A 55,438-nucleotide genomic window follows, 5' to 3' on the forward strand; every position below is an offset into this window, starting at 1 on the left:
CCGCGCCGCGCGCCGCTCCGCCGCCGCCACCGGCTTCCGCGCCCCGTCCGGCTCCAGCTCCGGCGCAAACGGCCGCCTTGCCGCCGCCGACGGCACCTTCCGCGTCGTCCGGTGGCGGGTTTCGCCTGCAGATCGCCTCGGTCAAATCGGAGGAGGGGGCCCGCGCCGAGTTCCAGCGTCTCCAGCGCCGCTATCCGGAGATCCTGAGTGGCTTGAGCGTCAACTATGTCCGCGCCGACCTCGGCGACAAGGGTATCTACTATCGTGTGCAGGCTGGGCCGGTCGACGAGGCGCGCGCCTCGTCGATCTGCTCCTCCCTGAAGGCTCAGAGCGTCGGGTGCATCATTGTCCGCCAGTAAGTCTCCATGCTCCGTCAAGCGTCCCGCCGCGATCGTCTATGGCTGCGCCGGCCTGAGCCTGACGGAGGATGAGCGGGAGTTCTTCCGTTCCGCCGATCCCTTGGGCTTCATCCTGTTCCGCCGCAACTGCGACAACCGCGACCAGATGCGCGCGCTAGTGGCCGATCTGCGCGCGACGGTCGGCAGGGCCGACGCGCCGGTGCTGATCGACCAGGAGGGCGGCCGAGTGGCGCGGATGCGTCCACCATCATGGCCCGGCCACCCGGCGGCACGCCGGATCGGCGACCTCGCCGTCGGCGATCCCGAGGCGGGAGCCGAGGCCGCTTGGCTGAACGCCCGACTGCTCGCCGACATGCTCCACGATGTCGGCATCACGGTCGACTGCGCGCCGGTCTGCGACGTGCCAGTCGACGGGTCGCACGACGTGATCGGCGACCGGGCCTTCTCGGACGATCCGGAACTGGTGGCGAGCCTTGCCCGGATCTCCTGCACCGGCTTGCTCGATGGCGGCGTGCTGCCGGTGATCAAGCATCTGCCGGGCCATGGCCGCGCCCTGTGCGATAGCCACCTGGAGCAGCCGCTGGTGGAGGCGAGCCGCGCGGAACTGGCGCGCAGCGATTTCCTGCCATTCGAGGTGGTGTCGGATATGCCGCTGGGCATGGTCGCCCATGTCGTCTATAGCGAACTGGACCCGGTCCACCCCGCCAGCACGTCGCGCATCGTGATCAACTCGGTCATCCGGGACCAGATCGGCTTCGACGGACTGCTGTTCTGTGACGACTTGTCCATGGAGGCGCTGGCCGGCGGTGTCGCCGAGCGTGCCCTGGCGGTGCTGGAAGCGGGCTGCGATGTCGTGCTCCACTGCAATGGCAAGCTGGAGGAGATGCGGCACCTGCTGGGTGTCGTGCCGCCGATGACGGATGCCGCCATGGCGCGCTGGGAGCGGGCCCTGACCTTCCTGCAGCCGCCGGGACGCGGCGATGTCGACGCGATGCGCGAGCGGCTGATGGGCTTGTTGGAAGGCGAGTCGCTCGATGGCGAATTGCTCGATGGCAATCGGGCCGATGGCGCGGATCTGGTGGCTTGATGGGCGACATCGGGCAGTTCCTGTTCGACGCCTCGGTCTGGGTGATTCCCGTGATCATGGCGATCACCTTCCACGAGGCGGCCCACGGCTATGTCGCGTGGAAGCTGGGTGACGACACGGCGAAGAGCCTGGGGCGGGTGACATTCAATCCGATCCGCCACATCGACCCACTGGGCACGGTGGTGCTGCCGGCGGTGATGTGGTTCACCACCTCGTTCCTGTTCGGCTGGGCCAAACCGGTGCCGGTCAACTTCCGCCGGTTGCGCAACCCGCGCTATGGCATGGTGCTGGTGGCGCTGGCGGGACCGGCGATCAACATCGTCCTCGCCTTCTTCGCCGCCTGGGCTTTGCGGTGGGTCGATTTCCTGCCGGCGGAAGCGCTGCTGTGGGTCCAGCAGAGTCTGGTGATCGCGGTCCAGATCAACGTCATCCTGGCCGTCTTCAACATGATCCCGCTGCCGCCGCTGGATGGCGGGCGTGTCGCGGTCGGGCTGCTGCCGCGGTCGCTGGCAATGCCCCTGGCCGGGCTGGAGAGGTACGGCATGTTCATCCTGATCGGCGTGCTGTTCATCCTGCCTCTGGTCGGCAACCAATTCGGCGTCAATCTCAGCGTGCTGCCGTGGCTGCTGGGGCCGCCGGTCGAATACGTCATCGAGGTCCTCGGCTTCGTGAGCGGTCACGGCTGAGCGGCCATGGACGACGCGATCGCCGAGGCGCCGACGGAAGGCACGCTGGTACTCGATCTCGATGGCTTCGAGGGGCCGATCGATGTTCTGCTGACGCTGGCGCGCGACCAGAAGGTCGACCTGACACGCATCTCCATCCTGCAACTGACGGATCAATACCTCGCCTTCGTCGCCGAGGCGCGGCGCATCCGCTTGGAACTGGCGGCGGATTATCTGGTGATGGCGGCATGGCTGGCCTATCTCAAGTCGCGCCTGCTGCTGCCGGAGAAGGACGAGGAGGAGCCCAGCGGCGAGGACATGGCGCAGGCTCTCGCCTTCCAGCTTCTCCGGCTGGAGGCGATGCAGGCGGCTGGCGCCAAGCTGCTCGACCGGCCGCGCCTGGGGCGGGACGTCTTCGCGCGCGGCGCGCCCGAGGGCATCCAGATCGTCACCAAATCGATCTTCGACCTGTCGCTGTACGACTTGCTCAAGAGCTATACCGAGCACAAGCGGCGCGAGGAGTTCGACACTTGGCGCATCCAGCCGACCGAGTTGTACTCGATGGAGGACGCCCTGGAGCACCTGTCCGAGATGCTGGGTCGCCTGCCGGACTGGACCTCGCTCGCCAGCTTCGTCCCGGGAGCGGGCGGCGATAGCTTGATGAGCCGCTCGGCGCTGGCCGCCCACTTCGTCGCCAGCCTGGAACTGACCAAGGCGGGAAGGCTGGAGTTGAAGCAGGACGGCGTCTTCTCGCCGATCTACCTGCGCCGGGTCCGGTCATCATGACACCAAGGCTACGCCTGCTGGAAGCCATGCTGTTCGCGTCGCCGGAGCCGTTGGACGCGCGCACCTTGGAAAATCGGCTGGGCTCGGACACCGAGGTCGGCGGCCTGCTGGCCGACCTCGCGGCGCATTACGCCGACCGCGGCATCAATCTGGTCCACGTCGGGGGCCGCTGGTCGTTCCGGACGGCGCCCGATCTGGCGGACAAGCTGCGCGTCGACGCCGAGGTCCAGAAGAAGCTATCCCGCGCCACAACGGAGACGCTGGCGATCATCGCGTATCACCAACCGGTGACCCGAGGCGAGATCGAGAGCATCCGCGGCGTGGCGACCAGCAAGGGCACCCTGGACATCCTGATGGAAGCCGGCTGGGTACGCCCCGGAAAGCGCCGGGAGACGCCGGGCCGTCCGCTGACCTGGATCACCACGGATGGCTTCCTGGACCATTTTGGGCTCGAAAGCCTCCGTGACCTGCCCAACCTCGACGACCTCAAGGCTTCCGGCCTGCTGGATCCCCGTCCGGTCCTAACCTCGATCGCCGGCGGCGGTGACGCGACGCCCGCGCGCGAGGATGAGGCGGAGGGGTGACGCCCGGCCTCAAGCCCGCCCGTCCTCCCCGCGTTTCTCCGCATGCGACGAACCTGCGTCGAACAGCGCCAGTGCCGCCAGCAGCGTGACCGGGAAGATGACCGAGGTGAAGCCGGTCGCGCGGACCGCGACACCGCCGGCGAGGGCGCCGAGCAGGTAGGCGGTCCAGGTGGCGGCCAGGACGATGCGGTGCTGGGCCGCGCTGGCGTCGCGGCTCCGGCCGGCCAAACCAGTGGCCGCCTCCTCGGCGAGGCTGGTCAGGGTGCCGGTCACGAAGGTCGTCCGGACCACCTTGCCCGCGACGCGGGGCAGGACGACGGTGTGCATGCCCATGCTGACCGTCAGCAGGGCCAGCATCACGTGATAGCGCCAGCCACCGGTGGGATCCTCGGCGTACCACCAGCCGATCAGCCAGAACCCGCCGATCATGATGGTCTCCAAGCCGAAGATGATCCCGCGACCGAAACGTGTCCTCAGCAGTCCATCCAACAGGGTTGCGCCGATGAAGGCACCCAGGATGAACAGGGGGATGGTGGCGGCGTGCCGCGTCGCCTCGGTCCAATTCCCTTCGGCGAGGTCGATGCCGAGCAGGACGGTGTTGCCCGTCATGTTGGCGGTGAAGATGTGGTCGAGCAGGACATAGCCGACCGCATCGACGAACCCGGAGATCCAGGCCAGGATGACGGCCAGCCGGCCGAACTCCGGGTTGTCCGCGATGGGCGTCGGCGACACGGGCTGGCCGTTCCGGCTAGGCCGTCTCCGCTCCCGCTCCCAGGGTCGCCGCCGTTCCAGGTTTCTTCAGCAGGATGACCAGTACCGCGGTCACCACCGTGCCGATGACGATCGCCAGGGCGTAGAGCCCGACATGGGTGACGGCGTTGGGAATGCCCAGCACGAAAATGCCGCCGTGGGGTGCCCGCAATTCACAGCCGAACAGCATCGACAGCGCGCCGGTCAGGGCGGAGCCAACGATGCCGGGTGGGATCACTCGGAGGGGGTCCTTTGCGGCGAACGGGATGGCGCCTTCGGTGATGAAGGAGATGCCGAGCACGGAGGCGGCCTTGCCGGCGTCTCGTTCGTCCTGGGTGAAGCGGTTCTTCGCCAGCATGGTGGCGAGCGCCAAGCCAAGCGGCGGGGTCATGCCGGCGGCCATCACCGCCGCCATCGGCAGGTAGGTTTCCGACGCCAACAGCCCGACCGCGAAGGTGTAGGCGGACTTGTTGATCGGACCCCCCATGTCCACCGCCATCATGCCGCCCAGCAGCAACCCCAGGAACACGGCGTTGGCGGAGGTCATGCCGCTGAGCCAAGCCGTCAGGCCGGACAGGATCGCCGCGATCGGCGTTCCCACCACATAGATCATCAGCAACCCGACAGCGACGCTGGCGAGCAGCGGGATGATCAGTACCGGCTTCAACCCCTCCAGGTTCTGCGGCAGCTTGATCCAGGCCCTGAGGTAATAGGCGATGTAGCCGGCCATGAAACCGGAGGCGAGACCACCGAGGAACCCGGCACCGATTTGGTTGGCGAGCATGCCGCCGATCAAGCCCGGAGCCAAGCCTGGTCGGTCGGCGATGGAGAACGCGATGAAGCCGGACAGGACGGGAACCATCAAGGCGAAGGCCGCCTGTCCGCCGATCTGCATCAGGGCCGCGGCCAGCGAGCCCGGCTCCTTCGCGGCGTCGATGCCGAACATAAAGGACAGCGCTATGGCCAGACCACCCGCGACGACGACGGGGATCGTGTAGGACACGCCGGTCATCAGATGCTTGTACGGACCCGTCCGCTGGGAGGACCGCTCGGCCTTCAGCCGCTCGACCTCGCCGGCCAGGTTCTTGCCGACGCCTGGGGTGGCGGCTTCCCCGCCTCCTCCCGGCTGGGCCGCTTCCGCGAAGGCGGTCGTGATAACCTGCTTGCCGCCCTTCAGCGCCTTGCCGGTCGAGGTCGAGTAGACCCGCTTATGGGTGAAACGGTCCAGGGCCACATTGGTGTCGGCGGCGATGATCACGACGTCGGCGGCCTCGATCTCCTCCGGCGTCAGGGTGTTGCCGGACCCGACCGAACCTTGGGTCTCGACCCGGATCTGGTGACCCATGGCCTTGGCCGCCTTGTTCAACGCCTCCGCCGCCATGAAGGTATGGGCGATGCCGGTCGGGCATGACGTGATCGCCACGATGCGCTTTGGGATCTCCGCCACGGGTGCGGCGGCGGGCGGTGGAGCCGTGGTGGGGCTGGCGGCGGGTTTGATGGCCTGACGCTTGGGCGCGGCGACCGGCATGGGTGCCGCCACTGCCGGCGCCAACTCCGCCACGGGTTCCAACTCGCGGTCGCCCAGCGCGTCGCGCAACACGCGGGCGGTGTGCCGGATCGCCTCGCTGGGAGTGGTGCGATGGATCGACTTGCCGTGGAAGCGGCCTTGGTCGTCGGGCTGGTCGGTCGCCAGGATCACGACCTCGGCGGCGCGGATATCACCCTCCGACAGCCGATCCATCGGACCCTCGGGGCCCAGCCGCTCGACCCGGATGTCATAACCCAGCATGTCCGCGGTGATCTCCAGCGCCTCGGCCGCCATGGCGGTGTGGGCGGCGGAGGAGCGGGACCCCGTTACGGCAACCACTTTTCTCATGGCGCTTTTCTCATGCTTCTTGTCTCCAGCCGGCGGGTTTTCTCTCACGGGGCGAGGATTTGCACATCGATCTCTTCCGCCGTCTTCTCGATGGTCTCGGGTGATGGCAGCCGCGGCCCGACCGTCGTCAGGGTGCCCGCCGAAAACGCCGTCGCCAGCCGGGCGCAGCCTTCCAGGTCGAGCCCGCGCAGCTTGGCGAGGACCAACCCCGCCACCATGGCGTCACCGGCGCCGACCGTGCTTTGGACGATCACGGCGGGCGGCCGTGCGCGGATGCGGGTGGTGCCCTCGGCGAAGATGGCGCCTTCCGCTCCCATCGACACCACGACACAGTCGATCCCCCGGTCGATCAGGTCCTGGATCGCTGCAAGGATCGACGCCTCGTCCGACAGCTTCCTGCCGGTCAGCTCCTCCAGTTCCTCCAGGTTCGGCTTGATCGCGTAGGGCAGGGAGGCCACGCCGCTGGCGAAGGCGGGTCCGCTGGCGTCGAGGATCACCTTCTTGCCGTTGCCGCGCAGGTCCAGGACCATGTCGGCGTAGACGGAGTCCGGCGTGCCGGCGGGGACGCTTCCCGAGAGCACGAACCAATCGTGATCCAGCCCCATGGCCCCGATGGCCTCGCGCAGCCGGTCGAGGTTCTCGGGCGCGAATCCCAGGCCCGGCAGGTTGATGTCGGTGATCCGCTTGTTGGGCGTGTCCAGGATCTTGACGTTGGCCCGCGTCCGGCCGGGGACCATCACGAAGCGATCCGTGATTCCCTTGGCGTGGAAGAAGCTCCGGAAGATGTCGGCGTTGTCCAAGCCCATGAAGCCCGTGACGCTGACTGTCGTGGAAAAGTCTGCTAGGAACGCCGCGACGTTGATGCCCTTGCCGCCGGGATCGGCCTGTTCCCATTCCACCCGGTTCACTTGACCGGCGGCGAAGTCGGGGATGGACAAGGTCTGGTCGATCGCCGGGTTCAGGGTGATCGTCGCGACACGAACTGTCGTGTCCGCTTCCGCCGAACGCTCCTGCTTGGTGTCGATATCGGTCATGGTGTCCATGGTCAGGCGGCCTCGCTGGTCAAGGCCCGGACTTCGGCGGCACCGTCGCAGGCCAAGGCGCGGCGCGCCAGATCCTTGGCGTCCTCATAGGCCATGCTCCGGATCTGCGCCTTGAGCGCCGGGATGTTGGGAACGCCGACGCTCAACTCGTCCACGTCGAGCCCGATCAGGATCGGGGCGGCGACCGGATCGGCGGCGAGGTTGCCACAGACGCCCACCCACTTGCCCTCGCCATGGGCGGCGCGGACGGTCTGGTCGACCATGCGGAGGACGGCGGGATGGAGTCCATCGGCCTCGCGAGCGAGAGCCGGATGTCCCCGGTCCATCGCCAGCGTGTACTGCGTCAGGTCGTTGGTGCCGATCGAGAAGAAGTCGACCTCGCGCGCCAGCAAGTCCGCCATCACGGCGGAGGACGGCACTTCAACCATGATGCCGACATCGATTTCCGGGCCATCCACCTCGCGCCGGATCTCCTCGACCAGGGCGCGACCCCGACGGAACTCCGCCACCGACGTGATCATCGGGAACATGATCTTGATCTCGCCATGGGACGCGGCCCGCAGGATCGCGCGAAGCTGGGAGCGGAACAGGTCCGGCATCGTGAATGACAGGCGGATGCCGCGCTGGCCCAGGAACGGGTTATCCTCGTGCGCCATCGCGATGTAGGGCAGCGGCTTGTCACCCCCGGCGTCGAGCGTGCGGACGATCAGCGGCAGGCCACCCAAGGCTTCCGCCATGGCGCGATAGGCCTCGTACTGCTCCTCCTCGCTCGGCGGATCGGTGCGGTCCTGGAACAGGAACTCTGTTCGCAGCAATCCGACCGCCTCGCCTCCGGCCTGGACCGCGCGTCCCGCCTCCGGCACCGCGCCGATATTGGCGGCGACTTCGACGCGGTGGCCGTCGATGGTGATCGCCGGGCGGTATGCCGCCTGGAGAACCTCCGCCCGGCGTTGTCCCGCCCCGTGCTGGGCGCTCCGGGCGGTCTCCAAGCGGGCGGCGTCTGGATCGGGCAGTACGGTCCCGCGCGACCCGTCCAAGACGGCGGTGACGCCGGTCGCCAGATCCAAGACCTCGTGTCCGGCGCCGACGACCGCCGGGATGTCCAGCGACCGGGCGAGGATGGCGGTGTGCGAGTTGGGACCGCCGAGTGCGGTGAGGATGCCCTTGACCAGATCGGGATCGAGCGAGGCGGTGTCCGACGGCGTCAGATCCTCCGCGACCAGGATGATCTCGTGGTCGGGAAGGTTGGACTCCTGTTCGTTGCGGCGGATCAGCAGTCGCAGCACGCGGGCGCCGACATCCCGGAGATCGTTGGCGCGGCCGGCGAGCAGCGGATCGCTGAGTCCCGCCAAGTCTTCCGCCCGTTCCTCGATCGTCTCGCGCCACGCGTAGGCCGCGGTTTCACCCAAGCCGATGCGGTGGCGGACGGCGTCGATCAGATCGGGGTCGTCCAGGAACTCGCGGTGGGCCGCGAAGATCCGGGCTTCCATCTCGCCGGCGCGGCGCTCGACCGTACGATGAAGCTCGTCCAACTCCGCGCCCGCGCGGTCGATCGCATGGTCGAAATCGGCGCGTTCGGCGTCGGAGTTGATGGCGTGCCGTTCGATGTCCTCCTCCACCTGCTTTCGCAATTGGTGGAGCGGGGCTATGGCGATACCGGGAGCGGCGGCGACGCCTCGGATCAGACCGGGCTCATCATCCGGCGTGGCGTGAGGGATTGCTTGTCCGGCGGGTTGAACGTCCGGTGCCGCCTTGGGCGCCGCGTGGGCCGCCTCGTCCTCTTCCCCCAAACCGGACTCCACCGCGTCGATCAAGGTATGGAGCGCTTTCTCGGCATCTGGTCCGTCGGCGGAAATGCTGATGACCCCGCCGCTCTCGACACCCAGCCGAAGCATCGACACCATGCTCTTGCCGTTGGCGGTCTTGCCCTGATGGCTGACCCTGATATCGGAATTGAACTGTTTCGCCAGGGTCACGAAAATGGAGGCGGGACGGGCGTGCAGCCCGGTGCCCCCCGTGACCTCGACTTCGGCCCGCATGCCGCCACCCAGGAAAGGCACCACCGTCGCCGGCGGCGTGGGAGCCGAAGCCTCGCGGGAGCGGGCGGGGTCGAGGGCGGCGACGATCTCATCGATATCGCCGGTGCGGGCCAGCCGCATCACCGTCGCCTCGTCATCCAGCACGTCGGTCAGTTTCTGGAGAACGCCGATATGCTCATCCGACCGGGCGGCGATGCCGACGACGAGGTGGACGATCTCTCCGGGATTCCACTCGACGCCGTAGGGCAACTGAAGGACCGACAGGCCGGTGTGGAGGATCAGTTCACGATCCTGGGGCAGGCCATGCGGGATGGCGATGCCATTGCCGAGGTATGTGGCGGTGACCGTCTCCCGCCTCATCATACTCTCGACGTAACCGGGCTGGATGTAGCCGCCTTCGACCAAGATGCCGCCCGCTTGGCGGATGGCATCGGCCTTGTCCCTGGCGTTCGCCGCGATCCGCACATTTTCCGGTCCCAAGCTGACCATTCGGCTATCCTTTTCGGGCATCTGACTCAATCTATCTAACCCAGTGCCGGAGAAAGCGTTGCATTCGGCGGGTGTGGCCCGCAATGGGCCGGAACTGGCTTTGGAGGGATCCCGCATGGTGGCGCGAAAGTGGTTCGCCGTGGTGCCGCTGACCGCTTCCATGCTGGTGGCACCGATCCCGGCCGCTCTGGCGCAAGTGCCGGTCGATCTGGAGTTGGTGCTGGCGGTCGACGTCTCCGGCTCCATCAACGACGAGGACGCCGCACTTCAGCGCGGCGGTTACGCCCGCGCCGTCACCGACAAGCGGGTGATCGAGGCGATCCAAGCCGGGACGCTTGGCCGCATCGCGGTGACGTATGTGGAGTGGGCCGACGACCAGCTTCAGCGAACCGTGGTCGATTGGCGCGTGGTCGATGGACCGGCGACGGCGAAGGCCTTCAGCAAGGCCTTGGCTGGCGGGCCAACGGTGACGGAGGCGCGGACCTCAATCAGCGCCCTGATCGATCATTGTCTGGGCTTGTTCGCGGACAATGGGTTTGACGGCACCCGGCAGGTGATCGATATCTCGGGCGATGGTGAGAACAACGTCGGCCGGCCGGTGACCCTGGCGCGTGACGACGCCATCCGGGCTGGTGTCACCATCAACGGCTTGCCGATCCTCCGTGCCGGCCTGCTGCCTTGGGCGGAGGATCGCGACCGCCGGCGCCACCTGGATGTCTATTACCAGGACAACGTGATCGGCGGGCCCGGCGCTTTCGTGGTCGTTGTCAAGGACGCCCACGGCTTCGCCGACGCGATCATCGCCAAGCTCCTCAAGGAGATCGCGGCGCTGCCGGAACTTATGCCGTAGTCCCGGATTCCATAGCCCAGGAATGGATCGGGGCTTGGAATTGGGTGGATGGCTGGAGTTTTGACGGGGCGGCCCATTTGGGCGGCGGTGGTGTTCGCGCTATTTCTTGTTCCGGTCTGGGGATTCACCGCGACATCGTCGGTGACTTGGATGCGGATGCTGGATCTGGAAACCATCCGGACGACGGCGGACGTCTGGAATTATCTGATCAACCTGCGGACCGGAATTCCGCCCGTGTTGTCGACATTGGAACTGCTGTGGTGGGTGGCGTTCCGCGATTTGACCCTGTTCTCCGATGTCTTGTATCCGATTTCCATCGCGGCCGCCTTCACCCTGGCCGTTCTGATCCAGCGAGGCATGGCAAGCCGCGTCGCCGTGCTGGTCGCCGGATTGTTCCTGGCGCGGGTGGGGGTGGAGGTTCATGCCGGCAACCCAGCCAACTATGATCCGATCTTCGCGCTGCTGACGCTTGGATACCTCCTGCTGGTTCGGAGATGGTTGGACCGGCGTCGCGCGTTGGCGCTGGCGGGTGCTGGACTGTGCCTAGCCCTGCTCGAACTGACCCGCCCGTTCATGATCTTCCTGCTGCCCGTTTTCGTCGCGGTGGAGGTCCATCGGATCGCCGTGACCAGCCTCTCCCGCCGGGGCGCCGCCCTGGCCGCGTTCCTGCTCCCGGTGGTGGTGCTGTCGGGCGGCTGGCACCTGCATGTCTGGCTGGCCCACGACCACCAGATCACCTGGACCAATGTTTCCGGTTTCAACCTTCAGCGGGCCTGGGAGGATTTCGATCCCGAGATCGCCGCCGTCCGCCACCTCGACCAGTTGCCACGCGTCCGGGAGGGTGAGAACGAGCAGTGGGCCGATTTGAACACCGCCGAGATCCACCGCGAGAGCGAGGACCTGAAGGCTCTGATCCTCGCCAAGATCCTGGACGATCCGGCTCGTGCCGCCCGTCACGTGTTGAACCGCCTCGCGACGTTCGCGAGCGCTCCAACCCGCATGTATGGCAGCGATCCGCAAGGGGCCAGAATCACATTTTACCGAGGGGCGGTGACCGGATTGGTGATCACCCTCGTGGGATATGTCGTCGTGGCGGGAGCCTTGCTGGTCAGGCGCCGACATTGGCCATGGATGGACTGGCGATGGTGGCTGGCATGCTCGACGCTGCTGGTGACCTTGCTGGTGTCGCTTGGCGAGCAGGGGGAGGAGGGCAGGTTCCTGTTCTCGATCCTGCCCATGATGCTGGCGGTTGGTGGGTTCGTGGTGGGCGCATCGTCTTCCACGGGTTCATGGAGGATACTGATGGGCCGGCTGGGGATTTGCCATTCCTGATCCTCCCATCCTGTGCTTACGATGTTGGACCGCTGGGTGATTTGACGGGGGGTATCGTGGTCAGGAAAGTTGTTTTCACTGGAATGCTCGTATCCGCGCTGGCGGCGGCGAGTGCCGCGGTGGCGGCGGATCTCGGTCTTTGGGAAATGCGCGCCCAAATGGACAAGAAGGAGTGGGTCGACCTCACCCACGCATTCGATGGCGACATCCCGCACTGGAAGGGGTTCGAGGCCGCGACCACCAAGGTCGTGTACGATTACAAGCCGCATGGGTTCCACGTCGAACAGTTCACCCATGTCGGCCAGTGGGGCACCCATGTCGACCCGCCGTCGCATTTCCATGAGGGCAAGCGCGCGTTGGACGAAATTCCGCTGAAGGAGCAGCTGCTGCCTCTGGTGGTGCTCGATGTCCATGAGAAGGCGGCGTCCAATCCCGACTACACGCTGACGCTGGATGACGTGAAGGCTTGGGAGCGAAAGCACGGCGCCGTGCCGGAAGGCGCCTTCGTCGCGATGCGGACGGATTGGTCGAAGAAGTGGCCGGACCAAGCCGCCATGCAGAATCTGGACGCCAATGGTGTCGCGCACTATCCCGGCTGGAGCCAGGAGACTCTCAAGTATCTCTATGAGACTCGGAAGATCACCGCGTCGGGTCACGAGACGACCGACACCGACCCTGGTGTGGCGACCAGCAAGGACGACTACTCCCTGGAAAGCTATATCCTGGGCATCAATCATTACCAGATCGAGTTGCTGGACAATCTGGACAAGGTGCCGGAAGCCGGAGCCCTCGTGGTGGTGACATGGCCCAAACCGAAGGCGGGATCGGGTTTCCCGGCACGGGTTTTCGCCATCAATCCGTGATTTCGGGTGCCGCCTTACCCCTCGGCCGTAGCCCAGCGCCCTTCCGTGCGACAAAGGGCCCTGGAGCACGCCTGGTATTAAGAACCAATTGCAATCCTTGTCCGTCGTGCCTTAATAGCCATTCGCGTCTGATCACAAGAGCGGCGACTGGGACCGATGGACCATTCCTACTTCGATGACCGCACCGTCACCGCACGACCCTCGAGCCTGAGCGCCGCGCTGCGTGAACGCGCCGCGACTTGGCTGGGTAAACCGGCGGTCAAGCCAGTTCCCGTTCGGGGTTCGGGCAGTGGTTCCGTGACGACCCTCGACGCCGCCGGTCCCAAACTCCGCCGGGCCGCCGCGTCGAACGAGGCTCTCGGCCTGGATCATGTCCGGCACCGCTATGGCCGCATGACGGCGGTGGACGATGTCAGCATAGGCATCGCGCCCGGCGAGATCATGTGCCTGGTAGGCCCCAGCGGCTGTGGCAAGTCCACGCTGTTGCGGGTCGCCGCGGGTTTGGAGACGCTCCAGCGCGGTACCGTCCGGATCAACGGCAAGGTGGTTGCCGACGACACGGGCTGCGTTCCGCCCGAGAAGCGTGGCGTCGGGCTGGTGTTCCAGGATTACGCGTTGTTCCCGCATCTGTCGGTGATCGACAACGTCCGCTTCGGTCTGTCGGGACTGGCGGCGGAGAGCCAGCGCCGACGCGCGCTGGAGACGCTGGAACAGGTCGGCATGGCGGGTCACGCCGACCACTTCCCGCACGCGTTGTCAGGCGGTCAACAACAGCGGGTGGCACTGGCCCGGGCGCTGGCGCCGAACCCGGCGGTGTTGTTGCTGGACGAGCCGTTCTCCGGCTTGGACGCGCGGCTCCGCGAGCAGGTCCGCGATGAGACGCTTCATGTGCTGAAGAAGACCGGCGCCGCGACGATGCTGGTGACCCACGATCCCGAGGAGGCGATGTTCCTGGCCGACCGGATAGCCTTGATGCGCGATGGCAAGGTCATCCAGTTGGGAACCCCGGTGGATCTCTACACCCGGCCGAACAGCGACTACGCGGCCCGGTTCTTTGGCGAGGTCAATCGGATCGATGGACGCGTGCGCGGTGGTGCCGTGGATACTCCAGTCGGGCGGGTGCCTTGCGATCTACCCGAGGGTGCCGAGGCGCGGGTGCTTATTCGGCCCGAGGCGCTTCGGCTGTCCAGCCCCGATTCCAGCGCCGATGCCCGCGTGCCGAACCTGGGGCGCGTGATGGCGGCGCGCCTGCTGGGCCGCACCAGCTTGATCCACTTGGATGTTCCGGATGGCCGCGGCGGCTGCCACCTGCATTCCCGGATGCCCGGCCAGTTCCTTCCGGCCGAGGACACGCATGTCGCGATCTCGCTGGACGTTGGACAGGCCTTCGTCTTTCCCGCCAAAGATCCGACATAAACCGTTTGGAAACTCTTCATGTGCCGGGCCCCGTTTTGAGGTCCCGGAGCGTTGCGGTCGGTTTGGCTTTCTGCCAATATCCCGCCGCGACGCGCGCCCCTGAGCGGACTTTGGAGATTCTTCAATGAGTATCGGTATTTGGCAGGTCGTCCTGATCCTGTTGATCGTCCTGATCATATTCGGCGCGGGCAAGCTGCCGAAGGTGATGGGAGACGTCGCCAAGGGAATCAAGAACTTCAAGACGGGCTTGAAGGACGACGATGACGATGCCGCGGCCGATCATGGCAAGGTGGTCCATACGCCCGTCGCTTCGGCTCCGACGACTCCCGCCACGATGACACCGACCACCACGGTGGTTCCGGAAACCGGGCATCCCACCGTTCACGCCGCTCCCCAAGCCGTGACCCAGCCGGTGGTTCAGCCAGTGACGCATGCCCCCTCGACCGGCGTTCCGACCGTGGACCATACCGTCACGGTCAAGAAGGACGAGACGGCGAACACCTGATCGGCACCGGCGCCTTCGTGATGCCGCGTACCGTCCCGAACACTACAGGCGGCGCTCAATGCCGCCCTTGGACGATCCATAATGCTTGATATTGGTTGGTCCGAACTGCTCGTCATCGCCGTGGTGGCGTTGGTCGTCATAGGGCCGAAGGACCTGCCGAAGGTCCTGAAGACCGTCGGTATCTGGGTCCGGAAGGCGCGCATGCTGACCCGTGATTTCCAGAACAGCGTGGACGAGATGATCCGCGAGGCCGATCTGGAGGACGTGCGCAAGCAGGCGTCGGAGTTGCGGAACCTGAACCTGTCCCGCGAGGTCGAGAAGACGATCGACCCATCGGGATCGTTGCGTGACGCCTTCGACCCGAACATCACGTCCAGTCCCTCGGTCACGGCCCGGCCGCGCGCCGAGCCGGCTGAGGATCCGGAGGCCGCGGACGACAGACGAGCCCACGCCGACCAGATCACTGACAAGCCCGATACTCCTGAACCGGTCGCCAACCTTCCGGTGGTGGCACCGGAGCCTCAGCTTCCCGCCACGCAGGCCGACCTGAAGATTCCCGAGCCGGCCCCCGTGCCGGCCGCTACACCTGAAAAGCGGGCATGACCACCGTGAGCGACGACGGCCTCGACGACAGCAAGATGCCGCTGCTCGATCACCTGATCGAGCTGCGCAACCGACTGATGTACTCGATCGCGGCGGTCTTCGCCGCGTTCCTGGTCTGCTATTATTTCAGCCCCGACATCTACGCCTTCCTGGTCCGCCCCTTGGCCGACCTGCTGGGGCATGAAGGCCGGCGGATGATCTACACCGGCCTGACCGAGGCGTTCTTCACCTATGTCAAGGTGGCGTTCTGGGCGGCCATGTTCCTGGCTTTCCCGATCATCGCCAGCCAGCTCTGGATGTTCGTGGCGCCCGGCCTCTACAAGCACGAGCGCAACGCTTTCCTGCCGTTCCTGGTCGCCACCCCGATCATGTTCTTCATGGGCGGCGCGCTGGTCTACTACGCCATCTTCCCGCTGGCTTGGAGGTTCTTCCTCAGCTTCGAGCAATTGGCGCCCGGACCGGAGGGGCTACCGATCCAGTTCGAGGCGCGCGTCGGGGAATACCTGTCGCTCGTCATGACGCTGATCTTCGCGTTCGGCATCGCCTTCCAGCTGCCGGTTCTGCTGACCTTGCTGGCGCGTGCCGGCATCGTCTCGTCCGAGCAGCTGGCGTCCAAACGCAAATACGCGATCGTCGTCATCCTGATCGTCGCGGCCGTCCTGACCCCACCCGACGTGATCAGCCAACTGGGGCTCGCGTTTCCATTGTACGGGTTGTACGAAATCTCGGTGCAGATCGCGCGCCTGATGGAGAAGCAGAAGGCCAAGCGTGAGGCGGAGGCCGACGCGGCCTTGTGAGCCGCGCCGCATGGGCCGGATAGGTTGGCTGGGCTGGGTCGGGCGCGCAACAGAGTGCGGCCGAATCAGCACAGCCGGCGCCGCTCGAGTCCGCATGGCTGGACCGAAGACATGAGGGGCTTTATAAACAATCTCCCGTAACGTCTTCGATCCAGTGGTGTCATGCACGACTTACGCCTGATTCGCGATAACCCCGAAGCTTTCGACCTTGGTCTGGCGAGACGCGGGCTGTCGTCCATGTCGGGCGAGATTCTCGGCCTGGACGCCCGCCGCCGCGCGGCGCTGACCGCCCTGCAGGAGATGCAGGCGCGGCGCAATGAAGCTTCCAAGGAGATCGGCAAGGCAAAGCGCGAAGGCCGCGACGCCCAAGATCTCATAGCGGAGGTCGCGGCCCTCAAGGAGAACATCCAGCGGACCGAGGAGGAGGAGGCCGGGATCGGCGCCACGCTCGATAGCCTGCTCGCCAGCCTTCCCAACCTGCCCGCCGCCGACGTCCCCGATGGTCCCGACGAGAGCGGCAATGTCGAGCTGCGCCGGGTCGGCGAGCCCACGCGCTCCAACGCGGCGCTAGAGCATTTCGAGCTTGGCGAGAAGCTGGGCATGATGGACTTCGCCGCCGGGGCCAAGCTGTCCGGCGCCCGGTTCACCGTACTACGCGGCAAGCTCGCCCGGCTGGAGCGGGCGATCGGCCAATTCATGCTCGACCTCCACGTCGACGAGCATGGTTACACCGAGGTGATGCCGCCGCTGATGGTGCGTGATGAAGCCGCCTTCGGCACCGGCCAGTTGCCGAAGTTCGCGGAGGATCTGTTCCGCACCACCACCGGCCATTGGCTGATCCCGACCGCCGAGGTGCCGCTGACCAATCTGGTCGCCGATCGCATCCTGGATCTCGAGGACCTGCCGTTGCGCATGGCCGCGCTGACGCCGTGCTTCCGGTCGGAGGCGGGCGCGGCCGGCAAGGACACCCGCGGCATGATCCGGCAGCACCAGTTCTGGAAGGTCGAGATGGTCAGCGTGACCGGACCGGACCAGTCGAACGCCGAGCACGAGCGCATGACCCAATGCGCTGAGACGGTGCTGAAGCGGCTGGAGCTGCCGTTCCGCACGATCGCGCTGTGCACCGGCGACATGGGCTTTTCGGCGACCAAGACCTATGACATCGAGGTCTGGCTGCCGGGCCAGAACGCCTATCGCGAGATTTCCAGCTGCTCGACCTGTGGCGATTTCCAGGCCCGGCGCATGAAGGCCCGGTGCCGGCCGCGTGGCGATAAGAACACACAGTTCGTCCATACGCTGAATGGATCGGGAGTCGCGGTCGGACGGTGCCTAATCGCTGTCATGGAAAACTTTCAGCAACCAGATGGGTCCATAGTCGTGCCGGAAGCCTTGCGGCCCTACATGGGTGGACTCGATAGGATTGCGGCGGATGCTTAAGGCTCCCCTGGACGCTTCGAAGGCGCGTATCCTGCTGTCGAATGATGACGGTATCCATGCCCCCGGGCTGGAGGTGCTGGAGAAGATCGCCCGTACCCTGTCGGATGATGTCTGGGTGGTGGCGCCGGAGACGGAGCAGTCCGGAGCCAGCCATTCGCTGACCTTGCACCGGCCGTTGCGGATGCGCCAGATCACCGATCGGCGCTTCGCGGTGGACGGCACGCCGACCGACTGCGTGCTGCTGGCGATCAACCACATCCTGAAGGACCGCAAGCCCGATCTGGTACTGTCCGGCGTCAATCACGGCAGCAACCTGGGTGAGGACGTCACGTATTCCGGTACGATCGCCGCCGCGATGGAGGCGACGCTGCTGGGGGTTCCGGCCATCGCCATGAGCCAGCACCTCGATCCCGCCGTTCCCGCCTTGTGGCAGACGGCGCTTCATTGGGGTCCGGAGGTGGTCCGCAAGGCGGTCTCGGTCGCCTGGCCACGCAACGTGCTGATGAATGTCAACTTTCCCAGCGTCGAGCCCGGTCTGGCGAACGGCATCCACGTCGTCCGCCACGGTCAGCGCAAGGTCGGCGACGACTTGACGGAGCGGGTCGATCCCAGGGGCAGGGCCTATTTCTGGATCGGAACACTGCGCGGAGAGGCCGACACGCTGCCCGACACCGACATCGGGGTGGTGCTGGACAAGGGGATCGCGATCACGCCCTTGTTCCTGGACCTGACCCACACGCCAACCCTGGACACGCTGAGGACGGTGTTCGCTTGAGCATCGACGCGCGCAAGATCCGCCTGATCATGCAGCTCCGCAGATCGGGCGTCACCGACACGGCCGTGCTCGCCGTGATCGAACGCTTGCCGCGCGAGGCCTTCGTGCCGCCGTCCTTTCTAGACCAAGCCTATGAGGACATGGCCTTGCCGATCGGTTCGGGCCAGACGATCAGCCAGCCGCTGGTGGTCGCGATGATGACCCAGGCGCTCGAGCTGCATAACCGGTTGAAGGTGCTGGAGATTGGAACCGGCTCTGGCTATCAGGCGGCGGTGCTGTCCAGGCTGACCCGCAGGGTCTACACGATCGAACGCCACCGTCCGCTGCTCCACGACGCGGAGGCCCGCTTCCACCAGCTGGGGCTGCACAACATCACGACCCGGGCGGGAGACGGAACCAAGGGCTGGCCCGAGCAGGCGCCGTTCGACCGCATCCTGGTCACGGCCGCCGCCGATGGCGACATCCCGAAGGAACTGACCGATCAATTGGCGGTCGGGGGAGTGATGGTCGCCCCGATGGGGAACACGCGCCGTGATCAGCGCGTCTACCGCATCCGCCGAACCGAGGCCGGTTTGCACCGGGAGGAGCTATGGCCCGTCCGATTCGTGCCCCTGCTGCCGGAGCCGGTTCCGGTTCCGGTCGCGCGCGCCCGTTCGTTGTGACCGACATGGGGAAAACCAATCTCGCCATCGTGATGGTCGCGTCGGCGCTGGCGGTGACGTCCTGCGCCCGGCGCGACGCGCCGGCGCCCGTGTCGATCTATCAGGAACAGCCGGTTCCGTCGGCACCCGGCATGGTCACGGTCGCCCGCGGTGACAGCGTGTCCGAGATCGCCACCCGTTATGGCGTCCCTGTCCGCGACGTGATCGATCTCAACAACCTGAAGCCGCCTTACGCCCTGGCTGTCGGTCAGCGGCTGCGCCTGCCCACCGCGCGGTTCCATACCGTGCGGAAGGGCGACACGATGCTGGGCATCTCGCGCATGTACCAGGTCGGTATGTCGGACCTCGCCCGGAACAACGGTCTCCAGGAACCCTACGCGATCAAGATCGGCCAGCAACTTCGCTTGCCCGGTGGCGGTGACGCCCCGACCCTGGTCGCGGAGAACGCCACCGGGCAGCAGCGCAACGCCATGTCCGCGCGCTCTGTACCGGAAGCGGCGCCACGGCCCGCCGTATCGACCCAGGAGTTGGCGCCGCCCGTCGTCACCCAGGCCCCCAGCGATAGCTTCGTTCCGCCACCCGGCTACGGCATCGCGCGGTCCGGCTCGATGTCGGCACCAGTGGCGACGCAAGCCCCGAGTGCGCCACAAGTGGTCGTGGAGCAGCCAGCGGCGGTCCAGGAGCCAAGTCGGCAGGTAGCCGCGTTGGCTCCTCCCCCCGCTTCGGTGCAGGTGCCGCGGCCAGTTCCTCGGGTTCCATCGAAGCCTGCGTTGGCGCCGCCCCCGCCGGACACCGTGGAGCGGACGGTCGCGGCGACCATTCCCGAAGCCGCGCCGCCTGTCGTCGCGGCGCCGGCTCCGGTGGTCGCCACCAAGCCGCCAGCCGTGGATTTGGTGGAGCCCCGGAGTTCCGGACAATTCCAGTGGCCGGTGCGCGGCACGATCCTGTCGGAGTTCGGGCCGAAGCCGGGCGGGCTGCATAACGACGGCTTGAACATCAGCGCCGCCAAAGGATCCTCGGTCGTGGCGGCCGAGAACGGCGTGGTCGCCTATGCCGGCAACGAGCTGAGGGGCTTCGGCAACCTGCTGCTGATCCGCCACGCCGATGGCTGGGTCAGCGCCTACGCCCATCTGGACGATATGATGGTGGACCGCGGCGCCAAGGTGAAGCGGGGGCAGAAGATCGGCACGGTCGGCAGCACCGGCAACGTGTCGGCCCCGCAGCTCCATTTCGAGCTGCGCAAGGCCAACCGCGCGATCGATCCCCGCGATTATCTGTCCGGCGAGAAACGCGTCAGTCGAGACGTTTCCCGAGACGGCCAGCCAGATCCTGGATGAACTGCCACGCGACGCGGCCGGATCGGCTGCCGCGCGTCATCGACCATTCGATCGCCTCGGCCCGCAGCCGCTCGACCGGCACGTCGAGCCCGAAGCGGTCGGCATAGCCCTCGATCATCGCGAAGAAGGTCGGCTGGTCGCAGTTGTGGAAGCCCAGCCACAGGCCGAAACGATCGGACAGTGAGACCTTCTCCTCGACCGATTCATGGGGGTTGATCGCGGTCGAACGCTCGTTCTCGATCATGTCGCGCGACATCAGGTGGCGCCGGTTGGACGTGGCGTAGAATACGACGTTGTCCGGCCGTCCCTCGATGCCGCCGTCCAGAACCGCCTTCAGCGACTTGTACGCCGCGTCGTCATGGTCGAACGACAGATCGTCGCAGTACAGCACGAAGCGGCGGTCGCTGGAGCGCAGCAGGTTGAGCAACTCGGGCAGCGACGGGATGTCCTCGCGGTGGATCTCCACCAGCGCCAGCACACCGGGACGCTCCTCCGCGATGGTGGCGTGGACGGCCTTGACCAGGGAGCTCTTGCCCATGCCGCGGGCGCCCCACAGCAGCGCGTTGTTGGCCGGCAAGCCGTCGGCGAAGCGGCGGGTGTTCTCCAGCAGGGTGTCGCGCTGGCGCATGACACCCTGGAGGAGCGGCAGCTCAACCCGGTTGACGCGGGGAACCGGCACCAGCCGGCGGCCCTCGGCGTGCCAGGTAAAGGCGTCGGCGCCGGACAGGTCGGGCGACGGGGCGGACGGCGGGGCCAGCCGGTCGAGCGCGTCCGCGATTCGGGCGAGCAGGACGGGTAGGGATGTCTCGTCTTTGTCTGAAGCTGTTTGCACTGACCGGGAACCTGACTACATATGCGGTAGGAATGTGGAGCCCGGTCGTCTCGATCGGGCCGGATGGGCGGTGAACCCTAGCATAGCTCGGGCGCCGCACAAGTCGGGTGAACCAGTCTCCTAAGGAGTTCCGGCTGGCGATCCAGTCACGGCCGGTTTCGATTGCAACGCGGGCGCGGGCCGGTATAGTCCCGCGATCCGCCAAGAATAGAGTGAGAGGAGCACCGGATGTTCGTATCAACGGCCTATGCACAGGCCGCGGATGGGGCGGGAGCGGCTGGTCTGATGTCGTTTCTGCCGCTTATCCTGATCTTTGTCGTCTTCTATTTCCTGCTGATCCGTCCGCAGCAAAAGAAGCTGAAAGAGCATAAGGCGATGCTCGAGTCCATGCGCCGCGGCGACCGTGTCGTCACCGGTGGTGGCATCATCGGCACGATCATGAAGGTCGGCAACGACGACGAACTGGTGGTCGAGATCGCCGAGGGCGTCCGCGTCCGCGTGCTCCGGTCCACGGTCAACATGGTGCTGGCGAAGACCGAACCCGCCAAGGGCGGCCGGACCACCACCACGGTGGACGACAAGGACGGTGCCGTCACCGACGCCGTGGTCGAGCCGGTCCAGGACAACGTCACGGCTCCGTCGCGCGGCATTGGCAAGATGTTCGGCCGCAAGTAAGCCGCCGATCGTCCGTCATGGCTGGGTTGTCGGGGCGGGTACCCGACGACCCGACCGGGCGATTTAGAGCTTCCGGGAACCCTGGAGAAACCATCTTGGATGTGACGCCGCTGATCCCGGCCGACCGCCAGGTCATCGATTCCTACGGTCCTGGCATTTTCCGCGTTAGTGGAACCCTCTACGAAGGCCCGCTGCTGGTCTTCCCCGACCGCGCGCAAGCGTGGTCCGCGACGGATTTCGCCAGTCTGACGGTTGCGAGCTTTGACGTCATCCGCGGCTCCGAGCCGGCGGTCGAGATCCTGCTTCTGGGCTCCGGTCCCAAGATGGGGCTCCTGCCGTCCAAGCTGAGGCGCGAGTTGCGCGAGGCCGGCATCGTGGTCGACGTGATGGAGACCGGCGCCGCGTGCCGGACCTACAACGTCCTCCTGTCGGAGGAACGCAGGGTGGCGGCGGCCTTGCTGCCGGTTTGATCCCAAACCCTTCGCCGACACGAAAAAAGGGGCCCAACCGGGCCCCTTTCTTCATGCGCGGCATCGCGTCGGGGCTGGTCAGCCCTTGTGCATCAGCTCGGCGACGAATTCCCAGTTGACCATGTTGTCCAGGTACGCCTTGAGATAGTCGGCGCGCCGGTTCTGGTAATCCAGGTAGTAGGAGTGTTCCCACACGTCGCAGCCGAGCAGGACGGTCTGGCCGTGGACGAGGGGGTTCTCACCGTTCGGCGTCTTGGTGACCTTCAGCTTGCCACCGTCGACGACCAGCCACGCCCAGCCGCTGCCGAACTGCGTCAGGCCGGCCTGGGTGAAGGCCTCCTTGAACTTGTCGACGCCGCCCAGATCCTCGTTGATCTTGGTCTCGAGCTCGCCGGGGATGGAACCGCCGCCGCCCTTCTTCATCATCTGCCAGAACAGCGTGTGGTTCCAGTGCTGGCCGGCGTTGTTGAAGATCGCCTGCTTGGACGGATCGCCGTAGGAGGCCTTGACGATCTCCTCAAGCGGCTTGTCCGCCAGCGGGGTGTCCTTGATCAGGTTGTTGAGGGCCGTGACGTAGGCCTGATGGTGCTTGTCGTGGTGGAACTGCAGCGTCTGCGCCGACATGTAGGGATCGAGCGCATCGTACGCGTACGGCAGCGGGGGAAGTTCAAAGGCCATCGGTTCCTCATTATGTTATCGGGACAAGTGCCGCGGCGTTGATTGCCGAGGCAAATTCGCTTGAGGCTACGCCCGTTGAGATATGTCCATCGGGCTCCGATGTGAAGCCCGGATGTCGGGTTGGCCCGGCCTTTCGACCGATGAATACCTTAACAGCAGGGAAGCGGCGTTGTTTCCCGACCGAATGGCGCCTTCGATCGTGGCTGGTAAACCGGTCGCCGTCCAGTCCCCCGCGAGCGAGAGGTTCGGAAACCCGGTCCGGGCACCGGGGCGTTGTTCCGAGTCGGCTGGCGTCTGGCGGAAGGTCGCCCGCTTTTCCTTGATGATCCGGGCTGGCGGCATCGCCTCGGACAGGCCGCAGGCGCCGGCGACATCGCGCCACAGCAGCGCCGCCAAATCCCCGGCCGATTGGTCCATCAGCCGGTCGGCCGCGCTGACGGTGACGGAGATCACGTCGTCCCGCGCGAACAGCCATTCGGCCGTCCCGCCGATCAGGCCCAGGAAGATCTGGCCGCCTGGAAGGGTTGCCGGCCGGTCCAGTCTATAATGGGCGTTCAGGATCGCGGTGTGCGCCTCCGGCACCGTCAAGCCAGGCAGCAGTTCGGCGGTGCCGGCGGGAGGTAGGGCCAGAACCACGGCATCCCCTTGAGCCAGTTCGACGGTGTCACCGGCGAACTCCAGCGCCGCGACCCGCCCGTCGCGGACCTCCAACCGCCGCAGCCGGGCGCGTGTCCGCAGTTCGAAGCCGCGTTTCCCCAGCCAAGCCAGCGCGGGATCGATGAAGGTGTCGGACAGGCCGCGCCGCGCGATGAAGGGTTGGCAGGCCGCTCCACCGCGCATGAAGGTCTCGGCGACCACGGCGCCCATCAGGCGCGCCGAGCCAAGCTTCGGGTCGATGTTGAGCGCCGCGACGGCCAAGGGCTCCCACAGGCGCTTGTAGAGCGTCGATGTGGTGTCTAAGCGATCCCCCACGGTCGCCCCCGGCGCCGCCCGAAGGAGCTTCAGCAGGGCCAGGTAGTCACGAAACCGGGTGCCGGGCACCCGGCGGCTCGGGACCAGCATCCACCAGGGCAGGGGGCCCGCATTGGGCCGCAAGGTCCAGCGTTCGCCGGTGGCCAGGTCCAGGAACGGGAACTCGGCGGGTTCCGCCGCAGCGATCAGCCGATCCCGGGCACCGATTCGGTCGAGCAGGCCGAAGGCGGCGTGGTTGCCACCCAGCAGCAGGTGGTTGCCGTTGTCGATGGTCCTGTCCAGCACGGGGTCATGGAGCGAGCGGCAACGCCCGCCCGCCTGTCCCGCCGCCTCGTGCAGCACCACCTTCCGCCCGCTGTCGGAGAGGGAAACGGCGGCGGCGATGCCAGCCACGCCAGCGCCGACGATATGTATCGTCGTCATCGGGATATCACCGGGCCGGCGGCTGTCCAAGCAGGCAGCGGAACGTGATCCAGGCCTTCTCCGACTTCGTCAGCCGCGGACGTTGCCCAATGTCGCGCCAGCCGCGGGCCCGCAGGCGCGTCAGCGTCCTCCGGTACAGCATCATCATCGCCCGGGCCGCCCACAAGCGGCGCCTCGGCCAATCGGCCAGCAGCCTATCGGCTTCGGCGAAGCGGGCCTCCGCCATGTCCGCCAGCGTGTCGCACACCTTGGCGAGACCGGGATGGCGCAGCACCTCCGCCGGGTCGGTGGCGGTGATGCCGGCACGAATCAGCAGTTCGCGGGGCAGATAGAGGCGGCCGATCCGGGCGTCCTCCTCCAGGTCGCGGAGGATGTTGGTCATCTGGAGCGCGTCGCCGACAGCCAGGGCAAAGGCCTCGGTGTCGGGTTCCGCGCGGTCGAACACGCGGATCACCAGGAGGCCGACGGCGCCGGCGACCCGGCGGCAGTAGACCTTGAAGGTGTCGAGCGAGGGTGCCCGCAAGGGGGTGCCCAGATCCATCGCCATGCCGTCGATCACGGCTTCCAGCTCGCCCCGCGGCAGGTGATAGCGGGCGATGGCGTCGGCCAAGGCTACGGCAACCGGGCCGGTCGGAGCGCCACCGAGGTAGAGCGAGCGGATCTGTTCGCGCCACGCCGCCAGGGCGGCTCGCTTCTCATCGATCGAACCCGGTTCGTCCACGATGTCGTCGACCTGCCGGCAGAAGGCGTAGATCGCGAACATCGCGTTCCGCTTTGGCTTGGGCAGCAGCAGCATTGGCCAGTAGAAGGTGGTTCCGGACTTCCCGGCGATTTCCCCTGGATGGGCACCAGGATCGCGGGAGTCCGCCGTCTCGACGGTCATCTGATACTGAGTCCCGAGGCGATGCCGCGCAGGGTTGCCACCACCCGGCCGGAGGTCGTCAGCTTGACCCGGCGGGCGAGGGGATCCTGGCGCCGCAGCCGGCGCGACAAGGCCCGCGCCAGGGTCAGGATCACCGCCGACTCCAGTCGCAAGCCCCGATGGTTCACGAGGCTGGGCAAGGGCGCGGCGCGCTCCAGCAGGGCATCCACCTGATCCAGCGTGCGGTCCAGGATCGCCCGCAGGGCCTCGTTGGATCCCCGCTCGACCAAGCGCTCCGGGCTGACCTTGGACTGTTCGAACCAGATCCGCGGGATATAGCAGCGTCCCAGGTCGACCCAATCGTCGCGGCAGTCCTGCAGGTGGTTGAGGATTTGGAGCGCCGCGCACAGCGCGTCGGACGGACCCACGGCCTTTGGTCCCTCGCCATGGAGATCGAGCAGGTAGCGGCCCACCGGCGCCGCCGAATAGCGGCAGTAGAGCATCAGGTCGCTCCACGTCCGGCACGGCGTGTTCTTGGCGTCGCGGCGGAACGCCTGGAGGACTTGGCGGGCATGGGTGTCCGGAACGCCGGTCAGCTTCAGGCTGGCGGCCAGATCGAGCGCCGGCTGAAGGTAGGCGCTGTGCGCCTCGCCCTTGACCAAGGCGCGCTCCAACGCGTCCAGGTGGCTGAGCTTCAGCTCGGGCTCCAGATCGGGATCGTCGGCGATGTCGTCGGCCAGCCGGACGAAATGGTAGAAGGCCATCACATGAGGGCGGAGACGCTTGGGCAGAAGCCTCGACGCGACCGGGAAATTCTCTCCGGCGGCGTCCTTCTTGGCTGTCGGCTCGGCGCTGCCAGTGGTTGGCGGTGCTATGTTGAACTCGGCCATGGGTGTCCGCGTTAGCGAGGTCGGGCTACAGGGTCTGGCCGATCAGCCGCGCGAGGCCAATATGTCATGGCGCCAGAGGTCCACTATAGAGCATGTTGTCCCTGGTTTCCTTCGTCACGATGCGGCTTCCCCCGAAATTTCATGGCTAACTCCGACGCGGCCCTGTCCTACTGCGGACAGGAAGTCCGAAAATATGACAATGACCGGTTCCTCACCTGCCTGTTCGCTCCCGCTGACCGGCGGGAGGCCCTGTTCGCGCTCCACGCCTTCAACCTGGAGATCGCCAAGACCAGGGAAGTGGTGTCCGAACCGGTACTTGGCCAGATCCGGCTGCAATGGTGGCACGACAGCATCGGCGAACTCTATGACGGCGCGTCGCGCCGCCACGAGGTGCTGCTGCCCCTTGGCGAGGCGATCCGCCGGTTCGATCTGACGCGTGGGCATTTCGAGACCTTGATCGATGGACGTGAGACGGATTTGATGGACGAGGCGCCCGCCGACAAGACCTGCCTGACGAGCTATGCCGAGGTCACGTCAGCTCCGTTGGCACGACTGGCGCTGGAGATCCTGGGCGTGCGCGACCCGGCGGCCCATACAGCCGCCCGCCATGTCGGCATCGCCTGGGCCTTGACTGGCCTGCTGCGCGCCGTTCCGTTCCACGCCCGTGGCCACCGCCTGTATCTGCCGAAGGATGTTCTTGGAAAGCATGGAGTCAGCGAGCAATCGCTGTTCGATCTGAAGCCACCGGAACAGCTGAAGGCGGTGGTCGCGGAGGTGGCGGCCATGGCGCGGACGCATCTGGAGGAGGCGAGGGCCCTGCGGCCGCGGGTGCCGCGCGCCGCCCATCCAGCCCTGCTGACCGCCAGCCTCACCGACACCTATCTGAAGGTCATCGCCAAGGCTGGCAACGACGTGTTCGCCCCCCGGGTCCAGATGCCCAACCCGTTCCGACAGGCGGTGCTGGCATGGCGGGCGATGACCGGAAGATACTAGGGCCGCGGCATCGTGAACGTGAAGGTCGTGCCGTCGCGATCCGAGGACGTCACCTCCATGCGGCCGCCGTGTGACCGGGCGATCTCGGACGCGATGTAGAGGCCAAGCCCCAAGCCCGCCTGCGGCTTCGCGGACACCGAGCGGTGGAATGGCTGGAACAGCTGCGGTAGCGTTTCCCTCGGGATGGCGGGGCCGTGGTTGGAGACCGAAAGCACGAAGGCGTCCGGGCTTCCTCCGGAACCGGAACTGGCGGAAACGGTGACTGGCTGATCCGATGCGCCATGGGTCAGCGCGTTCATCAGCAGGTTCGACAAAAGCTGGGCGATCCGGTCCCGGTCGCAGAAAACAACTTCCGGGATTCGCAGGCTGGTGTGGATGACGCGGTTGGAGCCAGCGCCCTTCAGTTCGGCGATCACGTGCAGAAGCGCCTCCTCAAGGTCTCGGCACGGCTGCATGTCGACGGGAATGCCGCCGCCCAGCCGCCCACGCGCGAAGTCCAGGACGTCGTCGACCAGGCGGGACGCGCGCTCGCTGCTCGTCCGCATGTGATTGAGGATCGACAGCATCGTCGCGTCGGTGGCCCGGCGTGTCAGGAGGTCCGCTCCCGAACTGATCGCGAACAGCGGGTTCCGCAGGTCGTGACCGAGCACCGCGATGAACTGCTCCCGCAACTCGGCGGTTTGCCGTTGATCCAGCAGGTCCTCCTGCGCCTTCCTATGCCGGTCCTCGGATTCCAATTGAACCGAGATCAGCTTGGAAAAGGATTCCATCATGGAGGTGACCTTGAGGTCCGAGAGCTTGGCCGGCAGGGGATCTATGGCGCACAAGGTGCCGAAATACTCACCATTCACCTTGAAGATCGGGAACGAGATATAGCTCTCGAACTGGTACATCCTCGGTATCGGGTGGTCGCGGTATGTCGGGTTCTCACTGACGTTATCGATGACCACGGGACGCTTCAGGTCGCGAACCTCCGCGCAAAGCGTCGTCGTGATGTCGAGTTCAGCGCCGGGCCTCAAGCCAAAGTCGATCTTGTCCAGCACGGCGCATGCCGTCCACGACCCCTCGGTGACACGCGCCACGGTGACGAAGCGCATGCCCGTCGTCTCGGCGACCACTTCCAGGATGGAGGGTATCGCGCTGATCCGGCCCACGGCTTCCACATCGGCCATGACCGACCGGCGCCTTGAGCTCAAGTCTTTCGAGGGTCTTAAGGACTCGGGGTTCTCAGGATTCACAAGGGTTCCCACAGGCACCTAGGTTGGCCTTCCATCTTCACCGCTCCGATGCCTGGATTTGCTTGCCGTGAGCGTAGATCGACCGGTCCCCCGCATCAAGCGCGGGCTTTGGGGCGATGGGATGGCGTTGGACTATTCCGCCGCCTGCCGGGTCCCCAGCCACCCACCCAGATCGGATAGGGCGCGTCGCGTGTAGGCCAGCTTGCGGTCTCGACCTTTGATTTTACCGTCAAGATCGGGAAAAAGTCCGAAATTCACGTTCATCGGCTGGAAGGTCTCCGCCTCGGCACCACCAGTGATGTGGCTGAGCAACGCTCCCAGCGCCGTCGTCGGGGGAGGGTTGGGACACACCTGACCGGTCCGATCGGCGGCGGCGAAACGGCCGGTGAGCAGGCCCATGGCGGCGGATTCCACATAACCCTCCACACCGGTCACCTGTCCGGCGAAACGAAGCCGCAACATCGCCTTCAGCCGCATCTGCCCATCCAGCAGCTTGGGGCTGTTCAGGAAGGTGTTGCGGTGCAAGCCGCCCAAGCGCGCGAACTCGGCGTTCTCCAAGCCGGGGATCATACGGAATACCCGCGTCTGGTCGGCGTATTTCATCTTCGTCTGGAAACCGACCAGATTGTAGAGCGTGCCCAGGGCATTGTCCTGGCGCAGTTGGACAATCGCGTGGGATCGCGTTCCCGTGTGGGGGTTGGTCAAGCCCACGGGCTTCATCGGGCCATAGCGCAAGGTGTCGATGCCGCGCGACGCCATCACCTCGATCGGCAGGCAGCCCTCGAAGTAGGGGGTGTTCTTCTCCCACTCCTTGAAGTCGGTCTTGGGCGCGTCGATCAGGGCCTGGATGAAGGCTTGGTACTGATCGCGGTCCATCGCGCAGTTGATGTAATCCTTGCCCGTGCCGCCGGGCCCGGGCTTGTCATAGCGCGACTGGAACCACGCCTTCGACAGGTCGATGCTCTCGGTGTGGACGATCGGCGCGATGGCGTCGAAGAAGGCGAGGCTTTCCTCCCCGGTCAACTCACGCACCGCTTCGGCCAGGGCTGGCGAGGTCAGGGGGCCGGTCGCCACGATGACGTTGTCCCAATCGTCGGGTGGCAAGCCGGCGACCTCCTCCCGCACCAGGGTCACCAACGGGTGGTTCTCCAGAGCTTCGGACACGGCCTTGGAGAAGGCGTCGCGGTCGACCGCGAGCGCGCCACCGGCGGGCACCTTGTGCAGATCAGCGCATCGGATGATCAGTGATCCGCACCGGCGCATCTCCTCGTGCAGCAATCCGACCGCGTTGTACTCGGCGTCGTCGGATCGGAACGAGTTGGAGCACACCATCTCGGCCAGTCCATCGGTCTGATGGGCGTCGGTCTTCCGCACGGGGCGCATCTCATGCAGCACGACCGGCACGCCGGACGCGGCGATCTGCCAAGCCGCCTCGCTGCCGGCGAGCCCGCCGCCGATGACATGGATTTCCCGATCTTGGATCCGAGATGATGGGGTCATGGATATGCTTGCCTTCCTGATTTCAACTGCGCAGATGGCGCATCGGCCGCCGATTGGCAAGAGCTTGGTGACGCTCGCCTGAATGACCGCTTGCATGCTCGCGGACCGCGCGGGCAAATCATCGGCTTCGGATGTGAACCCCGTCGGGAGGTGCCTTGTGAAATCAATAGCCAGAGTGGCGCTCGTCGTGGTCTTGGTGGCGGTCGCCGGCTGGTATGGTTGGCAGCTTGGCCCCTGGGCCGACGCCACGCCTTACGCGGAACCGATCGACTTCGCCAATCTGGAACTGGCGTCGTCGCCAAATCAGTATCTGGTGGCACCCGTCGGCGCGACGCCGAAGGCGAAGCCGGATGCCGTCAGCCCCGTCTTCGCGGTGCCGGTAGACACCCTGCGCGACGCGGTGCTGGCGGTCACGGCCGAGGCGCCCCGCTTCAAGGTCCTCGATCGATCCGCGGATGGCACGCGGATGGTGCTGGTCCAGCGGAGCGCCATCCTGCGCTTTCCCGACTACATCAACGTGGAGATCCTGCCGGCGGGTCAGGATGGTTCCACGCTCGCCGTGTACAGTCGGTCGCGGTTCGGCTACTCGGACGTGGGCGTCAACCGCGCGCGGGTCGAGGCTCTGCTGGCCGACGTCCGTCGGCGGATCGGTGGGTGATCCTACCGCTCCCGCGTCACTGCTGTCGCGGGGGAGTACCCGCCGAGGGCGGTGGGTTGGCGCGGTCGTTCTGGGCCTCGCCGGGTGCCGTCATGTCGGCGGGGGCGTCGCTGGCCCGAGGTGTCGCGCCAGGCATTCCGGCCTCCCCTTGGCCGGTGAGTTCGCGGCTGGGAGCTTCCCCGGAAATACCGGGAGTGGGCGCCAGTTGATCGGTCGTTGTCTGGTCGCGCGGCTGGGGAGCCGTCATCAGGGGCTTGTCGCCGGGATCGTTCGCGGGATTGGCCGGAGCCTGGGCGAAGGCGGCGGGGGACGCCACGATCAACGATGCCGCGGCGGCGAGCAGGATCTTGCGCATGACGGTGTTCCTTTCGCGGTGTAGCATCATACAACAGCTCAACCGAGCGGAAATTCCCGCGGGTCCGGCCTTGGGCTTGGCCGAAGGGGGGACACGCGATGCGCGACACGGTTTTGGCGGTCATGGTGGCCAGCGTCTTCTTGGGTGGTTGCGCGGGCCCGATGACCGTCGGCTGCGGTCCCGGCGGCAGTCCAGGCGTGGTGGCCGAGGTCGTCTTCGGCCGTAATATCGGCGACGCCCTCGGCGTGAGTGACGCGGATTGGAACCGCTTCCTGGACGAGGAGGTGACACCGCGTTTTCCAGATGGCCTGACCGTCTTGGATGCGGGTGGGCAGTGGCGCGACACCGAGCGCGGCACGGTGGTGCGCGAGCCGAGCAAGGTTGTCGTGATCGTGCTGTTGGACGAGGTGCTGGACCGGCCCCGGATCGGGCAGATCGCCGAAGCCTATAAGACCAAGTTCAAGCAGCAGGCCGTGTTGACCATGCTGCGGCCGGCTTGCGTCAGCTTCTAGGCTCCGTCAGTCGCCCATGCCGTTGCGCCGGAGCATGAAGACGCCCTGTTCGCCGAAGAAGTTGGCGACGCCATCGGCCGAGGCGAGACGGGTGGGGCGATTGTCGCGTCCCAGGATCACGCTGCGGTCGATCGAGATGTCCAGCGTGTCGCACAGGCTGGTGAAATCCTTGATCGTGCAGAAATGGATGTTGGGTGTCTCGAACCACTCGTAGCCCAGGCGCTCGGTCACCGGCATGCGGCCCATCCATAGCAGGGCCATGCGGATGCGCCAGTAGCCGAAGTTCGGAAACGACACGATCGCCCGGCGCCCGATCCGGACCAACTCGTTCAGCACCGTCCGCGGTGCCCGCATGGCCTGGAGCGTCTGGCTGAGGATGACGTAGTCGAAGGCGCCGCTCGGATAGTCCTTCAGGTCGGTCTCGGCGTCGCCCTGGATGACCGACAGGCCGTGGCTGACGCAAGTATGCACGCCGTCCATGCTGAGCTCGATGCCGCGGCCGTCGACGTTCTTCTCGTGGACGAGATAGTCCAGCAAGGCTCCATCGCCGCAGCCGATGTCGAGCACGCGGCTTGATGGATCGACCATGTCGGCGATCAGCTTGAGGTCGAGCCGGATGCCGCCGGAACGGCGGCTTCGGATCGAGGTGCCGTCCAGTGGGCTCATACCAGGGCCGCCCTTCTGTTGGTCAGGCCGCGGTGCTCGGCGCAGCCGTCCATGAAACCCCGCACCACTTGATGGAAATGCGGCTCCTCGAGCAGGAAGGCGTCGTGGCCCTTGTCGGTCGCGACCTCGACGAAACTGACATTGGCGGCGACCGCGTTCAACGCGTGGACGACGGCGCGCGACTCGGTGGTCGGGAACAGCCAGTCGCTGGAGAACGAGGTCAGGCAGAACCGTACCGGGGTGGGACCGCCCTCGTGCCGGAAGGCGTTGGCGAGCACGCCGCCATGTTCGGCGGCGAGGTCGAAGTAGTCCATCGCCCGCGTGATATAGAGATAGGAATTGGCATCGAACCGGTCGACGAAGGTGATGCCTTGGTGCCTGAGATAACTCTCGACCTGGAAATCCGCGTCGAACCCATAGGTCACGGTTTGGCGGTTCTGGAGGTTCCGGCCGAATTTGCGGTGGAGCGCCGCCTCCGACAGATAGGTGATGTGCGCGGCCATGCGCGCCACCGCCAGCCCGCGGTGGGGGCGCTTCTCCTGGTTGAGATAGTCGCCGTTGCACCAGTCGGGGTCGGCCATGATGGCTTGGCGCCCGACCTCGTGGAAGGCGATGTTCTGCGCGGAGTGGCGGGCCGCCGTCGCGATCGGCAGGGCGGCGAACACGGACTCCGGATAGCTGACCGCCCATTGCAGCACCTGCATGCCGCCCATCGACCCACCGACCACGCAGAAAAGTTTCTCGATGCCCAGGTGGTCGATCAGCAGCTTCTGGGCGCGGACCATGTCGGCGATGGTGATGACGGGGAAATCGAGACCATAGGGCCGGCCGGTGGCCGGGTTGCTTTCCGCCGGTCCGATGCTGCCCATGCAGCCGCCGATCACGTTGGAGCAGATCACGAAATAGCGGTCGGTGTCGATCGGCCGACCCGGGCCGACCAGCATGCTCCACCATCCGGGTTTTCCCGAGACGGGATGATAATCGGAGACGAAGTGATCACCGGTCAGCGCGTGGCAGACCATGACGGCGTTGGACTTGTCGGCGTTCAGCGTCCCATAGGTGCCGTAGGCGACGGTGAACCCGGAAAGTTCGACGCCGCAATCCAGGCGCATCGGCTGATCCACGCCCAGCGTCACCCGTTGGTTCGATCTTCCCGAGACGAAACCCTCAACCTCGGCCGTGGCCGGCGGCTGATTTAACGGAATGGACGCGGTCATCGGTCGAGCGAACCTGCTTCGATGGGGTAAGGGCGGAACCGCATAGCTAGGGAGCAAGCCATGGGGGTGTCAACGTTTTCTTTGATTTTACCCAGGTCCGATACTACTACTATCCGGCTTCGTCCACCGCCCCGACCCAACTCTGACCGGCAAGACCTGAAGTCCATGTCCTCACCTCCGCCATCGCTTGACGACCTGCGCCGCGAGATCGACGAAATCGATGACAAGATCCATGATCTGATCATGCGGCGCGCGCAGGTGGTCGAGCTCATCGGCATCGCGAAGCGGCCGGACAACCAGATCGTCCGTCCAGGGCGCGAGGCGACGATCCTGCGGCGGCTGGCCGCCCGGCATACCGGTACCTTTCCCCTGCCGGTGGTGGTCAGGCTGTGGCGCGAGATGATCGCCACATATTCGCGTATCCAGGGACCGATGGCGGTGGCCGTCTACGCGCCGGAGGAACGGCGCGGTTTCTGGGACGTCTCGCGCGATCATTACGGCGGTTCGATCCCGATGACGGCGGTCAACACGCCGGCGGCGGCGATCCGCGCCGTGGCCGACGGCACCGCGACCGTTGGCGTGGTGCCGATGCCGGAGGAGGACGACCACGATCCGTGGTGGCGCTACCTGATGAACCAGGACCCCAAGACGCCGAGGGTGGTCGCCAGCCTGCCGTTCTGCGGCCGCGGCAACGCGCGGGGTGACGATCGGGAGGCGCTGGCCATCGCCTTGATCCAGCACGAGCGCACCGGAGACGACCGCACGCTGCTCGGCATCGAACTGACCGAGGACAAGAGCCGCGGGCGTCTGAAGGACGCCTTGGAGGCGGCCGGCCTGACGACCGTCAGCTTCCGCAGCTGGACCGGGCGGGAGACGGGCGGCGGCCCCCTTCATCTGGTCGAGGTCGCCGACTTCGTCGACGCCAAGGACAATCGGCTCGCCGCCTTCGCCGCCAACATGGGAGACATCCTGTTGCGGACCATCCCGATCGGTGGTTTCGCGGTGCCCCTGAGCCATGCGGCGGATGCCAGGAAGATCTGACGCATTCGACGATTCCCCAACGATCCCTTCCACGACTCCACAGATCGACTTCATCAGGAAAGTAGCGTTGCCATGTCTGCTCCGGCTCCCCGTTCCGGAATTCTCGACATTTCGCCCTATGTCGGCGGCGAGGCCCATGCTCCTGGCGCCGACCGGCTGATCCGTCTCGCCTCCAACGAGGGAGCGCTGGGTCCCAGCCCGCGCGCCATGGAAGCGTACCAAGCGGCCGCGGCGGAACTGCATCGATACCCGGACGGTGGATCGACGGCGCTGCGTGACGGATTGGCGCGGCTGTATGGGCTCGACGCCGCCAGGATCATCTGCGGCACCGGATCGGACGAGCTGCTGGGGCTCCTGACCCGGGCCTACGCCGGCCCCGGCGACGAGGTGCTGTACAGCGCCCATGGTTTCCTGATGTACCCGATCTCGGCGATGGCGGTCGGGGCCAAGCCGGTGGCGGCGCCGGAGACGGGCCTGAAGGCCGATGTCGACGCCCTCTTGGCGCATGTCACCGAACGCACCAAGATCCTGTTCATCGCCAATCCGAACAACCCGACCGGCAGCTTCCTGACATCCGACGAGATGCGGCGCTTGCACGCCGGTCTGCCCGAGCATGTCGTGCTGGTGATCGACGCCGCCTACGCCGAATATGTCGACCGTCCCGATTACACCGCCGGTGAGGAGCTGGTGGAGGAGTTCGGCAACGTCGTGATGACGAGGACCTTCTCGAAGATCTACGCTCTTGGCGGATTGCGGCTGGGCTGGGCGTATTGCCCCCCCGCGATCGCCGATGTCCTGAACCGGGTGCGCGGCCCGTTCAACGTCAACTCGGCCGCCCAGATCGCCGGCGTCGCCGCCGTCGAGGACACCGCGTTCATCGAGGAGTCGCGGCGTCACAATGACATCTGGCGCGAGTGGCTGACCGCCCGGCTGACCGAGCTTGGGCTTGAGGTCCATCCCAGCATCGCCAACTTCGTCCTGGTGTCCTTCGCGACCAAGTCGGGGAGCGGACAGCCGGGTGACGGGAACCAGGCGGCGGAGGCCGCCCGGCAATTCCTGAAGGCGCGCGGCATCCTGGTCCGGCAAATGGGGGGTTACGGCCTGCCGCACTGCCTCAGGATGTCGATCGGCACCGAGGAGGAGATGCGCGCCGTGGTGGACGCGGTCGCCGCTTTCCTGAAAGGGTGATGCATGACCGCGATTGAACCCGTGGAACGGCCGGCTCCCGCGGGGGAGCCGCTGTTCGACCGCGTCGCCTTCATCGGCATCGGCCTGATCGGCTCGTCGATGGCGCGCGCCATCGCCAAGCTGGGCCTGGCCCGCGAGATCGTTTGCAGTGCCCGCAGTCAAGCGACATGCGACAAGGCGCTGGAGCTTGGGCTGGTCGCCCGTGCTTCAACCGACGCCGCCTCCGTGGTGGCGGACGCCGATCTGGTCGTGCTGTGCGCTCCCGTAGGCGCCTATGCCGCGATCGCTCCGGTGATCGGTCCGCGGCTTCGGCCCGGCGCGATCGTCACCGATGTCGGATCGGTCAAGCAGGCGGTGATCCGCGACGTCGCCCCTTATCTGCCCGAAGGCGTGCATCTGGTTCCGGGGCATCCGGTCGCCGGTACCGAGCACTCCGGACCGGAGGCGGGCTTCGCCGAACTGTTCGAGAACCGCTGGTGCATCCTGACACCGCCTCCGGGCGCCAACGAGGCGGCGGTCGACAAGGTCGCGGAGATGTGGCGCCGGTTTGGGTCGAACCTGGAGTTCATGGAGGCATCGCATCACGACAAGGTGCTGGCGATCACCTCGCATCTGCCGCACCTGATCGCCTACACCATCGTTGGCACCGCCACCGATCTGGAGGAGGACACCAAATCCGAGGTGATCAAGTTCTCGGCCGGTGGCTTCCGTGACTTCACCCGCATCGCGGCCAGCGATCCGGTCATGTGGCGCGACGTCTTCCTCAACAACCGTGAAGCCGTGCTGGAGATCATCCAGAGGTTCAACGAGGACCTGACGGCGCTTCAGCGCGCCATCCGGTGGGGCGAGGGCGACAAGCTGGAGGAGTTGTTCACCCGCACCCGCGCGATCCGCCGCGGCGTGATCGACGCCAAGCAGGCCTGAGCCGGCTTCGGCGGATCACTCCCAAGCGATCCGGGGGATTCTGACCAATCGGATCGGGCCAAAGTAGAGCCAGCCGTCCTGGGCCGTGAGCGACGCGTCGACGATCGGCTGGTTGTCGGGAGTGGCGCGGCGCGACAGCAGTGTCAGCGCCATCTTCGCCATGGCGGCGTCGCCGGGCCGCATCACGCCGGCGCTGGCGAGGCTGTCCATCGTCGGATTGACGCCTTCCACCGCCGCGCTGAGCGTGCCGATCGGCTGGAGGTCTCGGTCGAATGCCAGGGTGCCCTGACCGCCCAGGCGGAGCGGACCCCAGGCCAGACCCAGCGAATCGATCTCGATGGTGCCGCCGCTCTCGCTCCAAGCTGCGATTGCCGGCGGGCGCAGGCGGTCGGGGACGATACCCTTGACCCGCGCGGCGATCGACACGGTGTCGATATCACCCTTGAACGGCGTCTTGATCGTCGGGGGTAGTCGCACACCGGAAAGGGTGGCGTCGATCGTCAGCGCCGTCGCGGTGTGATCGGTTGGAACGGCCTCGGGAAAGGCCCCGCGAACCCGCGCCTGGGCCAGCGAGGCCTGCTGTCCATCGGGCAGGGTGACCGTGGCGTCGGCCAAGTCGGCCGACGCGGTCTTGATCGCGCCGGAGAGGTCGACACCGATCACGCCGCTCGCTCCCGATGGAGCCTTGACCGCCAGCGTCGGTCCGCCGCCGGCTGGCGCCAGACTGGCCGTTTGGGCGCCGAGGAGTTCGAAACCGATCACCAGAGGGTACCAGGGACGGGCGTGGGCGACCACCGCGGGTGCGCTCCATTCGAAGCCGTCCGCGCGGCGAACCGTGACATCGGTCGCCTTGGCGGTGACCGATAGGGGAAAGCCTGAGATTTCCGGGGCCTTGTAATCGATCAGGGCCGCTTCGGCGCGCTGCGCCGCCGCCCAATCGGCCACGCCGTCGCGGACCCGCCCGGCCAGATAGAACCACCAGGCGGTATAGCCGGCGATCACGAGGCCAAGCAGGACCGTGAACAGGAGGAAGGGCTTGGCGCGCATAGGTGAACCTCGATCGGTTGGGTGCGGACTTATACCGGGTCGTGCCGATCGCGGTCGAGGGCTGGTTCGAACTGTGTTAGCGTGGTGCTAGTTAGCGTGGCGACAGCGGCGAGGAGACACTATCTGTCGATCATGTCCGCCGAAGATTCATATCGCGGTGAGGTCGCCGAGGATGGGACCGCCACCGAAGACGTTTCCACCGCCGGAGAGCCAGTCACCAGCGAACCCCTGATGGTATTCGCTCCGTCCGAGGCACGCTCGTTTCCCAGGATCGAGGTGCCGCCTGGATCGGATCTGTGGGTTTTCGGCTATGGCTCGCTGATGTGGAACCCGGAATTCCCGCATGTGGAGCGCCGGCAGGCGCTGCTGCGGGGATATCACCGCAGGTTCTGCGTCTATTCCCATCGCTACCGCGGCACGCCGGATCAGCCGGGGCTGGTGCTGGGATTGGATCGGGGCGGCTCCTGCCGAGGCATGGTCTTCCGGGTCGAGGCCGCCGCCGTGGACGAGGCGCTGGACTACCTGTGGGAGCGGGAGATGGTCAGCGGCGTCTATTGCCCCAAGATGCTCCGGATGCGCACCAAGGCCGGCACCGTGTCGGCGTGCACCTTCGTGGCCGACCGTGCCCATCGGCAATACTGCGGCGACCTGGGGCTCCGCGATGTCGTGCGACACATCCGGCAGGGCATCGGCGAGCGGGGGCCGAACCTGGAATACCTCGCCAACACGGTCGGTCATCTGCGGGAACTGGGCTTCGTCGACCAGGGGCTGGAGCGCTTGCTGGAAGACGTGCGCCGGTTGACCGAGCCACCCGCGGGACCTTGAAACCTGGGGTTCGACCGCCATCTGAAGGGTCGCGGGGACGACCCCGCGTTCTCCATACGACAATCGGCCGGGACGACCCAGCCACGGACTTAAGAGGTCTGTGATGGCTTGGATATACTTGTTTTTAGCCGGCGTCTTCGAGATCGGCTGGGCGTTGGGACTGAAGCAAACCGCCGGCTTTACCCGCGTCGTACCCAGTGTGTTGACGATTGGCGCCATGGCGATCAGCCTGGGACTGCTCGGTTTGGCGCTGCGGACGCTTCCCCTCGGCACCGCCTATGCGATCTGGACGGGGATCGGCACGTTGGGGACAGTCGCCGCCGGCATCCTCCTCCATGGCGAACCGGCGACCGCGCTACGCCTTGGATGCGTGGCCCTGATCGTGACCGGCATCGTCGGGTTGAAGCTCGCGTCGAGCCCCTGAAGCCGCCGATCACGAACACGGGTGGTCCAGCGTAAACCGCCCGAGCGACGTCCAAATCCCCGGCTACCCGCGCTTCCGCGCCTTGTGCGCCGATCACAAGGCGTCGGAGGCGCTGACGCCGCTCAGCGCGCCGGCTCGCCGGTGATGGCGGGCTTCACCATCGATTCCTCCGCCGACAGCGCGCGATACGCCAGACCCCCCAGGACGCCGCCAATCAGCGGCGCCACCCAGAACATCCAAAGCTGCTGCAAGGCGAGGCCACCCATGATCAGAGCCGGTCCGGTACTGCGGGCGGGATTGACGCTGGTGTTGGTGACCGGGATGCTGATCAGGTGGATGAGGGTGAGCGCCAAGCCGATGGCGAGCGGCGCGAATCCGGCGGGAGCCTTGGTGTCGGTCGAACCCAGGATGACGATCAGGAAACCGAAGGTCAGGATGATCTCGATCAGCATGCCGGACGCCATGGTGTAGCCGCCCGGCGACGCCGCGCCGAAGCCGTTCGCGGCCAAGCCCTTGACCGCCAGATCGTAGTCGGCCTTGCCGCTGGCCACGATGTACAGGGCGATCGCCGCGACGATGGCACCGGCGATCTGGGCGATGATGTACGGCAGTATGTCCTTCGTGGGAAAGCGCTTGGCGGCCCACAAGCCGATCGTCACCGCCGGGTTGAGGTGGCAGCCGCTGATGTGGCCTATCGAATAGGCCATGGTCAGGACGGTCAGCCCAAAGGCGAGTGAGACCCCGAGCAGTCCGATGCCGACCTCCGGAAAGGCGGCGGACAGCACGGCACTGCCACACCCACCAAAGACCAACCAGAAGGTGCCGAGGAATTCAGCGGAGGTTCGACGGAACTGCGACATGACGTTCTCCTGACATGACCCGAAGGGGCTGACCATCATCCGCGCCGTTCATCGCGCGCGGCAGGCAAGCTCTTGCACTGGTTGCGCGAGAGTAGGTGCGGAGCGCATCGCTGGAACGTAGTTTACGGTAATCTACGCGTTCATCCCGTTGCTTGAATTGACGTTTCGCCCGACTGTCACTCGGCGCGCGCCAAGTTTTCGACGATGCTGGCGGCGAAAGCGCCTTGGGTCTCCAGCACCGGCTCGGTGATCGGCCGATCGTATGCCTGGGTCCAAATGTATGTGCCATTGGCGGTATCCACCAAGCTGGCGGTGACACGTACGGTTCCGGCACTGGTTCGGACGCTGCCTGTCAGGACCGATGAGGGGCGCCTATCCCGCGCGTATTCGACGGCGCCCCGACCGAAAACCGCGACGGCCCCCTGACGTGTCAATGCCTGGGTCAATTCGTCCGCCATTCCAGCGGCGATCGCGGCGCTGCGATCATCGTTGGCCGGGGTGAAGGGCAGGATTTGGATCGAGGACCCGCCAAACATTTCCGTCATCCGGTCAGATCCGCCGAACGCGTGAGCCCCAATCATCAGACAGGCGATGACCGACACCATCGCCGCCACGCCGGCGACACCGCGCCGGCCGTTCGGCGGTGTCGCGGAACCGCTCGATTGAACGGGGACCGACTGGACTGGCCTGAGGGAGAAAGCCGGGACATAACCGCCCTTCGGCAGGTCGATCACGATGGGATCGTTCCGGCCCCCTGTTAGATAGTATCGCTCCAACCGTCGTCGCAGCTGACTGGCCTCGATGCGGACCAGGGGATCCGCTTGGGGATCGAACGTGTCATCGCGGTCGAGGGCGGAGGTCGCCACGGAGAAGGCCTTCAGGCGCTCCCCGCGCCCAGCCAGAGTTTCTTCGACAATGTAGGTCAGGAAGCGGCGACTGCGGTCGCATCGCTGGAAATCCTCCGAGATGGCGATACGCCGCAACTGCGCGCGGACAAGGTGTCCGGGTATCGGGCTCGAGTCCTCGAGACGGGATCTCGGCTGGTTCTCACGACTCATGGAAAGCGCCTCCTACCCGCCACGCGACGGGCATCGCCAAGACGTCAAGATATTCCTGTCTGACGACTGGTTCGATGCGGTCCGGCGTTATAGTACCTTTGAGTATGATCTTGCTCTTGAAAGATAGCCGTAACGTGGATCTTCATGGACTGGCGTCCGCTAAGAGCGCGGACAAGATGCTGACTGGATGATGACTGGCCGGAGCGCATAACAGGGCTTCGGATGGTCGATTTCATTTGTTCTCCTGAAATGGGTTCTGTTCACATTTGGAGGAAACAATCATGAAGACGCTGGCTTTGTTTGTTATCGCTATGGTGTCTCTGGTCGGCATCGGGGGAGCCGAGGCGCAATTGCTGTTCGGCAGCCGCTTGGGAGAGGCGCTTTATCAGGGCGATGACACCAAGCTCATCATGGGCATAGGCGCCGACATGCTACGCAACGCGCCCGATGGCGAGTCCCGCCCATGGTCCAATCCCCAGACGGGCCACGGAGGGACCATCACCATGATACGCAGCTACCAGCGCGATGGCCTGCCATGCCGCGACGCCCGCGTCAGCAGCGTTCTGGGGCAGCGCGATGTCACCTATGTGCTGCCCGTGTGCCGTGTCGCGGATGGAACGTGGAAGTTCGTCGCCCGATGACGCGCCGATGAGGGAAGGGGCCTCCCAGGCGATGCCATCCGACCCATATTCGAGGCGGTCGAGGTATCCGCGGACGAGCGAGGATGAGGTTTGAGCATGGCTGACGAACACACGATCGTCGCGCGCTGGCGCGATTGGGCGGGCGAAGGACTGGAGCACCTCATCCTCCAGGTGGGCGTGAGCGGCATCGTGGCGGAGGCCACCGTCATCGGCACCGACGATGGTGGCGGCCCCTTCGCCTTGACCTACCGGATCTCCTGCGATCCGAAGTGGTGCGTCAGGACGCTGGAGGTCCTGCCCCTGGGCGCGGCCCAGCCGCTGCACATCGCCAGTGACGGCGCCGGTGCCTGGACGACGGGAACCGGAAATCCCCTCCCCATCCTGAATGGGGCGATCGATGTCGATATCCAGGTGACACCCTTCACCAACACGCTTCCCATCCGCAGGCTTGGCTTGGGGAAAGGTGAAAGCGCCGAGATCGTGGTGGCCTATGTGTCACTTCCCGACCTGTCGGTCACGGCCGATCGTCAACGCTACACCTGCCTGGAGTTGGGACGGCGTTATCGCTACGATTCGGTGGACGGGGACTTCAGCCGGGAGATCGAGATCGATGGCGACGGACTGGTCATCGAGTATCCCGGCCTGTTCCGGCGCGTCCTGTGAGCATTTATGGCTGGTCGAGCGGGTTTTTGACAAGGCGAGGGATCGACATATCTTCCTGTCGGATGTGATCAGGGGAAAAAATATCCAGGGCGGAGGTCGTGTTGGCATCGCTTGTGATTTCGGTCGAACCGACGTGCGGAGGGTTGGCCGATGATCGGATCCTGGAGCATCTCGACCAAATCTGCTCGACCGAGGAATTCAGGAAAGCCACGCGCAGCCGGAACTTCCTCCGTTACGTCGTCAACGAGACCTTGGCCGGTCGAACCGACCGGATAAAGGCCTACGCGATCGCGGTTTCCGTGCTGGGGCGTGACGAGAGTTTCGATCCACAAGTCGATCCCATCGTGCGGATCGAAGCCGGTCAGTTGCGACGGCGATTGGAACGCTACTACCTGACGGAAGGATCGGCATCCACTCTGAGGATCGAACTGCCGAAAGGATCCTATGTGCCCGTCTTCGCCCGGGTGCCATCGGCCGGCACCGTGATCCCGGCGGCGGTCATCGTGGAGCCCGACACCTTTTACGGCAAGCGGATGCGGTGGACGTTGCCGGGAGCGGTCCTCGCCAGCGCCGGTCTCGCGTGGGCTTTGCTGATCGGCGGGCCCCGGGCCGCCATGAACGCCGTTCCAACAATGCAGGTCAACGCGTTCATCCCGGTGGACGCGTCCAGCGCGGATTTGGCTTCCGGTCTCCAGGACGAGGTCAGGCGCACCCTGTTGGGTAGCCGCCGCCTGATGGTGGTCGACAAGCGGCACGCGGTGAGCAGGGCGGCGCCGGACTTCATCATGGAGGGCAGCGTGCGCTTGGTCGACGGGCGCATTCGGGTCAACGCCCGTGTGATCGACACGCGCACCGCCACCTATGTCTGGGCGCGTGGCTATGATGGCGCCGAAGGAGACGTTTCCGTGCTGGAGGATCAAACGCGGATCGCCAGCGATATCGTCCGACAGGTGGCGCTAAGCCCCCGCGATCAGGAACACTTCGAGTAGCCGCAGTTGGAGCACTGATCACAGCCCTCCTGCCGGATCAGCCCCGGTTGACCACATTGCGGGCACTGACGCAACCGAGGGGCGGGCGAGCCGGCGAATGCGGACGGCGGCTCCCCCACCATGCGGCGGGTCCGCACCGAGGCTCCCACTTCCCCGTCACCATCCTCGGGCAGGAATCCAATGCCGATCATGTGCCGCTCGATCACCTCGCCGATCGCCGCCAGGAGCGAGGGGACGTAGCGGCCGTTCACCCACTGACCGCCGCGCGGGTCGAACACGGCCTTCAACTCCTCGACGACGAAGGCGATGTCGCCGCCGCGCCGAAACACCGCGCTGATCATGCGGGTCAGCGCCACGGTCCAGGCATAGTGCTCCATGTTCTTCGAGTTGATGAAGACCTCGAACGGCCGCCGCCTGCCATCCTGGATGATGTCGTTCAACGTGATGTAGAGGGCGTGGTCACTCTCCGGCCAACGCACCTTGTAGGTCTGGCCAGGCAGGACATCCGGGCGGTCGAGCGGCTGCGTCATGTAGACGACGGCGCTGGCCGGAGCGCCCACGGGGTCCACCTTCGGCTCGGGTCTGGGCTCGACCTTCGGCTCAGGCTTCTTGAGCGAGAGGACGGACCCGGTGACGTCGTTCGGCCGATAGGTCGTGCAGCCCTTGCAGCCCAGATCATAGGCCTGCGTGTAGACATCCTTGAACGCCTCGAACGGTAGGTCCTCCGGACAATTGATCGTCTTGGAGATGCTGCTGTCGATGTACTTTTGGGCGACGGCCTGCATCACGACGTGCGCTCCCGGCGCCAGGGATTGGACATCGACGAAGTAGTCGGGCAGGGGCGCCTCGTCGCCGAAGGTTTTTCGGAACAGGCGATAGGCGTGATCGGAAACCTCCTCCTTTCGGCGCGATCCATCGGGCATCAGGACATTGCGCTCGTAGGCGTAGGCGAACACCGGCTCGATGCCGGATGAGATGTTGTCGGCGAACAGCGAGATCGTTCCGGTCGGGGCGATCGAGGTCAGCAACGCGTTCCGCAGCCCGTGCTTGGCGATGGCGCCGCGGACATCGGCATCCAAGGTCAGCGCGTTGGCGCCCGCCAGGAACTTCTCCGCGTCGAACAGCGGAAAGGAGCCCTTTTCCGCCGCCAGTTCGGTGGACGCCAGATAGGCGTGACGGCGCAGCGCCGCCAGCCACGCTTCGGTCAGGGCCACCGCCTGTTCGCTGCCGTAGCGCGCGCGGCACAGGATGAGCGCGTCGGCCAGTCCCGTGACACCCAAGCCGATCCGTCGCTTCGCCTTGGCTTCGGCCAACTGCTCCGGCAACGGAAAACGCGACGCGTCGACGACGTTGTCCATCATCCGGACGGCGAGCGGCACCAGGTCGGCCAGCCTCTCCATGTCCAACCGGGCGGACCCGGTGAAGGGATCGCGCACGAGTGCGGCGAGGTTGATCGAGCCCAGCAGGCAGGCCCCATAGGGCGGAAGCGGCTGCTCGCCACAGGGATTGGTCGCGGAGATATCTTCCGCGTACCACAGGTTGTTTCGCTGGTTGATCCGGTCGATGAAGATCACGCCGGGCTCGGCATACTCGTAGGTCGCCCGCATGATGCGGTCCCACAGGTCGCGCGCCTGGACGGTCTTGAACACCGCGCCGCCGAAGGTCAGCGACCAAGCGTCATCCTGCCGGACCGCGGCCATGAAAGCGTCGGTCACCAGGACGGACAGATTGAACATCCGAAGTCGTCCGGCCTCGCGTTTGGCCTCGATGAACGACTCGATATCGGGATGATCGCATCTCAGCGTCGCCATCATGGCGCCACGGCGGTGACCGGCGCTCATGATGGTGCGGCACATGGCGTCCCAGACGTCCATGAACGACAGGGGACCGGACGCGTCGGCCCCGACACCCAGCACGGGAGCGCCCTTGGGGCGGAGCGTCGAGAAGTCGTAGCCGATGCCGCCGCCCTGCTGCATCGTCAGGGCGGCCTCGCGCAGGCTGGCGAAGATGCCGCCCATGTCATCGGGGATGGTGCCCATGACGAAGCAATTGAACAGGGTCACCGTGCGTCCGGTGCCGGCGCCGGCCAGGATGCGGCCAGCGGGAAGGAACTGATGATCGGCAAGGGCGCCAGCGAATCGGGATGTCCATGACTCGGGATCGTTTTCCGGTTCGGCGAGGGCCCGGGCGACGCGCGTCCATGTGTCGCCGATCGTTTTGTCCACAGGCTGCCCATCAAGCAGCTTCAACCGGTATTTCATATCCCAGATCTGCTGGGATATGGCTGCCACCGAAGTCATTCCGCTCTCCGTCCGTCGCCACATCCTCAATCGATCAGACCGTCAAACACTTCCATCAACAAGCGATTTCGCGGGTCGGTCATGCGCGTAGCCGAAAGTCAGGGGTGCGGCCCAACACTCCCGATCCCCGATTGTACCACATTTGTTCTTTTTCGGATCGTGAGTCGGTAGTGGGACAGGAGCCTGTGACGAAGGGCTTCAGGCGCGGCGTCCGACCCTAAGCTTCCACAGAGTTTTCCACAGGCTGAAAAATGTCACGGGACCGTCGCGGCGGCGTCCTCACGCGGAACCTTGACGGGCCGTTCGGTTGGTGGTCCGCCCGCTTCCATCACCAAGCGGTCTGTTGCCGCCTCCAGCTTGTTCTCCAACTCGGCCAACACGGCATCTCGGCCGAGGCCAGGCTCGATCGGCGGCAGAAACTCGACCACGATCTTGCCGGCGTGCTTCTTGAAGCTCCGGCGCGCCCAATAGACACCCGAGTTGAGGGCCATTGGAACGATCGGCACGTCAAGATCACGGTAGAGCACGGCGACGCCCACCCGGTAGGGCAGGTAACGGCCAACGGCGGTCCTGGTTCCCTGCGGAAAGATGACGATCGGCCGACCTTCCGATTTAACCCGCTCGGCGCCCTCGACCATCGACGCGATGGCGCGTCCGCGGGCACTCCGATCCACCGAGATCATCCGCGCCTTGGCGGCGTACCAGCCCCAGATCGGCACGAACAGAAGCTCGCGCTTGAGGATGACGGCGGGATCTTCAATCAGCAGGTGCAGCTTCATGGTCTCCCAGGCGGACTGATGTTTGGCCGCCAGGATGAAGCATCCGCTCTTCGGCAGGTTCTCCCGGCCGCGCACCTCGTAGTCCAGGCCCAGGATCGTCCGTTCCAGGAAATGGATGGTGCCCATGTACCATGTGACGACGCGCACCATCTGGCGGCGCGGCAGCAGCAGCATCCAAAGCAGGCCGATACAGGCGACCGTCGTCCAGCTGAAGAACGCGATATTGAACAGAAGCGAGCGGACGGCGGTCATGGAACCATGGAGTGGAGGAGGGTGGTGAGGATGCGGATACGGATACCGATGAGCGGTCCCTTCTAGCCCGCTTCGGAACCGGATACCAGTCCGGCATTCCGACCTTGACGCCGCGGGGGATTGGCCAAGTCGTGGATCAGGATGGCCGCCGTGGCGGCGACGTTCAACGACTGCACCTTGCCCGAGCCAGCCAGGGTGACGATCCCCTCGCAGGCGTTCAGTGTCTCACGGCCCAGCCCTTCCTCCTCGTTGCCCAGGATCAGGGCGATGGGACGCCGGTCATCGGACCGGTGAAGCGACTGTTGGCCGCGGCCGAGGGCCGTGCCAAGGACCCGGTAACTCGCCGCCAGCTGTTTCAGGACTTGGGCGAAGCCGCTGGCGCGATGGATCTTGACGTGCTCCATGCCACCCTCGGCGACACGGTAGCTGGCTTCCGATGGCGCGGCCTGTGCGGGATGGTCGGAGATCACGATCCGGTCCAAACCGAAGAAAGCCGCGGTGCGGACGATGGCGCCAAGATTGTGCGGGTTGCCGATGCCATCCAGCAGCAGCAGGGGCTTGCCCTCCGCCGCCCAGCGAGCCGCTTCGGCGGGGTCGAAGGCGGGGATGTGGCGGGGACGCGTGACGGCGACCACTCCACCGTGCAGCACGGTGCCGGCGACACGGGCCAGTTCCTCGGTGTCGACTTGACGGAATGGCTTTCGCGCCTTGCCGAGTTCACGGCAGAAGCCAGCCAAGGCGGCGGCGTTGCGGGCGTCGAAGAACAAGCGTTCCACCAGCCTGCCATTGTGCTCGAGCAAGGCCGAAACCGCCGGCAAACCGGTGATCCGCAGCGACTTCTCATGAGACGCCTCGGTCCGTCGGGCATCCTCGGGACGATCGTGCAGTTCCGGAGGCTCGTTGCGCTGCGGGCGTTGCGTTTGTCCTGGACGCACGGGCCGGTCGGGACGTCCCGGACGTTCGGGGCGCTGCGAGCGCTGGGATTTCGACGTGGGTTGCGCCCTGTCGGGACGTTGCGGTCTCTCGGATCGCTGTGTTCTCTCAGGCCGCTCGGGCGCATCGGAATTCCGGGGGCGATCCTCGCGCTCCGGTCTGGCGGTGTTCTTGGGCCGGCCGGAGGCGGAGGGCCGGTCCGGATGCCCGGGTGTATCCGTCCGCGTGGGGCGTTCCGCGCGCGCCGGCTTCCCCGCGCGGGGCGGCATGCCCATGCGCTCGTCCTTGCCGGGCCGCTGGCGTCGCGCGGGGCGATCGGGACCGTCCGCGTTGGTGGGCGGACCGCCGGGCTTCGTCCGGGGCGTGGCCGGACGTTTGCCGGGAGGAGAGGGCGGACGGGGTGGTTTGGGCATGATACAGGGTCAATCCGGTCGGCGCGCCATCAAGAAAGCAGCGAGTGGCGCGCCAGGGTGAAGAGGTACTTGTTGTATTCGTTGACGATCAACGCCAGCGTTCCGGGCCAACGCCACCAGTCTCGGAGCTTGACCGCGTCCGGTGCGACGGGATGCGGTACCACATCGACACGCGGCATGGCCATGTCGAACTCCAGCAGGCTGCGGCGCATATGGTAGTTGGACGTCACCAGCCGCAATGAATGATAATCGCGGCTGGCCATCCAGGCCGCCGTCTCCGCCGCGTTGCCGACGGTGTCCCCGGCTTCGTAGCCAAGCACGATACAGCATTCCAGCGTGTCCGGGTCCAATTTCGCGGCGCGCAGCACTTCGCGAAGCTCGACGCCCTGATGGACGCCGGACACGAACAGCGTGTGCCCCAAACCCTTGGCCAGGAGCTGCACGCCGGTGCTGACCCGTTCGCTGCCTCCCGTCAGCACGACGATGGCATCGGTCGCCCTGTCGGCCCAACCTTCCTCCCTGGGAATCGTCTGGGCGAACCAGATCAACCCACCGAACCAACCGAGCAGAGCCAGACCGGCCAGGAAAACCGGGGGCAGCAGCACGCGCGCCACGCGCCGCGCCAGGATCAAGGCAAGCGCGCCAGGGCGCGGGAGACGGTGACGCGGGCCGTCACGGCGGCCAGCCCCGCGGCGCAGACGGGTACCAGCGCCAGCGCGACCAACTGGAACTGGCCAAGCGCCATGTCGGGCAGTAGCCCGGCCGCGTATTCCCCACCGGCATGCCTCAGCCCCAGCAGGGTCGCCGCCGCCAGCACGGTCCCGATGATGCCGCCGCGGATCGCGAGCCCCAGCACGTGGCTTTGGAACTGCCTGGCCACGTAGCGGTCGGGAGCGCCCATCACGTGCAGCAATTCGACCACTGGACCATGGATCGCCAAGCCGGCGCGCGAAACGAAGATCACCGTCGCGACGGCCGCGCCGCCGACCAAGGCCACGACTCCCAGCGCCACCGCCTCGACGGCGCGGGCGATCGCCAGCAGATCCTTCAGCCATGCGGCGTGATCATCCAACTCGGCGCCCGGCACCGCCGCCTGGAGCCGCTGGGCCAATCCCCTCATGTCGATCCTGCCACCCGCCAGCGTCACGTCGATCATGGCCGGGATCGGGAGGTCGGCGTTGAGCGCGCCAGTGCCAAGCCACGGCTCCAGCAGCGTTTGGAGATCCTGTCGCGGCAGCGCCTCGGCCCTGGCGATGCCCGGCGTGGCTCTTAGAACCGCCAACGCGGTGTTGACGCGGTCGCCGAGCGGCGGCGTCTGGTTGGGCAGGGGAGCGACCTGGACGGTCAGGGTGCCGGCGAGACCGCGGTCCCAGCGCCGCGCCATGTCGGACAGGACCATGGAGCCCGCCATGGCGAGCATCGCCAGATAGACCATCAGCGCGATGATCCAGGGCAGGAACTTGCCGGTGACGTCGCGCTGCAGCGGCAGATCGTAGTGGGTGCGGAACATCAGGCTATCCGGGTCGCGCCGCCGCCTCGCGGCAGGTGCTGGAGCATGCCCTTGTCGAGCACCATGCGGGCGTAGCCGAACCGCTCGATCATCATCTCGTTGTGGGTGGCGATCACGATGGTCGTGCCGAGCTTGTTCAGTTCCTCGAATAGATGCAGCAGCCGCATGCCGATCCTGTCATCCACGTTGCCGGTCGGCTCGTCGGCGAGCAGTAGGCTGGGCCGCGTGATGACCGCGCGCGCGATGGCGATTCGCTGTTGCTGGCCGCCCGACAGGGTCGCCGGCTTGTCGTTGAGATGATCGCCCAACCCGACCCAGCTGAGCAGTTCCGCCACATGCTCCTTGACCTGCGATTCGCGGGCGCCAGCCACGCGGAGAGGCAACGCGACGTTGTCGAGCGCTGAAAGGTGGTCGAGTAGGCGGAAGTTCTGGAAGACGACACCGATTCGGCGGCGCAGCGGCGGCAGCTCACCCCGCTTCAACGACGCGACGTCGTGCCCGAACATGGTGACGAGCCCCCTGGACGGGCGATGCGCCAGATACATCAGGCGCAGCAGGGATGATTTGCCGGCGCCGCTGGCCCCGGTCAGGAAGTGGAACGTGCCTGGTTCCAGCGTGAAGCTGACGTCACGCAGCACCTCCGGCCCATTGCCGTAGCGCATGCCGACATTCTCGAAACGAATCAAATCCTCGAACCTTGCTGTCCTCGTACCCTGTCGGCCGTTAAACGCGCCAACCCTGAACGGCGGTGATTTCCGCACCGCGAACGGCGCGCAGCATCGCACGCAACGCCCGAACGCGTCTATACCAGCGGCCAGCCGACGCCAACCACCGGCGTATCCATCGGAACGGGAGCGACTGGAAAGACGCTTCCGGTGAGGCGGCAAGCCCTCGACTTGCTTAATACCTCCTTAGTTTCTATAAGACATCCTGCAATTCCACGGTTTCCGCACAGCGTTTATGATCCTCACCTGCCCGGCCTGCTCAACCCGCTATCTGGTCGATCCCGCATCCCTGGGCAGGGACGGGCGGATGGTGAGGTGCGCCAAGTGTGAACATAGCTGGATGCAACGGCCTCCGGTCGATATGCCGAAGCCCGTGGATCTGGCGCCGCCGCCCGAGGAGATCGAGGTCAAGCCGATGCCGGCGGGCTCGAACCTGCCGGCGATCCGAAAACCGCCACCACCGAAGTCCAAGAAGCCGCTGCTGTTCACCACACTCGCGGCGGTGGTCCTGCTGTTGGTTGGCGGCCTGTTCATGCGGCAGGAGATCGCGGAGATCTGGCCACCATCGGCGCGGTTGTTCGAAGCCGTCGGTTTGCCGGTCGAGGCGCTGGGCGCCGGTCTGCAATTGCAGAACGTCCGGTCGGAAAAGCGCGTGGAGGACGGACTGACCGTGCTGGTGATCGAGGGTCAGATCGTCAACATCTCCGACAAGGAGCGGCCGGTGCCGCCGCTCCGCGCCGTGACGCTGGGTCCGGACAAGTCGCCGGTGGGCGACTGGACCTTCACGGCGTCGCACGAGACCCTGCTGCCGGGCGAGATCGCCACCTTCACCAGCCAGATGCGCGAACCGCCGGGCGTGATCACCGAAATCGCCATCACCTTCCAACCCGGTGGCGGCGGCTGAACTACTCCGGGCGCGGATATCGGCACCGCACCGGCGTCATGGACCATCGAACGCCATCCCGGCTAATCTGCGTGTGGGATCGAAACGATCAGTCGCGGGTTTAGCAATCGATGAGCCAGTATTCACGAGTTTCCGGGGCTCGCGTCCTCGTCGCCGAGGACGATCCCGCGGTGCGCGTCTTCATCACGCGGGCTCTGAGCCATGACGGTTTCCAGGTCACCAATGTCGAGGATGGCCAGCAGGCCTTGCAGGCGCTGGAGATCGAACAATACGACCTGCTGGTCGCCGACATCGTCATGCCTGTCGTGGATGGCATCACGCTGGCGCTGAGCGCCTCCAAGAGCCAGCCGAACATCAGGATCCTTCTGATCACCGGCTATCCGGCCGAGCACACGCGCGCGCACAACCTGGACGCCTTGATCCACGCCGTGATCCCGAAGCCATTCAGCCTGCAGGATATCCGCTCGGCCGCGCGGGAGGCGCTCGGGGCGGAATAGCCGGGGCGGGCACCGTCGCGCCGCTCAGAAGCGGCGCAATAAGCGATCGATGTAATCCAGTTCCGGCTGCGGTCGGTCGAACTCGCCGGCGCGGCGGCGCAGCTCGTCCAGGATCTCACGGGCGCGCTGAAGCTCCGACTGCTCGGGAATGCGGACATCGTTGGTGTCGGACCGGCCGAAGCCGGGCAGGGGACGGCCCAGCGGGTCCCGTCCGCGGTTGGACTGCCGCATCTGCTGCTGACCGGGCATCTGGCCGGGTTGCTGGCCCATCATCATCTGCTGCGCCATCTGTTCGGCCATCGACTGGAGGCCCTGCTGCAACTCGTCCAGCGCCTGGGTCTGCGGCGGGACCGCCGCGCCGGGCATCCCCTGCTGCAGAGCCTGTCCGGCGTCTCGCATGGCCCTTTCCGCCCGGCCGAGGGGGCGGGGTATCTCCCCGCCCATCTCGCCCAACTGCCGCATCAGCTCACCCAACTCGCGCCGCAGGGCCTCCTGCTGGGCGGCACCGCCGGAACCTTGGCCCTGTTGCCCTTGCTGGCCCTGGCCTTGTTGTCCTTGCTGCTGCCCCTGTTGACCTTGCTGTCCTTGGCCACGCTGTCCGGGGCGCTGCTGGCGGCCAGGCATTTGTCCCTGTTGGCCCTGCTGCCCCTGCTGGCTTTGTTGACCCTGCTCGCCTTGCTCGCCCTGTTGGGACTCGCGGAAACTCTGGTCCAGCAACTCGCGCTGGCGCTGGGCGAGATTCTGGAGATCCTGCATCATCTTGCCGGCTTGGTTTTGCTGGTTCTGCTGCATTTGGGCCATGTTGCCGTTGCGCAGGTTTTCCAGCATCTCCTGAAGCTGGGACAGCATCTCGCGGGCGGCGTCTCGGGAGCCGGTTTCGGCCATCTGACGCATCTGGTCCAACATTTGCTGAAGGTCCTGGCGGTCCATCGTCTGACCCTGCATCTCCGGCGGGATCTCCGGAGGCTGCTCGCCGCGCTCCATCGCTTGGCGCATCTGCTCTTCCATGGCGTCCAGGAACTCGTTCAGCGCGGACTGCAACTCATCCATCAGCCGCTGGAGTTCCTGATCGGGAGCGTCCTGGTTCAAGGCGTCCATCAGGCGCTGCTCGGCGTCACGCAAGTTGCGCTCCGCGATTGATAGGGTGCCATCCTCGACCCGGAGCGCCGTGTCCCATAGCAACTGCTGGACAGCGGGAACCGCGTCGTTGGTTTCATCCAGGTAGAGGCGGGCGACCGCGGCGCGGAGCGACAGGAATACGACGACATCGTCGCGGAACTGGAAGGGACGGGCGGAGATGATGCCAAGGCTCCGCGCCACCTCCTCGCGTCCGGCCTGCGGCCGCAGCGTGAGCTTCTTGCGCTCCTCGATGATCGCGCGGGCGACGGGGTGCTGGAACTCGCGCTCGGGCAGGACCAGGGCCACGTCCTCGGTGGTGCCGGTCTGGCCGGCGCCGTCGGTCGCCGACAATCTCAGCGTGACCGGCAGGCCGGCCCAGGGGTGCGGCGCCAGATCGTGGAAACTCGCGCCGCGCGCCGTCTTCGGGCGGACACCGGGCAATGGCAGTTGCAGTTCGATCGGGGCTCGGTCGAAACCCGGCTCGGCGCTGGCGCCATCGAGCCGCACGGTCCCCTGGACGTTCACGACGCCATAGTCGTCGCGCGCCTCGTATTCGAGACGCAAGGCGCCGCGTTCCGCCGCGGCGGGCGGCGTGGGCAAGGCGATGATGGGGGCGGTGTCCGGGACGACGGTGATCGGCCAGGACCCCAGGGAGCGCCCGTTTTGATCGATCGCGATGGTGCCGCCCTTGGTGACCGGCAAGCTGGCCTGATAGCTCGCCTGATCGATCCGCTCGAACGCGGAGTTGCCGCCATTGACGGTCAGCGCCGGAACTCCCGAGCCACCGGTGACCCGCGCGAGCAGGACGCTGCCGGTCGGCACGGCGATCGGAGCCGGCGTTCCGGTGCCGGCGGACCGGTCGGCCTCGGCGGGTTCCGGCTGTGCCGCGCGTAGGAAGATCGGCGGCAGGCCGGTGTATTCAGGCGGCGTCACCCAGACATCCAGCATTGCGGTGTTGGCGGCGGACCCGTCACCCAGATGGGGCGTCAGCGCGGCGGCGAGGCGCGGGCGCCAGTCACCCCAGGTGCCGAACGCCGCGACGAACAGGATCAGGCCGACACCGGCGCGGAACGCCCAGGGATCGCGGGCGGCGAGGTTGGGGTGGGGCAGGTTGACCCGCATCGAGCGCATCCGCTGGCGCGCCCGCTCTTGATAGAGCCGCCATAGCTCGGCGCTGGCGGGGTCGGAGCCGCTGGCCAGGGTGTCGCGGAGTGCCGCCAACGGCCGATGGGTCAAACCGCTGTCGCGCTCCAGCCTGCGCAGTGCGGCGGCGTCGTTCGGCAAGCGGATCCGCCTAACGCCGATGTACACGGCCGCGCCGAAGGCGGTGGCGAACAGGACAAGCGCCAGGGCGTGGAGCCAGCCTCCGAGCGATGGCAGCACGTTGAACAGGGCCACCGCGATGAACAACCCAGCGACGCCAACCGCCGGCCACAGGGCTGGCCAAAGCTGTTCCCAAGCCAAGGCGCCCCGCGCCAGGAGAAGCCGGAAGCTCGGTTCTCCCGGGACCGATTTTTGCCGGGCGGGGCTCCGCGTCTGATCGTCGGGTCCGTTCATGCCGCCTCACCCCTCCCAGTTTCGTCCCGCTCGCCCCAGTCAGGGATCAAGCCACTCGGGTACCCGTTCCGCCGCCAGCATCTCCTCGATCGTCGGACGTCGCCGTACGACCGCGTGCTTGGCGCCCGACACCAACACCTCCGGCACCAGGGGCCGTGTGTTGTAGGTCGACGCCATCACCGCGCCATAGGCGCCCGCCGACAGGAATGCCACCAGATCTTCTTGGTCCAAATGTGGCAGGTCCCGCTGCACGGCGAAGGTGTCTCCCGATTCGCAGACCGGACCGACCACATCGATCGGAGATCGTGGAGCATCCGGGTTCGGCTCAACCACAGGAAGGATAGTGTGCCAGGCATCGTAAAGCGAGGGGCGGATCAGATCGTTCATGGCGGCGTCGACGATCAGGAACTCGCGATGGACCCCCGTCTTGCGGAAGATCACCTTGGACACCAGCACGCCGGCGTTGCCGACCAGGGCGCGGCCGGGTTCCAGGGTCACGTGGCATCCCAGGTTGCCGGTGATGCTGCGGACCATGCCGGCGTAGGACGCCAGCGCCGACACCTCCTCGTCCCGGTACAGGATGCCGAGCCCACCGCCCAAGTCCAGGCGCTGGATGTCGTGGCCGTCGGCGCGCAGCGCGTGGACCAATTCGACCACCCGCTCGAACGCGTCGCGGAACGGCTCCAGGCTCGTCAGCTGCGATCCGATGTGGACCGCGACCGCGACGGCTTCGATACCCGGCAATTCCGCCGCGCGGGCGTACGTCGCCCGGGCGTGGTCGATATCGATGCCGAACTTGTTCTCCTTCTTGCCGGTCGCGATCTTCGCGTGGGTCTTGGCGTCGACGTCCGGATTGACGCGGATCGCGATCGCCGCTGTCCGCCCGATCGATGTCGCGACCTCGCTCAGGGCCTCCAGTTCGGGGATGGATTCGACGTTGAGCTGGAAGATGCCGGCTTCGAGCGCCGACCTCATCTCGCCGCGTGTCTTGCCGACCCCGGAGAACACGATCCTGTCGGCTGGCACGCCGCCCGCCAGCGCGCGGCGCATCTCCCCCTCCGACACCACATCGGCGCCGGCTCCCAGCCGGGCCAGCGTGCGGATCACCGCGAGGTTGGAGTTCGCCTTCAGGGCATAGCAGATGCCGGTGTCGGAACCCTCGAACGCGTCGGCGAAGGCGCGGTAGTTGGCTTCCAGGGCCGCCGACGAATAGCAGTAGAACGGCGTGCCGACCTCCGCCGCCAAGTCCATCAGGGATACGTCGTCGGCGTGCAGGACGCCGTCACGGTAGGTGAAGTGAGGGTTCATGGCGTTCCCGGCTGGGTCTGCGCCGGGGCCGGAGAAGGGGCCGGAGCTTGCCGTTGCGGTTGGGGTTGCGGGTCCAGCGCCGGGTTCGGGTAGACACCGGGGAAGCGGTCGGCGGCTCGTCCTTGCGGCGGCTCGACGAAGCTGGGCTTCTTGCCGCAGCCGGCCAACGCCATAACGGCGAGGCTGGCGGCCATGAGGCGGAGCATGGCCTGGCGGGAATTGGCGGGGCGGAGAAGGGAACGGCTCACAGGAAACGCTCCCGCGCGGCGGAGACGGCTGCGCGCA

Annotated in this window: 57 protein-coding genes and 2 pseudogenes (1 of these 59 cut by a window edge); 32 read left to right on the plus strand and 27 right to left on the minus strand. The window is 66.2% G+C overall.

What is annotated here, in order from left to right:
* From N825_RS28990 to scpB, 5 genes are all read left to right on the plus strand, one after another.
* Positions 1–359: SPOR domain-containing protein (locus N825_RS28990; RefSeq protein ID WP_037459594.1), on the plus strand; the 359-nt coding region annotated here is incomplete at its 5' end.
* Complete coding sequence (gene nagZ, locus N825_RS28995; protein WP_063833948.1) at positions 346–1,446, plus strand: beta-N-acetylhexosaminidase; 1,101 nt, start codon at positions 346–348, stop codon at positions 1,444–1,446. The genes N825_RS28990 and nagZ, both read left to right, overlap by 14 nt.
* A complete protein-coding gene (locus N825_RS29000; protein ID WP_037459596.1) occupies positions 1,446–2,132 on the plus strand; it encodes a site-2 protease family protein in 687 nt (228 codons plus the stop codon). The genes nagZ and N825_RS29000 overlap by 1 nt, the downstream gene beginning before the upstream one ends.
* Positions 2,133–2,138: 6 nt before the next feature.
* Positions 2,139–2,897 (plus strand): segregation and condensation protein A, encoded by a 759-nt coding sequence (locus N825_RS29005; RefSeq protein ID WP_037459599.1) that lies wholly within the window; start codon positions 2,139–2,141, stop codon positions 2,895–2,897.
* Positions 2,894–3,481 carry an SMC-Scp complex subunit ScpB gene (scpB, locus tag N825_RS29010; protein WP_037459600.1) on the plus strand — a complete coding sequence of 196 codons (588 nt, stop codon included), beginning with the start codon at positions 2,894–2,896 and terminating at the stop codon, positions 3,479–3,481. Before N825_RS29005 ends, scpB begins: the two co-directional genes overlap by 4 nt.
* 9 nt (positions 3,482–3,490) lie before the next feature.
* Here scpB and N825_RS37100 read toward each other — a convergent pair whose 3' ends face one another.
* From N825_RS37100 to ptsP, 4 genes are read right to left on the minus strand one after another with little or no spacing between them, the layout of a single operon-like run.
* Positions 3,491–4,213: a YoaK family protein gene (locus N825_RS37100; RefSeq protein ID WP_051513452.1), complete on the minus strand. Its 723-nt coding sequence runs from the start codon at positions 4,211–4,213 to the stop codon at positions 3,491–3,493.
* Positions 4,214–4,229: 16 nt separating this feature from the next.
* The gene (locus tag N825_RS29020) at positions 4,230–6,107 is read right to left on the minus strand and encodes a PTS fructose-like transporter subunit IIB (protein WP_037459603.1); all 1,878 of its coding nucleotides are present in this window, start codon (positions 6,105–6,107) and stop codon (positions 4,230–4,232) included.
* A 44-nt stretch (positions 6,108–6,151) separates the two neighbouring features.
* A complete protein-coding gene (pfkB, locus tag N825_RS29025) occupies positions 6,152–7,150 on the minus strand; it encodes a 1-phosphofructokinase (RefSeq protein WP_198038952.1) in 999 nt (332 codons plus the stop codon).
* A 2-nt stretch (positions 7,151–7,152) separates the two neighbouring features.
* The gene (gene ptsP / locus N825_RS29030; protein WP_037459605.1) at positions 7,153–9,678 is read right to left on the minus strand and encodes a phosphoenolpyruvate--protein phosphotransferase; all 2,526 of its coding nucleotides are present in this window, start codon (positions 9,676–9,678) and stop codon (positions 7,153–7,155) included.
* Positions 9,679–9,793: 115 nt separating this feature from the next.
* On the opposite strand from ptsP, the gene N825_RS29035 reads away from it, so the two are divergent.
* The 11 genes and pseudogenes from N825_RS29035 to N825_RS29085 all read left to right on the plus strand — a co-directional run bounded on the left by N825_RS29035 (position 9,794) and on the right by N825_RS29085 (position 20,255).
* Complete coding sequence (locus tag N825_RS29035) at positions 9,794–10,528, plus strand: DUF1194 domain-containing protein (RefSeq protein ID WP_037459692.1); 735 nt, start codon at positions 9,794–9,796, stop codon at positions 10,526–10,528.
* Positions 10,529–10,576: 48 nt separating this feature from the next.
* Positions 10,577–11,860 (plus strand): hypothetical protein, encoded by a 1,284-nt coding sequence (locus N825_RS29040; RefSeq protein WP_157619611.1) that lies wholly within the window; start codon positions 10,577–10,579, stop codon positions 11,858–11,860.
* Between the two features lie 83 nt (positions 11,861–11,943).
* On the plus strand, positions 11,944–12,723 hold the full coding sequence (locus N825_RS29045) for a cyclase family protein (protein ID WP_051513455.1): 780 nt from the start codon (positions 11,944–11,946) through the stop codon (positions 12,721–12,723).
* A gap of 156 nt (positions 12,724–12,879) precedes the next feature.
* Positions 12,880–14,139, plus strand: a complete 1,260-nt coding sequence (locus tag N825_RS29050; RefSeq protein ID WP_157619612.1) for an ABC transporter ATP-binding protein — start codon at positions 12,880–12,882, stop codon at positions 14,137–14,139.
* A gap of 124 nt (positions 14,140–14,263) precedes the next feature.
* A pseudogene (tatA, locus tag N825_RS39265) lies at positions 14,264–14,399 on the plus strand (twin-arginine translocase TatA/TatE family subunit); the annotation flags it as partial.
* Between the two features lie 326 nt (positions 14,400–14,725).
* Positions 14,726–15,247, plus strand: coding sequence for a Sec-independent protein translocase protein TatB (gene tatB / locus N825_RS29060; protein WP_037459615.1), 522 nt, complete (start codon positions 14,726–14,728; stop codon positions 15,245–15,247).
* Positions 15,244–16,044: a twin-arginine translocase subunit TatC gene (tatC, locus tag N825_RS29065; protein ID WP_037459617.1), complete on the plus strand. Its 801-nt coding sequence runs from the start codon at positions 15,244–15,246 to the stop codon at positions 16,042–16,044. Before tatB ends, tatC begins: the two co-directional genes overlap by 4 nt.
* A 162-nt stretch (positions 16,045–16,206) precedes the next feature.
* A complete protein-coding gene (serS, locus tag N825_RS29070; RefSeq protein ID WP_037459619.1) occupies positions 16,207–17,481 on the plus strand; it encodes a serine--tRNA ligase in 1,275 nt (424 codons plus the stop codon).
* Entirely contained in the window at positions 17,474–18,256 is a 783-nt protein-coding gene (gene surE / locus N825_RS29075; RefSeq protein ID WP_037459622.1) for a 5'/3'-nucleotidase SurE, read from the plus strand. The genes serS and surE overlap by 8 nt, the downstream gene beginning before the upstream one ends.
* Positions 18,253–18,918 (plus strand): protein-L-isoaspartate(D-aspartate) O-methyltransferase, encoded by a 666-nt coding sequence (locus tag N825_RS29080; RefSeq protein ID WP_037459629.1) that lies wholly within the window; start codon positions 18,253–18,255, stop codon positions 18,916–18,918. Before surE ends, N825_RS29080 begins: the two co-directional genes overlap by 4 nt.
* 5 nt (positions 18,919–18,923) lie before the next feature.
* Positions 18,924–20,255 (plus strand): LysM peptidoglycan-binding domain-containing M23 family metallopeptidase, encoded by a 1,332-nt coding sequence (locus N825_RS29085; protein WP_037459696.1) that lies wholly within the window; start codon positions 18,924–18,926, stop codon positions 20,253–20,255.
* Here the strand turns inward: N825_RS29085 and N825_RS29090 are convergent.
* On the minus strand, positions 20,212–21,087 hold the full coding sequence (locus tag N825_RS29090) for an ATP-binding protein (RefSeq protein WP_051513460.1): 876 nt from the start codon (positions 21,085–21,087) through the stop codon (positions 20,212–20,214). The genes N825_RS29085 and N825_RS29090 overlap by 44 nt on opposite strands.
* Before the next feature lie 228 nt (positions 21,088–21,315).
* On the opposite strand from N825_RS29090, the gene yajC reads away from it, so the two are divergent.
* Together yajC and N825_RS29100 are read left to right on the plus strand one after the other, a co-directional pair.
* The gene (yajC, locus tag N825_RS29095) at positions 21,316–21,762 is read left to right on the plus strand and encodes a preprotein translocase subunit YajC (RefSeq protein ID WP_084165159.1); all 447 of its coding nucleotides are present in this window, start codon (positions 21,316–21,318) and stop codon (positions 21,760–21,762) included.
* Positions 21,763–21,863: 101 nt separating this feature from the next.
* A complete protein-coding gene (locus tag N825_RS29100) occupies positions 21,864–22,232 on the plus strand; it encodes an Mth938-like domain-containing protein (protein ID WP_342666055.1) in 369 nt (122 codons plus the stop codon).
* A gap of 78 nt (positions 22,233–22,310) precedes the next feature.
* On the opposite strand, the gene N825_RS29105 is transcribed toward N825_RS29100, so the two are convergent.
* The 4 genes from N825_RS29105 to hpnC form a co-directional block, all read right to left on the minus strand.
* The gene (locus N825_RS29105; RefSeq protein WP_037459632.1) at positions 22,311–22,910 is read right to left on the minus strand and encodes a superoxide dismutase; all 600 of its coding nucleotides are present in this window, start codon (positions 22,908–22,910) and stop codon (positions 22,311–22,313) included.
* 66 nt (positions 22,911–22,976) lie between these two features.
* Positions 22,977–24,305 (minus strand): hydroxysqualene dehydroxylase HpnE, encoded by a 1,329-nt coding sequence (hpnE, locus tag N825_RS29110; protein ID WP_051513485.1) that lies wholly within the window; start codon positions 24,303–24,305, stop codon positions 22,977–22,979.
* A 7-nt stretch (positions 24,306–24,312) separates the two neighbouring features.
* Positions 24,313–25,188, minus strand: a complete 876-nt coding sequence (gene hpnD / locus N825_RS29115) for a presqualene diphosphate synthase HpnD (protein WP_051513461.1) — start codon at positions 25,186–25,188, stop codon at positions 24,313–24,315.
* Positions 25,185–26,057: a squalene synthase HpnC gene (hpnC, locus tag N825_RS29120; protein WP_037459633.1), complete on the minus strand. Its 873-nt coding sequence runs from the start codon at positions 26,055–26,057 to the stop codon at positions 25,185–25,187. The genes hpnD and hpnC overlap by 4 nt, the downstream gene beginning before the upstream one ends.
* A 141-nt stretch (positions 26,058–26,198) precedes the next feature.
* On the opposite strand from hpnC, the gene N825_RS29125 reads away from it, so the two are divergent.
* Positions 26,199–27,050: a phytoene/squalene synthase family protein gene (locus N825_RS29125; RefSeq protein ID WP_037459635.1), complete on the plus strand. Its 852-nt coding sequence runs from the start codon at positions 26,199–26,201 to the stop codon at positions 27,048–27,050.
* Here the strand turns inward: N825_RS29125 and N825_RS29130 are convergent.
* Both N825_RS29130 and trmFO read right to left on the minus strand, forming a co-directional pair.
* The gene (locus N825_RS29130; RefSeq protein ID WP_037459636.1) at positions 27,047–28,222 is read right to left on the minus strand and encodes a GAF domain-containing sensor histidine kinase; all 1,176 of its coding nucleotides are present in this window, start codon (positions 28,220–28,222) and stop codon (positions 27,047–27,049) included. The two genes, N825_RS29125 and N825_RS29130, sit on opposite strands and share 4 nt — an antisense overlap.
* 198 nt (positions 28,223–28,420) lie before the next feature.
* Positions 28,421–29,788 (minus strand): methylenetetrahydrofolate--tRNA-(uracil(54)-C(5))-methyltransferase (FADH(2)-oxidizing) TrmFO, encoded by a 1,368-nt coding sequence (gene trmFO / locus N825_RS29135; protein WP_037459638.1) that lies wholly within the window; start codon positions 29,786–29,788, stop codon positions 28,421–28,423.
* A 157-nt stretch (positions 29,789–29,945) separates the two neighbouring features.
* Between trmFO and N825_RS29140 the strand changes: the two genes are divergently transcribed.
* The gene (locus N825_RS29140) at positions 29,946–30,446 is read left to right on the plus strand and encodes a DUF1499 domain-containing protein (protein ID WP_198038954.1); all 501 of its coding nucleotides are present in this window, start codon (positions 29,946–29,948) and stop codon (positions 30,444–30,446) included.
* A 16-nt stretch (positions 30,447–30,462) separates the two neighbouring features.
* Here N825_RS29140 and N825_RS37105 read toward each other — a convergent pair whose 3' ends face one another.
* A complete protein-coding gene (locus tag N825_RS37105; RefSeq protein ID WP_157619613.1) occupies positions 30,463–30,801 on the minus strand; it encodes a hypothetical protein in 339 nt (112 codons plus the stop codon).
* 98 nt (positions 30,802–30,899) lie between these two features.
* Here N825_RS37105 and N825_RS29150 point away from each other — a divergent pair, with 98 nt between their 5' ends.
* Positions 30,900–31,313, plus strand: a complete 414-nt coding sequence (locus N825_RS29150; RefSeq protein WP_037459641.1) for a DUF3574 domain-containing protein — start codon at positions 30,900–30,902, stop codon at positions 31,311–31,313.
* 6 nt (positions 31,314–31,319) lie between these two features.
* Here N825_RS29150 and metW read toward each other — a convergent pair whose 3' ends face one another.
* Both metW and metX read right to left on the minus strand, forming a co-directional pair.
* Positions 31,320–31,979 carry a methionine biosynthesis protein MetW gene (metW, locus tag N825_RS29155; RefSeq protein WP_051513466.1) on the minus strand — a complete coding sequence of 220 codons (660 nt, stop codon included), beginning with the start codon at positions 31,977–31,979 and terminating at the stop codon, positions 31,320–31,322.
* Positions 31,976–33,196, minus strand: a complete 1,221-nt coding sequence (gene metX / locus N825_RS29160) for a homoserine O-acetyltransferase MetX (RefSeq protein ID WP_037459642.1) — start codon at positions 33,194–33,196, stop codon at positions 31,976–31,978. Before metX ends, metW begins: the two co-directional genes overlap by 4 nt.
* Positions 33,197–33,361: 165 nt before the next feature.
* Between metX and N825_RS29165 the strand changes: the two genes are divergently transcribed.
* From N825_RS29165 to N825_RS29175, 3 genes are all read left to right on the plus strand, one after another.
* Positions 33,362–34,237, plus strand: coding sequence for a chorismate mutase (locus N825_RS29165; protein ID WP_037459644.1), 876 nt, complete (start codon positions 33,362–33,364; stop codon positions 34,235–34,237).
* 72 nt (positions 34,238–34,309) lie between these two features.
* Complete coding sequence (gene hisC / locus N825_RS29170; RefSeq protein ID WP_037459645.1) at positions 34,310–35,425, plus strand: histidinol-phosphate transaminase; 1,116 nt, start codon at positions 34,310–34,312, stop codon at positions 35,423–35,425.
* 3 nt (positions 35,426–35,428) lie between these two features.
* Positions 35,429–36,349, plus strand: coding sequence for a prephenate/arogenate dehydrogenase family protein (locus N825_RS29175; protein WP_037459647.1), 921 nt, complete (start codon positions 35,429–35,431; stop codon positions 36,347–36,349).
* 15 nt (positions 36,350–36,364) lie between these two features.
* Here N825_RS29175 and N825_RS29180 read toward each other — a convergent pair whose 3' ends face one another.
* Complete coding sequence (locus tag N825_RS29180) at positions 36,365–37,396, minus strand: DUF2125 domain-containing protein (RefSeq protein WP_037459648.1); 1,032 nt, start codon at positions 37,394–37,396, stop codon at positions 36,365–36,367.
* A gap of 231 nt (positions 37,397–37,627) precedes the next feature.
* Between N825_RS29180 and N825_RS29185 the strand changes: the two genes are divergently transcribed.
* Complete coding sequence (locus N825_RS29185; protein WP_051513487.1) at positions 37,628–38,221, plus strand: gamma-glutamylcyclotransferase; 594 nt, start codon at positions 37,628–37,630, stop codon at positions 38,219–38,221.
* Between the two features lie 103 nt (positions 38,222–38,324).
* The gene (locus tag N825_RS29190) at positions 38,325–38,645 is read left to right on the plus strand and encodes a DMT family transporter (RefSeq protein ID WP_037459713.1); all 321 of its coding nucleotides are present in this window, start codon (positions 38,325–38,327) and stop codon (positions 38,643–38,645) included.
* 122 nt (positions 38,646–38,767) lie between these two features.
* On the opposite strand, the gene aqpZ is transcribed toward N825_RS29190, so the two are convergent.
* Positions 38,768–39,505 carry an aquaporin Z gene (aqpZ, locus tag N825_RS29195; protein WP_037459715.1) on the minus strand — a complete coding sequence of 246 codons (738 nt, stop codon included), beginning with the start codon at positions 39,503–39,505 and terminating at the stop codon, positions 38,768–38,770.
* Positions 39,506–39,681: 176 nt separating this feature from the next.
* Positions 39,682–40,563, minus strand: a complete 882-nt coding sequence (locus N825_RS29200) for a hypothetical protein (RefSeq protein ID WP_157619614.1) — start codon at positions 40,561–40,563, stop codon at positions 39,682–39,684.
* 281 nt (positions 40,564–40,844) lie between these two features.
* Between N825_RS29200 and N825_RS37110 the strand changes: the two genes are divergently transcribed.
* The 3 genes from N825_RS37110 to N825_RS29215 all read left to right on the plus strand — a co-directional run bounded on the left by N825_RS37110 (position 40,845) and on the right by N825_RS29215 (position 42,856).
* Positions 40,845–41,204, plus strand: a complete 360-nt coding sequence (locus tag N825_RS37110; RefSeq protein ID WP_157619615.1) for an RT0821/Lpp0805 family surface protein — start codon at positions 40,845–40,847, stop codon at positions 41,202–41,204.
* 96 nt (positions 41,205–41,300) lie between these two features.
* Complete coding sequence (locus tag N825_RS29210; protein WP_051513471.1) at positions 41,301–41,867, plus strand: putative glycolipid-binding domain-containing protein; 567 nt, start codon at positions 41,301–41,303, stop codon at positions 41,865–41,867.
* A gap of 143 nt (positions 41,868–42,010) precedes the next feature.
* Positions 42,011–42,856: a hypothetical protein gene (locus N825_RS29215; protein ID WP_051513474.1), complete on the plus strand. Its 846-nt coding sequence runs from the start codon at positions 42,011–42,013 to the stop codon at positions 42,854–42,856.
* Here the strand turns inward: N825_RS29215 and N825_RS29220 are convergent.
* The 6 genes from N825_RS29220 to ftsE all read right to left on the minus strand — a co-directional run bounded on the left by N825_RS29220 (position 42,838) and on the right by ftsE (position 49,729).
* A complete protein-coding gene (locus N825_RS29220; RefSeq protein WP_037459650.1) occupies positions 42,838–45,156 on the minus strand; it encodes an adenosylcobalamin-dependent ribonucleoside-diphosphate reductase in 2,319 nt (772 codons plus the stop codon). The two genes, N825_RS29215 and N825_RS29220, sit on opposite strands and share 19 nt — an antisense overlap.
* Positions 45,157–45,410: 254 nt before the next feature.
* Entirely contained in the window at positions 45,411–46,187 is a 777-nt protein-coding gene (locus N825_RS29225) for a lysophospholipid acyltransferase family protein (protein ID WP_037459652.1), read from the minus strand.
* Positions 46,188–46,249: 62 nt separating this feature from the next.
* Positions 46,250–47,122: a TrmH family RNA methyltransferase gene (locus N825_RS38185; RefSeq protein ID WP_245613265.1), complete on the minus strand. Its 873-nt coding sequence runs from the start codon at positions 47,120–47,122 to the stop codon at positions 46,250–46,252.
* A 440-nt stretch (positions 47,123–47,562) separates the two neighbouring features.
* Entirely contained in the window at positions 47,563–48,165 is a 603-nt protein-coding gene (locus N825_RS39270; RefSeq protein ID WP_157619616.1) for a YdcF family protein, read from the minus strand.
* The gene (locus N825_RS39275; RefSeq protein WP_037459653.1) at positions 48,162–49,043 is read right to left on the minus strand and encodes a cell division protein FtsX; all 882 of its coding nucleotides are present in this window, start codon (positions 49,041–49,043) and stop codon (positions 48,162–48,164) included. The genes N825_RS39270 and N825_RS39275 overlap by 4 nt, the downstream gene beginning before the upstream one ends.
* A complete protein-coding gene (gene ftsE / locus N825_RS29245; protein ID WP_037459656.1) occupies positions 49,043–49,729 on the minus strand; it encodes a cell division ATP-binding protein FtsE in 687 nt (228 codons plus the stop codon). Before ftsE ends, N825_RS39275 begins: the two co-directional genes overlap by 1 nt.
* A gap of 274 nt (positions 49,730–50,003) precedes the next feature.
* On the opposite strand from ftsE, the pseudogene N825_RS41075 reads away from it, so the two are divergent.
* The 3 genes and pseudogenes from N825_RS41075 to N825_RS29255 all read left to right on the plus strand — a co-directional run.
* A pseudogene (locus tag N825_RS41075) lies at positions 50,004–50,105 on the plus strand (MJ0042-type zinc finger domain-containing protein); the annotation flags it as partial.
* A 24-nt stretch (positions 50,106–50,129) separates the two neighbouring features.
* Positions 50,130–50,672 (plus strand): DUF3426 domain-containing protein, encoded by a 543-nt coding sequence (locus tag N825_RS29250; RefSeq protein WP_051513475.1) that lies wholly within the window; start codon positions 50,130–50,132, stop codon positions 50,670–50,672.
* A 110-nt stretch (positions 50,673–50,782) separates the two neighbouring features.
* Positions 50,783–51,169, plus strand: coding sequence for a response regulator (locus tag N825_RS29255; RefSeq protein WP_037459658.1), 387 nt, complete (start codon positions 50,783–50,785; stop codon positions 51,167–51,169).
* 24 nt (positions 51,170–51,193) lie between these two features.
* Here the strand turns inward: N825_RS29255 and N825_RS29260 are convergent, their stop codons facing one another.
* The 4 genes in view from N825_RS29260 to argH are tightly spaced (at most 39 nt apart) and all read right to left on the minus strand, a layout consistent with a single transcriptional unit that may run on beyond the window.
* On the minus strand, positions 51,194–53,845 hold the full coding sequence (locus N825_RS29260; RefSeq protein WP_037459660.1) for a TIGR02302 family protein: 2,652 nt from the start codon (positions 53,843–53,845) through the stop codon (positions 51,194–51,196).
* 39 nt (positions 53,846–53,884) lie between these two features.
* Positions 53,885–55,153, minus strand: a complete 1,269-nt coding sequence (gene lysA, locus N825_RS29265) for a diaminopimelate decarboxylase (RefSeq protein ID WP_037459662.1) — start codon at positions 55,151–55,153, stop codon at positions 53,885–53,887.
* Positions 55,150–55,401 carry a YceK/YidQ family lipoprotein gene (locus tag N825_RS38195; protein ID WP_245613266.1) on the minus strand — a complete coding sequence of 84 codons (252 nt, stop codon included), beginning with the start codon at positions 55,399–55,401 and terminating at the stop codon, positions 55,150–55,152. The genes lysA and N825_RS38195 overlap by 4 nt, the downstream gene beginning before the upstream one ends.
* Positions 55,398–55,438, minus strand: the final stretch of a protein-coding gene (gene argH / locus N825_RS29270) for an argininosuccinate lyase (protein ID WP_037459664.1). 1,375 nt of this gene lie beyond the right edge of the window; only the last 41 of its 1,416 coding nucleotides appear in the window; its start codon lies off the right edge, out of view; the stop codon is at positions 55,398–55,400. Before argH ends, N825_RS38195 begins: the two co-directional genes overlap by 4 nt.

The organism is Skermanella stibiiresistens SB22, from assembly GCF_000576635.1.
GTDB lineage: Bacteria > Pseudomonadota > Alphaproteobacteria > Azospirillales > Azospirillaceae > Skermanella > Skermanella stibiiresistens.

Excerpts from the sequence above, each read along its gene's own strand:
- N825_RS29000 (WP_037459596.1), top strand. The coding sequence starts at position 1,446 with ATGGGCGACATCGGGCAGTTCCTGTTCGACGCCTCGGTCTGGGTGATT.
- N825_RS29005 (WP_037459599.1), top strand. The coding sequence starts at position 2,139 with ATGGACGACGCGATCGCCGAGGCGCCGACGGAAGGCACGCTGGTACTC.
- scpB (WP_037459600.1), top strand. The coding sequence starts at position 2,894 with ATGACACCAAGGCTACGCCTGCTGGAAGCCATGCTGTTCGCGTCGCCG.
- N825_RS29020 (WP_037459603.1), bottom strand. The coding sequence starts at position 6,107 with ATGAGAAAAGTGGTTGCCGTAACGGGGTCCCGCTCCTCCGCCGCCCAC.
- pfkB (WP_198038952.1), bottom strand. The coding sequence starts at position 7,150 with ATGGACACCATGACCGATATCGACACCAAGCAGGAGCGTTCGGCGGAA.
- ptsP (WP_037459605.1), bottom strand. The coding sequence starts at position 9,678 with ATGGTCAGCTTGGGACCGGAAAATGTGCGGATCGCGGCGAACGCCAGG.
- N825_RS29035 (WP_037459692.1), top strand. The coding sequence starts at position 9,794 with ATGGTGGCGCGAAAGTGGTTCGCCGTGGTGCCGCTGACCGCTTCCATG.
- N825_RS29040 (WP_157619611.1), top strand. The coding sequence starts at position 10,577 with ATGGCTGGAGTTTTGACGGGGCGGCCCATTTGGGCGGCGGTGGTGTTC.
- N825_RS29045 (WP_051513455.1), top strand. The coding sequence starts at position 11,944 with ATGCTCGTATCCGCGCTGGCGGCGGCGAGTGCCGCGGTGGCGGCGGAT.
- N825_RS29050 (WP_157619612.1), top strand. The coding sequence starts at position 12,880 with ATGGACCATTCCTACTTCGATGACCGCACCGTCACCGCACGACCCTCG.
- tatB (WP_037459615.1), top strand. The coding sequence starts at position 14,726 with ATGCTTGATATTGGTTGGTCCGAACTGCTCGTCATCGCCGTGGTGGCG.
- tatC (WP_037459617.1), top strand. The coding sequence starts at position 15,244 with ATGACCACCGTGAGCGACGACGGCCTCGACGACAGCAAGATGCCGCTG.
- serS (WP_037459619.1), top strand. The coding sequence starts at position 16,207 with ATGCACGACTTACGCCTGATTCGCGATAACCCCGAAGCTTTCGACCTT.
- surE (WP_037459622.1), top strand. The coding sequence starts at position 17,474 with ATGCTTAAGGCTCCCCTGGACGCTTCGAAGGCGCGTATCCTGCTGTCG.
- N825_RS29085 (WP_037459696.1), top strand. The coding sequence starts at position 18,924 with ATGGGGAAAACCAATCTCGCCATCGTGATGGTCGCGTCGGCGCTGGCG.
- yajC (WP_084165159.1), top strand. The coding sequence starts at position 21,316 with ATGTTCGTATCAACGGCCTATGCACAGGCCGCGGATGGGGCGGGAGCG.
- N825_RS29105 (WP_037459632.1), bottom strand. The coding sequence starts at position 22,910 with ATGGCCTTTGAACTTCCCCCGCTGCCGTACGCGTACGATGCGCTCGAT.
- hpnE (WP_051513485.1), bottom strand. The coding sequence starts at position 24,305 with ATGACGACGATACATATCGTCGGCGCTGGCGTGGCTGGCATCGCCGCC.
- hpnD (WP_051513461.1), bottom strand. The coding sequence starts at position 25,188 with ATGACCGTCGAGACGGCGGACTCCCGCGATCCTGGTGCCCATCCAGGG.
- hpnC (WP_037459633.1), bottom strand. The coding sequence starts at position 26,057 with ATGGCCGAGTTCAACATAGCACCGCCAACCACTGGCAGCGCCGAGCCG.
- N825_RS29125 (WP_037459635.1), top strand. The coding sequence starts at position 26,199 with ATGGCTAACTCCGACGCGGCCCTGTCCTACTGCGGACAGGAAGTCCGA.
- N825_RS29130 (WP_037459636.1), bottom strand. The coding sequence starts at position 28,222 with ATGGCCGATGTGGAAGCCGTGGGCCGGATCAGCGCGATACCCTCCATC.
- trmFO (WP_037459638.1), bottom strand. The coding sequence starts at position 29,788 with ATGACCCCATCATCTCGGATCCAAGATCGGGAAATCCATGTCATCGGC.
- N825_RS37105 (WP_157619613.1), bottom strand. The coding sequence starts at position 30,801 with ATGCGCAAGATCCTGCTCGCCGCCGCGGCATCGTTGATCGTGGCGTCC.
- N825_RS29150 (WP_037459641.1), top strand. The coding sequence starts at position 30,900 with ATGCGCGACACGGTTTTGGCGGTCATGGTGGCCAGCGTCTTCTTGGGT.
- metW (WP_051513466.1), bottom strand. The coding sequence starts at position 31,979 with ATGAGCCCACTGGACGGCACCTCGATCCGAAGCCGCCGTTCCGGCGGC.
- metX (WP_037459642.1), bottom strand. The coding sequence starts at position 33,196 with ATGACCGCGTCCATTCCGTTAAATCAGCCGCCGGCCACGGCCGAGGTT.
- N825_RS29165 (WP_037459644.1), top strand. The coding sequence starts at position 33,362 with ATGTCCTCACCTCCGCCATCGCTTGACGACCTGCGCCGCGAGATCGAC.
- hisC (WP_037459645.1), top strand. The coding sequence starts at position 34,310 with ATGTCTGCTCCGGCTCCCCGTTCCGGAATTCTCGACATTTCGCCCTAT.
- N825_RS29175 (WP_037459647.1), top strand. The coding sequence starts at position 35,429 with ATGACCGCGATTGAACCCGTGGAACGGCCGGCTCCCGCGGGGGAGCCG.
- N825_RS29180 (WP_037459648.1), bottom strand. The coding sequence starts at position 37,396 with ATGCGCGCCAAGCCCTTCCTCCTGTTCACGGTCCTGCTTGGCCTCGTG.
- N825_RS29185 (WP_051513487.1), top strand. The coding sequence starts at position 37,628 with ATGGTATTCGCTCCGTCCGAGGCACGCTCGTTTCCCAGGATCGAGGTG.
- N825_RS29190 (WP_037459713.1), top strand. The coding sequence starts at position 38,325 with ATGGCTTGGATATACTTGTTTTTAGCCGGCGTCTTCGAGATCGGCTGG.
- aqpZ (WP_037459715.1), bottom strand. The coding sequence starts at position 39,505 with ATGTCGCAGTTCCGTCGAACCTCCGCTGAATTCCTCGGCACCTTCTGG.
- N825_RS29200 (WP_157619614.1), bottom strand. The coding sequence starts at position 40,563 with ATGAGTCGTGAGAACCAGCCGAGATCCCGTCTCGAGGACTCGAGCCCG.
- N825_RS37110 (WP_157619615.1), top strand. The coding sequence starts at position 40,845 with ATGAAGACGCTGGCTTTGTTTGTTATCGCTATGGTGTCTCTGGTCGGC.
- N825_RS29210 (WP_051513471.1), top strand. The coding sequence starts at position 41,301 with ATGGCTGACGAACACACGATCGTCGCGCGCTGGCGCGATTGGGCGGGC.
- N825_RS29220 (WP_037459650.1), bottom strand. The coding sequence starts at position 45,156 with ATGACTTCGGTGGCAGCCATATCCCAGCAGATCTGGGATATGAAATAC.
- N825_RS29225 (WP_037459652.1), bottom strand. The coding sequence starts at position 46,187 with ATGACCGCCGTCCGCTCGCTTCTGTTCAATATCGCGTTCTTCAGCTGG.
- N825_RS39275 (WP_037459653.1), bottom strand. The coding sequence starts at position 49,043 with ATGTTCCGCACCCACTACGATCTGCCGCTGCAGCGCGACGTCACCGGC.
- N825_RS29250 (WP_051513475.1), top strand. The coding sequence starts at position 50,130 with ATGCCGAAGCCCGTGGATCTGGCGCCGCCGCCCGAGGAGATCGAGGTC.
- N825_RS29255 (WP_037459658.1), top strand. The coding sequence starts at position 50,783 with ATGAGCCAGTATTCACGAGTTTCCGGGGCTCGCGTCCTCGTCGCCGAG.
- N825_RS29260 (WP_037459660.1), bottom strand. The coding sequence starts at position 53,845 with ATGAACGGACCCGACGATCAGACGCGGAGCCCCGCCCGGCAAAAATCG.
- lysA (WP_037459662.1), bottom strand. The coding sequence starts at position 55,153 with ATGAACCCTCACTTCACCTACCGTGACGGCGTCCTGCACGCCGACGAC.